Consider the following 56708-nt stretch of genomic DNA (forward strand, 5'->3'; position numbering starts at 1 on the left):
CTTGAACACGATGTGGGGCGGAGCGGTTACATGGTCGCTAATGAGCTTGCTCTGACCAATCTTCGTTCTGGCAACACGGTCATAGTTGACTGTGTGAATCCAGTAATCGAAAGCCGACAAGCGTGGAGCGAAATCGCTACACGGTCTGGTGTTCCATTATTGAATATCCAGATCGTGTGCTCTGATAACCATGAACACCAGCGAAGGGTTGAAGCCAGGAAGACCGATATTCTTGGACTGGCTCCACCAACTTGGCAGCCTGTATTGGATCATGAGTATGAGGCGTGGGATAACGCACCATTTAATATAGATACAGCCCTGACGTCTCCGGCGGAAGCAGTGGCGATGATCGCCAGACGATTTTTATCTGGGGAGTAGCGCCAGCTAAAGGCCCAATCTAGCAAGGGATGATCAGCGGACGCTGATGCTCTGGCGCGCGGGATACGTAGCCGATCTCAGTCCGTCATGACAGACGGAAATCGGACAACCTCTGCCGGTCACGACAGGAGGGAGTCGACCAAGAGCAAACTTACTCTGGTGTCTAAGAAACCTAGGCCGATTCAGAGTGATATTGGGTCGGATGGAAACCCATACCGTACTGGTACTGGGGATACCGGTAACCTGGAGACATTAATTTCAGCAAAAACCGCGCTCAAGCCCTAAGAACCGGGCGCACCGCACAATTTTCAATAACCCCGCTGATTTTCCAACTCGCGGTTTAAGGCCTATGTTATGTATGCGAACTAAGCTTCAGGCACCCCCGCCAGGGTTCGAAATTTAATAATTAAGGCGAATGCCTTCTGCAACGGAATTATGCAGGTGAGAAAACATAAATTTTTTGCATGGGGCTGGGGAGTAGCTATCACTCTGGTGGTGGGGTTCGGAGCAAGCATCCTGGGAAGCTGGATGCTTGAGCGTATCAACGAAAAACGGGCTACAGACGCTCTTGCAGTAGCCGCAGAGGACGCAGCAGAATCGGTCTCAACTCGTCTCAATCTCTACCAATACGGGTTGAGAGGAGCTCGTGGCGCTGTACTGACAGCGGGTGAGCATGGCATTAGCCGCGAGATTTTCGATCGATATAGCCAAACGCGTGACCTTGCTTCCGAGTTTCCCGGTGCACGGGCGATGGGCTTTGTCAGGCGGGTGACGGAGCACGACGAAAGTGAGTTTCTCAAGCAGGCCCGCGCCGATGGGAAAGCTGATTTTTCCATTCGCCAAATATCACCGCATTCGGGCGAGCGCTACATCGTCCAGTATGTCGCACCTGTTGAGAGTAACCAGTCTGCAATCGGCCTGGATATTGCTTCGGAGACTTCACGTCGTGAAGCCGCCCAATACGCGATGCAAAGCGGAAAGGCGCGGATCACCGGCCCCATCACGCTGATACAGGCAATGGGAAAACCGCAGCAGTCTTTTTTGGTTCTTTTGCCAATCTTTCGCACAGGTATTGTTCCGGCGACTGCCGCTGAGCGAGAAACTGCGGCTCTTGGCTGGAGCTATGCCGCGTTGCAAATAGAGGAGGTACTCAAAGGTCTGCGTATAGAAAATGAGACCGTTCACCTGCGTATGAGAGATATCACTGTCCCAGGACAAGAGGTGCTTTTTTATGAAAGTACCGACGACTCGACTAGCCAAGAATCGCTAATGATCCATCAGCTGGAGCGTGAGGTATATGGGAGGCGGTGGCAAATTGAACTTGGCGCAAATCCTCTGTTCATCCAACGTTTGCATCAGGTCTCGCCGAAAGCACTGCTCATTCTTGGTGGTCTAGTCACCCTTCTACTGGCTGCTCTAGTTGGTGTCGTTAGTGTCAGTCGCCAGCGTCGGCGTCAGATATTGGCCGAGCAGGCAAGTCTGGCTGCCATCGTCGAGAGCTCGGCTGATGGCATTATCGGAAAAACGCTTGATGGCATCGTGACCAATTGGAACAGGGGGGCCGAGCACCTTTTTGGCTATACCGCCGCGGAAGCAGTAGGCCAGAAACTGGTCAGTCTGATTGTTCCTGAAGAGTTTGTAGCTGAGGAAGCTCATATTCTTGAGCGCATAAAATCTGGGGAGCGAATCACCAGCTTTGATACTCAACGCCGTCGAAAGGATAGTCAGCTGATTGATGTCTCCGCCAGCATCTCCCCCATTTATGGCGAGGGTGGTCGCGTCGTTGGAGCCTCCAAAACGGTCAGGGATGTCTCTGCAAAAAAAGCAGCAGAGGCACGAATTCTCGAACTCAACTCCAATCTGGAAGAACAGGTAGCGCAACGGACTTCCGAGTTGCGGCAACTCAATCTCTTGTTGGGCTCTGTGCTGCGTTCGGCCACTGAGGTCTCGATCATCGCGACAGACCTTGACGGTGTTATCCGTGTGTTTAACAAAGGCGCAGAGCATTTGTTGGGTTATGACGCCGATGAGTTACTGGATAAACATACGCCTGCGTTATTCCATTTACCGGAGGAAGTCGCTGCTCGTGGCGCTGAGCTGACCAAGGAGTTCGCTCAGTTAATCGAGGGTTTCCAAGTGCTCGTCCATAAACCGGAACTTGACGGTGCAGAAACACGTGAATGGACGTACATCCGTAAGGACGGATCGCAGCTCCCCGTCACTCTAGTGGTCACGGCCATGCGTGATGAGAATGGCGAGTTGAGCGGCTACCTGGGGATAGCGCTAGACATCACCGAACGTAAAGTCTCCGAAGAGGAGCAGTCCGCAAGTTTGGAGAGAACACAAAAACAACGTAGCGAACTGATGGCGGCCCGTGATCATCTGTTGATGGCCGCTGAGGTAGCGGAGTTGGGTATCTGGTCTTGGACACTTGCGGACAATTCCTTGCAGTGGAATGAACGTATGTTCGAGTTTTACGATCTGCCGCTGCTATTACGCAATACTGGTCTGAGTTATGAGCATTGGTACTCTCGCGTCCACCCAGACGATGTTGTGGCAGCGGCGGGACAGTTGAGTGCCGCAGTCAAGGGGCTGGATGTATACAATTCGATTTTTCGTATTGTTCGGCTTGATGGCCAGATACGCTATATCCATGCCGGCGCACAAATTGAACGCGATAATAGTGGTGTCGTATTGCGTGTCACCGGTATCAATCGTGACATAACTATCCAACGCGAACTGGAGTCTCGCCTGCTTTACGCTAAGGAGCAGGCCGATGCAGCGAGTGCGGCTAAGTCTGCCTTTCTGGCCAACATGAGCCATGAAATACGCACGCCGATGAATGCTGTGTTGGGTATGTTGCAGTTGGTGCAAAATACTGACCTGAATGGCCGTCAGCTCGATTATGTGAGCAAAGCGCAGACCGCTGCGAAATCGCTGCTGGGCTTGCTCAATGACATCCTCGACTACTCCAAGATTGAGGCCGGCAAGCTGCAACTCGATGTGCACCCGTTTGAGCTCGAACCACTCATGCGTGACCTAGCCGTTGTGTTGGCAGGCAACCAGGGTCAAAAAGAGGTCGAGGTCATGTTCGACCTGGACTCTAATTTACCCAACGAACTGATAGGCGATAGCCTGCGGCTGCAACAGGTGCTGATAAACCTAGCGGGTAATGCTCTCAAGTTCACCATGGAAGGCCAGATAGTGGTCAGCGTCGAGCAACTGTTGCGCACAGAAAGCTCTGTGAGCGTGCGCATTGCCGTTTCTGATACAGGCATTGGTATCAGTCCTGAACAACTTCAGCGAATTTTTGAAGGTTTCACTCAGGCCGAGGCGTCGACCACTCGCCGCTTTGGCGGCACAGGTTTGGGCTTGGTGATCTGCAAGCGGCTGGTCACCTTGATGGGCGGGGAGCTTCAGGTGGAGAGCAAACAGGGCGCCGGTAGTCGCTTCTGGTTCGATATAACCTTGGATGTAGCTAAGACTTCGCTGCTGAGGTCGGTCTGTCCAAAAGTCGATGTATCTATGCGCATATTGATCGTTGACGACAACGCCATGGCAGGTGAGTTGCTGCTGAGAACCGTTCACGCGATGGGATGGAAGGCCGATCACGTGAGTGATGGCACACTAGCGGTTGAGTCGGTAAAAAAAGCCCGGGCGCGAGGCGAAGCCTACGACGTGGTGCTGATGGACTGGCGGATGTCCGATATGGATGGGCTGAGCGCTGCGCAATTGATCCAGCAGCAAGGCAAAGGCATGCCACCGCCAAAGGTCATTATGATCACCGCTTACGGCCGCGAAGTGCTGGCCGATGCCCATCAAATGGGAGACGCTCCCTTCGTGGGATTTCTTACCAAGCCTGTTACTCCTAAACAGTTAGCCGATGCTGTTCTGCAAGCATTCGATGGCAAAGGTCTTGTGCAATCATCTCCATCTAGATCTGCCGTTGACAGGCCGCGCCGTCTTGCCGGGCTGCGGCTATTGGTAGTGGAAGACAATATGCTCAATCGGCAGGTTGCCGATGAGTTACTGGCAGGCGAGGGCGCTGAGGTGATGCTGGCTGAAGGTGGGCTTGAAGGTGTGAGCAGGGTAGTGGCTGAGAGTGTGCCCTTCGACGCCGTGCTAATGGATATCCAGATGCCGGATATTGATGGTTTTGAGGCGACCCGTCGCATTCGATCGAATTCGCGCTTTGCAGCGTTGCCGATTGTGGCGATGACCGCAAATGCTTCCAATACAGACCGTGAGGCTTGCCTGGCGGCGGGGATGAATGAGCATGTCGGCAAGCCCATAAATCTGGAGCAACTCGTCGCAACGTTACTTTTTCAAACGGGCCGTGAGGAAAACCAAGCCTCTCCATTTTTGAGGCAAGGCAATACAGCCGAAGGCGTGATCGAGTCTCGTGCATCGATCATTGATCGATTTGGCGGTGATCTTGATTTGATCCGCAATGTGCTGCGTAACTTTGGCCCGGAATCGGAAAAACAGCTAATTCGGTTGCGGGATCAGATCCAGCGCCAAGATGCCTCGGGGGCCGCTTTCGTGCTCCATTCCATTAAAGGCAGCAGCGGTACCATGGGTGCAAAAGCACTGTCGCTGCAGGCAGGCAACTTGGAGCACGCACTAAATCACGGTGATGCAGAATCTGTTGCGAGCACCTTTGCTGACTCAACATGGTTTGATGAAATAAGTGTGTTACTGCAACAAAGTCTTGAACAGATGAATCTCGAATTTGGCCAGAGTCCACGTGAAAACATCAGTACAGGCGAGGATTCAATGGCGCCTGCGCAATGGAGAGAGTGCATGGAGGAGATCTTATTGTTGCTGGAAGCGGGCAACCTACAAGCCATAGAGCTGGCAGACGCACTGGCTTCAAAAACTCCGCAATCCCTGCGGCCGCAGTTCGACGAACTTGTTGCCATGGTGCAGTTACTAGACTTTTCGGCTGCGTTGCCGATTGGTCGTGAACTTTTGAAATCTGCCTGATGGAACAATCGATGGAAAATTGGTTACCGCATCCCCATAACCGTCCCAAACTCCTTATTGTCGACGACCAACCGACAAATATCCGGGTACTCCATGAGCTATTTCGTGAGGACTGTGATGTGTTCATGGCCACCAGTGGTGAACAGGCGATCGGGGTATGCCAGCTACAACTACCCGACCTGATTTTGCTGGATGTGGTCATGGAGGGCATTGACGGGCATGAAGTATGTCGTCGACTCAAGGCTGACCCTGCGACCCAGGGCATTCCAATCATATTCATTACCGCGCAGCAGCAGGAGTCAGATGAAGTGTCCGGTCTGGAGCTTGGCGCGGTGGACTTCATCAGCAAGCCCATCAATCCCACCATTGTCAGAGCTCGGGTAAGAACACATCTGACCTTGAAACTACAGAACGATCTGCTGCGTTCAATGGCGTTGATGGACGGCCTTACCGGAGTGGCCAACCGACGCAAATTCGATGAGGATATTTTGGCGGATTGGCGCCAGTGCTTTAGAGAGCGAAAGCCGCTATCGCTCGTTTTAGTGGATGTCGATTTTTTTAAACGCTACAACGACCAATACGGGCATCAGGCGGGAGATGGCTGCTTGAAATCTGTTGCCCAAGAGTTATCCCTAACGGTTAGGCGCCCGTATGACCTAGTAGCTCGGTACGGCGGCGAAGAGTTTGCCTGCGTGCTGCCCAATACAAACCTTGCTGGCGCGGTGGAAATTGCAGAGCGAATGCAAGAGCGCATCCGAGCTTTAGGTATCGAGCATTCTGCTTCAGATGTGAATAGTGTGGTCACGGTTTCTCTTGGCGTCGCAACGGTAACTCCCACTGGCGATCTTACTATTAGCGCTTTGATAGAGGCGGCGGACAAGCAACTCTACAGAGCGAAGATAGCTGGTAGAGCTAGGGTATGTTCATCAGCAATATCGTCCAAGTAAAAGTCTCTACTGCTGCTAAGGATGGTCTGAAGTAGTCATGTGATTTTGGCTGACTTCGACCATCGCCTATTTTAAAGTGACGAGTCGATTCAACACGCTCAGATCACTAACTCTTTCCTGTCTTTTTAGCTGCTGTGAATACCTTATATCGTCGAGACGTCGCTTCATCATACGGCTAGCGTCGTTAATGGGAGCGTAGTAAAGATATCTTTACTACGCTCCCCGTTTTGGCTCATACGTTGGAAGCTATCTTTCCGATTGATGCTATAGCTTTGTCACGTTGCTCTTTCGATGCATTTGGCATAAACGTATAGGCAATTGCGATCACGGCGCCCCGATCAGCAGGCCAGGCGACACCAATATCATTGGCATTGCCCACTCCATTAGTACCGGTTTTCTCTCCGACCAACCAGGATGCTGGCATACCGGCCCGCAGTCGAGCACCCCCAGTCTTGCCCTCTATCATCCATGCCGCTAGCTGATGCCGAGAAGAGGGCAAAAGCACTTCCCCGAGCAGCAGTAGCTGTAAAGTCTTCATCATGGCTAGTGGTGTGGTGGTGTCCCGTTCATCACCCTCATGATCATGTTCATTGAGGTCTGGCTCGTAACGATCCAACCTGGTGGTATCGTCACTAATAGAGCGCAAATATGCGGTGACTGCTTCCGGGCCACCAACGCTTCGAATCAAAACGTTGGCGGCTGCATTGTCGCTCCACGCTACGGCTGCCTGACATAGCTCTGCGACTGTTATGCCTGGCTCGCCGAGTTGTTTCTCGGTGATGGGTGTCCACCCACCAAGGTCTGACTCACTGACTACGAGGCGGTGATCAAAGGTCTCTTCACCGCTGTCGACCCTTGCCAGCACTGCCGCTGCGATGAATAGCTTGCTAGTGCTATTGAAAAGGAATCGCTCATTGCCTCTATGGCTAGCGATGGCCCCTGTGGAGCAGTTCATCAGTGCGACGCCCAGCCTTCCTCCATGCTCGCGCTCAAGTTTTTGCAGTTGTATCTCGATGTCGTTTGCAGCGGTGGGTGAAGGGGCTGTAATGGCCAACGCAGGTGCCTGGATGGCGAATGCAGCACTGGCTGCCGTCATCGATGCGATAATCTGGCGGCGTGAAAATGTCGGCATGAAGAGGCGCCTATGAAGTATTAAAGTTGAGTTCTGAATTATACCAGAAGGTATAGTTCATTCTCCTGTACTGCTAGGGTGTTATATATCCGGAAGTTTCCGCCTGTTTTATCGGGGCGCCACCGCTATTTAAAACCGCACATTGAATGGTCACTGATTTCGTAAAACCCAGCGGGATGAATGCAGTTGGCAGCAGCCAGCAGTGCAAATATGTTTAGGTGGGGAGGGCTATTTACCTAATCAACGTGATGGGTGTGAGCCTGTAGAGAATCCGGCACCCCTGTACGAATCAGCCCGCCTTCTTCGATCCACGTTTGGGTCGATTGATAGGCACGTTGTAGCAATTGATCGGTTTGGCTGAAATCGAACACTGATGCATTTAGAGGGCACAATGGAGCAACGACATGGATAGAGGCCCGCGAGGCGTACAATTCAATGTCTCGAACCAGTTGGCGCATGCTCATCAGATTCAGTGTGTGCAGGGCTAGCGCCACGAGCCCGAGCGGTGGCTTCGGGCAAGCACAACCGAATCCGGTGGGCACCACCACGACGCGCGTTGCCCCCAGCGCAACCGCACTGGCAATCGGCGTATTGCTGGCTACACCGCCGTCGATCAAGAACTTCTCGCCGATTCGCACGGTCGGAAACACCAGCGGAATTGCAGCACTGGCGAGCAACGCCTGTTCGGCATTGCCGCTGGACAGCAGTTCTTCGGCACCGCTGAGCAGATTGGTGGTGACGATATGCAGTGGCAATTCAGTGTCTTCGATCAGCTCGACCGGCAGCGATCGGCGCACCAGGCGTTGTAATGCTGACGCGCGCAGCAGATGCCCGCGTCGCTGCAGTATCGCCGTGAGCGTGTCGATTACCGAGAATGGGAACACATCGTCCTTGCGCAAGCCTCGCCAGAAGTTCGCTAGTTCCGCCACTCCCTGCGCGTTCGGTTTGGCGGCGAAGTACGCACCGTTGATGGCACCGACCGACGCACCCACCACCAGGTCAAATGAAACCTGCGCCTCGACCAGTGCTTGCAACATGCCAACCTGAACAGCTCCCAGGCTACCGCCACCCGCGAGGACGAGTGCAGTTTTTACCGTGGGCATAGTAAACCTCCAATGGTTACGCGCTTCAGACATTACAAGCGTAGCTGGTGAGAATGCACTTCCCCAATCCCAACGCTAGCGCCATTGGAACGCCCGCCCGGTAGGTGAGTCGTGTGGTCAGGTGCTAATTTTATTTTGTGTCGATCGATACAAAACCTGTGTTACCGTCTACGACAAACCTGCAGAGCATCCCAGTCAATGGCCCGGCCTCGTACATTCGATGAATCAAAGGTTCTAACCTCCGTAGTCGAGGCATTTTGGACTCAGGGATACGAGGGCACTTCAACCAGAGACCTTGTCCGATGCACAGGTCTCAACCAGCCAAGCCTTTACAACGCTTTTGGCGATAAGCGCAGTCTTTATCGTCGCGCGCTTGAGCACTATCTGGAGTGCGGCGTGCGTGAGCGCATTCGACGCCTGGAGGGGTTGCCAGATCCAGGATTGGCCATTACCGGTTTCTTTGCAGAAGTGCTGTATCGCACCCTGAACGATCCGCTGAATCGTGGATGCCTGCTGGTGAACTCTGCTCTCGAAATGAATGCAGAGGACGAAGACTTGCGTCAGGCCGTGACAGAAGAACTTGAGAGCATCCGCAGTTTTTTTGAAAGCCGCCTACGTGCACTCAGCTTGCAAGGCGAAGCCGCCACAGGGATCGGTGCAAAACAGGGCGCTCATCATTTGCTCAGCATATTGTTTGGGATTCGCGTGTTGGCACGGATCAACCCGGATCCTGCGTGTGTAACAGACGCTATTGGTATTGCACTCAACAGCCTTGGGCTTCCGCCCCTGGCGCTCTGCGACACTCATTGAAAGCCACTGTACGGAGTCAACATGATCAAGTTCTACTATCACCCGTCGCCCAACCCCGCGAAAGTCGCTCTTTTTCTGGAGGAAGCGGGTCTTGAGTACGAGCTCATCCCTGTCGATACGCGAAAGGGGGAGCAACACGATCCGGCGTTTCTCAAGATCAACCCCAATGCCAAGACGCCGGCTTTGGTCGACGGCGAGAACGTAGTGTTCGACAGCAACGCGATACTGCTTTATTTGGCCGAAAAGAGCGGGAAGTTCCTGCCTGCCGACAACCTCAAAATACGCGGCGAAATGTATACCTGGCTCATGTTTGTTGCGACTGGCATTGGCCCGTATTCTGGCCAGGCGGTACATTTCAAACACTTCGCACCAGAACCGAAAGACTACGCCGTGACTCGCTACACCTTTGAGGCCTGGCGTCACTGGTCGATTATCAACGATCGCCTGGCGAACCAGCCTTACATGCTAGGCAGCGAGTACACGTTGGTGGATATGGCCGTCTGGGGTTGGGCGCGTGCAGTACCGTTCATTTTGGGTGAACAGGCGTGGGAAAAACTTCCAAACGTCAAACGGCTTCTCGACGACATCAATGCGCGGCCGGCTGCCCAGCGTGCTGAAGCGCTGAAGACCCAGCACAGTTACAAGACAGAGATGGATGCTGACGCTCGCAAGGCAATGTTCCCGCAGATTTCTCAGTAGAGGCTCCAGTTCATGATCGACTTGTATTACTGGACTACTCCTAACGGGCACAAGATCACTCTGTTCCTCGAGGAGTCAGGGCAGCCTTATCGCATCGTGCCAGTGAACATTGGAAAGGGGGAGCAGTTCAGTCCGTCGATTCTGAACATCGCACCCAATAACCGTATTCCTTCCATTGTCGATCATGAACCGCTAGAAGGTGGTCAACCGTTGTCGATCTTTGAGTCGGGCGCCATTTTGTTGTACCTGGCAGACAAAACTCATCAGTTCATTCCTGATGATCTGCGAGGCCGTAATGAAGCCTTGCAGTGGCTGTTCTGGCAGATGGGCGGGTTGGGCCCAATGGCAGGACAGAACCATCACTTCGTCCAATACGCTCCGGAGCCGATTGCCTATGCGCAGGAGCGCTACATCAAGGAAACCGCTCGGTTGTATGGCGTGTTGAATAAACACTTAGCGGATGGCCGTGACTACATTGCTGGCGACTACAGCATTGCCGACATGGCGAGCTACCCATGGATTGTCCCTTACAAACGGCAGCAGCAAGACCTTGCCGACTTCCCTCATTTGGCTCGTTGGTTTGAGCGTATAGCTAATCGACCTGCGACAAAGCGTGCTTACGCGTTGGCGGAACAGATCAACATTGCACCGGTGGTCGATGAAGAAACCCGCAAGCTGCTATTCAATCAGGATGCGAGCACGGTTCGATAAACGATCTTTGGTGTAGAGCAGTCCAGGATACATTTATGGTCGGTCTGTGAAGGCAGTTCATAAAGTATGGAAGATGTAATCGGTGGAATTATTGGCAGCCATCGACAGATTCGCCATGACCAATCGTTCACGTAGTGATGGATCATCGACCCGCACTTGCCACTCGTAATCGGGATTATCCTCTGGATCACCTGTGGCGCTGGCAATCGCCTCCAGCAGTTTTGTCCTCTGCGGGAAGTAAACGGCCAGCGCATTGTCTTTCCAACTCGTCACATTCAATCCCAGTTGCGCACAGATGGCGACCTTGCTTGAGGCGTCGGATTTGTCTGCTTGCCGAGACTTATGGATGAGCGCCTCCAGCGCCGGATCGGCACGTCCATCGGTACAGAGAATGTCGTTGCTCTCCCACGCTTCTGGCGGGCACACCTTGTTGTCATGGCGTAACGGGATGAATGGGTTGATTTCCATCGGATAAATTCGGCAAACCAATGGGCGCTCTTCGTAGATGTCGCACAGATTATCCGCTCTGAGGTTGGGACATTGCTCGAGGGCTTTACCAGCAAATACGGCGATGACGTTTATCCGGGAATCACCGCAACGTACACTCACCGACCGACCTCTGGCGTGTGCGAATTCCTGAGATGAACGAGGCCAGTTCGACTCGTCGAAGGCCTCGACAATCACCGCGACGTCATGCCCCCGGTTCAACCATTGTTGCGCTTCAGTCAACGTCAACGGTATCAGTCTGCCTTTGCAGCAAATACCGCAGCCTACACATGAAAATCGGACGGCATTGCTTTGCATATTAATGACCTGGAAGTTGCAGCCTTACGGAAGGCGGGCGTTGTATTGGCGTGATTTGCATCGCACCGAGGACGAAGCGTTTGGCGATACACAGGTTGCCGAAAACCTTCAACAAGACTGCTGTCTGAAACCATGCTCCATAGTGAAGGTTTCATCGAATACCCAGTCGTCTATCCAGCGAAAGTGATCCAGCCCCGCGCGCAACGATGAGAAGCAGCAGGCCTGCCCAAGAAAGATGGGTTGGCCAGGCATCTGGGTAGACAAACACCTCGATGACAAAGGTCATGCCCAGCAATGCCAATGCTGATAAACGGGTAAACAGGCCCAGCACCAGAAGCACGGGAAACAGATGCTCGCTGTACGTCGAAAGGTGTGCTGCCAATTCTGGAGAGATCAACGGCAATGCGTATTCCGTGCGGAACAGTTCATAGGTGCTCGGTGTGATTGTCAGAAAGTCCGTGACTTTGGTGCGTCCGGACATGAAGAAAATGGCGGCGATGGCGATGCGCGCCACCAGCACCAAAAACGAATCGCCGATGAGAGTGCCCAGTCGATTCGCAACGCGATTCCAGAGACCCCGCAGGGAGCGGTCAGCGGCAGGTGAACGGGTTTGGAGGGTGTCCATGGCTTGCTCCGTTGATGATTCAGCAATCAGTTTTTAGAAGGGTCGCCCCAAGTCCATCGCAGCGAATGCATCGGCACCCACGAGGCGGAAAATAAGATTTTCTAGATTCAGCCCTGGCTCTACTTCAATGGCCTTGTCTGCTGCGAGGTCGAGAGGCAGTTGCTCTGCGCAAGCATCAAGAAACGCGCAGTCCGCAACGCTGGCGGCTTGCCAATGCACGCGACCGGCTTTACGTGTCAGCAGCGCGCCTTCACCTTGCCATTCGAGTTCTTCAGGCGTTTCCAGTTGTTCGCGATTGTCACGCCATATCGTGTAGGCCGGACAATCGGGCATCCAAATCCAACGGCTGGAGGTTCGTGGTTTTAGCTGGAGGTTGCCAAGTTCCATAGCGGGAAACTGCGACAAATCGTTCAGTGCCAGCCCCGGTTCATCAATGGCGCAATGCACCTGTGTCCAGAGCAGATCTAGACGCGCAACGTCGCCCAGATAAGGCATGTCTTGCGCAGGCGCGAAACTGTCGAGAAAGCCGGGGAAGTCGGCGCCGTAGTGCAGCAACCGGGCATCCGTTGGCGGCGATAGGCGTGCGTGTATCGCGGCTGCACTCCTGAGCCAGTCAGTGCCCACCAGGCGTTCTATAGTCGGAAAATTGGCGAGTAGCGCATCGGTTGTGCCCTTGAGCACCGTATTGCGATACACCGTAAAACCGGGCTGAGTGGTAAGAGAGTCCATGAGGGATGATTCGGTGCCATACAACGCATCCACGAATGCATCCTGAAAGCTCGCGAGCGACGGCTTCATATCGCCACCTTCAATCGCTGGTTTTGCCCAAGGTTCAGCACGCTTTGTGCTCGGTTGCGTTCGGCCAGTAAAGCGTCGAAGCCAGGGATATGGTCATCACGTTCAATCAGTGTCGGACGCTGGCCGATCCGCTCAATCAGACGTCGATACAACGTCCAGACGTCCTCGGCTACAGGGGCGTCGTGGGTATCAATCAATAACGTGGAGTTGCCAGGATCCACGGCGTATCCGGCCAGATGGATTTCCATGATCGCCGACGCCGGGAAGGCGTCCAGGTAGGCCGCTGCATCGAATTCCAGGTTGTGGGCGCTGATGTGCACGTTATTTACATCCAGCAGTAATCCGCAGCCCGTTCGCTGACTCAGCTCAGTCAGAAAGTCGAGTTCGCTGTATTCATGACCTTCAAGTTGTAAATAGTGGGTCGGGTTTTCGATGGCGATCTGGCGTCTAAGGGCATCCTGGGTGCGTTGAATATTGCCTGTGATGCGCTGCAAGGCTTCCTCGGTACGCGGAAATGGCAGCAAGTCAGGATGGTATTGGCCACGCCACGCTGACCACGCGAGGTGCTCGGAAATCAATGTAGGTTGAACGCGATCCGCGAGCATTTTCAGGCGTTTCAAATGCTCCTCGTCCGGCGGACAGTCCGCCGCCAGCGAGAGCGAGACACCGTGCAACGACAGTGGGTGTCGCTCGCCAATGGCCTCTAACCATGCCAAACGGGGGCCACCACCAACCATGTAGTTTTCCGGATGAACTTCGAACCAGAGACCCTCGGCGGTACACTCGAGGGCGTCCTCATAGTGGTTCGGTTTGAGGCCGAGTCCGGCCCCGATCTGGAAATGTTTGTTCATGGCTGGCGTGTGCCCCGTGGTGTTGACGTTACATTGCTGTAAGAGTGCCGGTGCCTTTTGGTGTCTTGATAGTGGTGCAAGTACCGACTGGAACGTTTTTCCAGGCGTTAGGTTGGTAATCCATTTTGGCAGTGCCAGCACAGGTGGTGCCGGCGCCGGCTTTGCAATCGTTGTGACCAGCCATGGCAACGCCGTAACATTTTTCCATCGCGCCTGCTTTATCCATGGAACCGGCTGCGGTTGGGGTCTCTGCGGCAATGGCGCCGGCAGCGAAGGAAGAAAAGGCAACGGCGAGGGCGGCAAGTTTCAGATTGTTCATGGCTGTTTCTCCGGGATCATAAGGACGGGTCGATGCATCAGTGCAGGAGTGCGCTGTGCTTGCGATCCGAAAGGTAGTTCGCTGACTTTTCCTTTCCGGTTACAGCCACCACAAAATATTTTTCAAAAACTTTTCATAAGCCGCAAACGAGACCGATTGTTGCCTTATGTCCTTGAGCGCAAGCATCATCCATTGCCCGTCATCAGCACTGGCGTCGTATAAGTACAAAAAATATTTTCACCCTTCGTGTAACCAGGGCGGACGATGGAACGAACTACACATAACGACGCGTTACGTAGCCGAGAGAGACATCTCCAGGCGCTGTTTCTTGCAGGTTTGGAAGGAGATGAACGGGCTTATCGCACCTTTCTATCGACGTTAAGTGGTCATGTACGCGGCTTTTTGCGAACTAGGCTTCAGCGGCAACCCAGTGAAGTCGAGGACTTGCTGCAAGAGGTGCTGTTGGCCGTGCATAACGGTCGCCAGACGTATCGGGTGGATCAGCCACTGACGGCGTGGGTTTTTGCCATCACCCGCTACAAGCTCACAGACTTTTTCCGAGGACGGTCGCGCCATGAGGTCTTCAACGACACCCTGGACGACTCGGCGGAACTGTTTGCCGAGCCTCTCCTTGAACCGGCGCAGGCCAGTCGCGACCTGGGCAAGTTGCTTGAGCAATTACCTGAGCGTCAGCGCCTGCCGATCATGCACGTGAAGCTTGAAGGATTGTCCGTCACCGAAACTGCGCAAATGACAGGGTTGTCGGAGTCAGCCGTTAAGATCGGCGTACATCGCGGGCTTAAAGCGCTGGCGCTGAAGATTAGAGGTACATTATGAAAACTGATGATTTTATTGGCATGCTCGCTTCCGGGGTCACCCCGGTCGACCGGCATGCACTTACCAAGCGCTTCAGTGTCGCGGTGCTGGCGGGGCTGGTGGTTGCCACTTTGCTGGTGACGATCATATTGGGCGTTCGTCCAGACCTGGCCACTGTGGCAGCAACGCCGATTTTCTGGGCGAAGATCGCCTTTCCGCTGTGCCTGATGATCGGCACTTTGAGCGTGGTGACGCGACTGGCAAGACCTGGAGTAACTCCGGGCTCCGGAGAATTTTTGATCGGTACAGCGGTGGCAGCGGTGTGGGCCGGTACCCTGTATGTCCTTGTGACCGCAGCTCCCGATACGCGCGTCGCGATCATTCTGGGTAAGACTTGGCGGGTATGCGCAATGAACATTACCTTGCTCTCGATTCCAGGATTCATCGCTGTTTTTTGGGCCTTACGCGGGTTGGCTCCGACGCGACTGACGCTGGCAGGTGCCTGTGGTGGACTGTTGGCAGGTGCGATGGCTACGATCGCCTATTGTCTGCATTGCCCTGAAATAGAGGTTCCATTTTGGGGGGCTTGGTACATGTTGGGCATGCTAGTTCCGACCGCTATAGGCGCGTTACTAGGACAGCGGTGGCTTCGTTGGTAGCAATTAATAGTCGATAATGCATCGGTTGCTCTTCATGGCGTTTCGCTTCAGGCGCGAAAGATGTATTTGCCGAACGCTTTCTTCATACATTCGTCCGTTGCTGCCTTCGCGCATATCCAATGGCGCAGGGCCGGTTTTGACCGTATTGGTTCAACATCGTGTCAAGGATATAGCTGTGTTTCTAGCGACGGATCAGTGACAAATTAGTGGCTTTACATTGACTTGACCGAAACCAATTCCACGTATCGATATTTTTTCCTGGCTGCTTTAACAGCTTCTTGCTCTGCCAGGAGTGTACTCAGGGTATCTGCCTCGTGGATCAATTCGTGTGTTTTGCCTTCAAACTCGTTGCCGACGCGCAGAGTCACTTTCAAGCGAGGCGTGAATGTCTTCGCGACCTTCTTTTTCTGCGGCGGTATTGCCGGTTGAGCTGGCGCGATCTCCGGCGTAGGAGCTTGTACCGGAGTGACACTCACCTGTTCTTCTGGTGCGGGGCTGCCGAAGAGCGCTCGGCGCATCTCTTCTTCAGTCAATTCTGGGTTCATGTGATTCTCGTGGGGGATGTGTAGCTGGCCTAATACTAACAGTCGAGGAGGCCGTTACCAATTTGCCGAAATAGCAGCTGAGGCAAGGCATGCGCCTACGCTCCCATTGAAGGAGCCTTGCCGATTTCGTTGAGCACTACATGGTAGGCGACGCTGCTCGAAACTCAACTGTGAGGTGGCTAACTTCGTGAACAGCCTTCAACCGATCACGGATGCTATCCGCATTCGTTGTAGGGCCACCAAGAACACTGACAATGGCAGCGTGGGCTTCTGGGCCAACACGCCACACGTGTAGGTCGGTAATCTTGGCGTCACCAGGTTGCTCAACCAGTTCGCGGATTTCTTCAGCAACGTGATCATCAGTTTGGTCGAGTAGAACACCGGCAGTCGCGCCCATCAAAGTCCAAGCCCATCGTGCAATCACAATGGCGCCGACGATACCCATCGCTGGATCAAGCCAGACCCATCCGAGATAGCGCCCAGCGAGCAGGGCGGCAATTGCAAGAACGGATGTCAAGGCATCTGCAATCACGTGGATGTACGCAGATCTGAGGTTGTTATCGCTGCCGTGAGGGCTATGGTCGTGCTCGTGATGATCGTGGCCATGGCCATGGCTGTGACCGTGACCGAGCAGTAGAGCGCTCACTATGTTGACCGCGAGGCCAACGATGGCGATCAGCGTTGCCGTCCCGAACTGGACTTCAGTCGGCTGGAGCAGTCGAATGACGGACTCAACCCCGATTCCCAGAGCTACAAGCCCCAGAATGAGCGCTGACGCAAAGCCGCCCAGGTCTCCAACTTTACCGGTGCCGAAGCTGAAGCGGGAGCTGGATGCGTTGCGCTTGGCATACGCATAGGCCGCAAATGCGATTCCCAACGCACCGGCGTGGGTTGCCATATGGAAACCGTCCGCGAGTAGCGCCATCGATCCTGTGAAGTACCCAGCGGCAATCTCACCGACCATCATCACAACGGTAAGTATCACCACCCAAAGGGTGCGCTTTGCATTCTCATCGTGTGCCGACCCGAGAAATACGTGCTCGTGGGTGAAGCCGGTGGTGCTGGTCATGGAATTCAAGCCTGCGTTCATCACTTGGAATAACGTCGAATGGCTTCGAGAAGCTCTTCGACGCCCTTGGCGCGCTCTTCATCGCTCAGCGCAGGATTGGCAACATGCTCCCTGGCGTGATCTTCGATGATTTCGTCCATCAGGCCGTTGATGGCCCCGCGCGTGGCGGCCACAAGATGGAGCGTCTTGGCACAGTCGTGATCTGACTCAAGAGCCCGTTCAACCGCTTGGATCTGACCAGCGATGCGCTTCACTCGCTTGAGCAGATCGTCTTTATTTGATGCTACATGACCCATAGGATACCCCCCTTACCTATACAAATAATTACATACCGCCCCCCCCTTATGCAAGGTTGGTTCGGCGATGATCACTTGATTCGGACTTCTGACGTGATCAGAGTTTGACGCGATGGACGCTTTTGGATGCTGACCAGCCGTGACCTCTCGGCACGCACCTGCTATTTTTCAGCGTGGCAATAGGCGTGCGAGCCTGCGCGAATTTTTGCGACTTTCGCAAGGCCAGCACCAAGGGTGTTGCAGTAATGGCCGTGTGCCGTTCGTGAGGATCTCTGCACAACTTCAAGGTGGTGTCATGATCGTCAAGGCAGGCGAAGTTATGCATAACCTCGGATATTGTTTTGAAGGGTGCGCTCACGCCGGGCCATTTGTGGCAACGCAGGACTTTGACCTCGATTCATTAGTTGCATAGGTAATGAACCCGCTGACCGAGAGATGTGAGGCGTCCAGCGTATTATCGCAAATACCTGGGATGCTTTTCGAAAGCGGATTCATCACCAAGATCCCTTGTCGCAAGATCTACTTAGGAGTGATGGGCGAGGTCGACATTCGCGAAGAGAAGGAATATCTCTGATGACGACGGTTCAAGCATCTGACTAAAGCGACTCAGGATTATCAGACGCAAGCAGGGTTGGTTAAACGTTGATGACTTCAGCGGCTAATGCCGCTCTGGTCATGAGCAGTGTCGTGAACAAAGCGTTACGCAGACCGATATTCATGCGAGTAACGTTTACTGACAGCAGCAACCGCCGCCGTTCCCGCCACAGCCCGAGGTTTTCTTACTCGCTACGCTTTCCACTGTCGACATCTGTGCTGGATAGCCCGCGTTCTCAAGGGCTGCAAGCAGCGCATGGCTGTCCGAATCGCCGCTGACCTTCACCCGTCCGGCTTGTAGATCCACTGTTACGTCCCTGACTCCTTCAAGTGGGCGCAGCGCTTCGGTGACATGTTTGACACATGAACCACAGCTCATGCCTTGGACTTGCAGTTCAACAGTTTTCATTGGTGACTCCTCACAATAAAGTTGATCATGGAAAGACTGACGCATGAGGCTTTTCTGCGGCGTTGGCTTATCCTCAACCTTGCCGCCATGGCAAGGTCAAGCGGTCGTTTTCACTCAATCAATGGAAGCCTGGCGCAGACGCAAGGCGTTGAATACCACCGACGCCGAGCTCACGCTCATGGCCAGTGCGGCAATGAGCGGTGACAGAAGGTGACCGGTAAGTGGATAGAACAAGCCGGCAGCCAGTGGGATGCCCATGGCGTTGTAAAGGAAGGCGAAGGTCAGGTTCTGGTGCATATTTCTCACCGTTGCTACTGACAGGCTGCGAGCACGCAGGATACCGAGCAGATCGCCTTTGACCAGGGTGACCTGGGCGCTGTTCATCGCCACGTCAGTGCCAGTGCCCATGGCGATTCCTACGTCAGCGCGAGCCAATGCGGGTGCATCATTAATACCGTCGCCGGCCATCGCCACGCGGTGTCCGGCTTGTTGCAGAGATGCCACCAGACGTTCTTTATCTTGCGGTTTAACCTCGCCATGCACCTCCTCGATGCCCAACTGGCGAGCTACCGAGCGAGCAGTCGTAAGGCCGTCGCCAGTGGCCATGATGACCTTGACGCCATCCGCCTGCAGACGCTCGACGGCCAGCTTCGTGGTGGGTTTGATGGGGTCGGCAACAGCCAGCAAACCCGCCAGGGCGCCATTGACTGCCAGGTACATGATGCTCGTACCGTCGCCGCGTAGCTTCTCGGCATGTACTTGCAAGCTCTCGGTGGAAACGCCGGCCTCCTGCATCAACGCGGTATTGCCTAGCATCAGGCGACGACCCTCGACCTGACCGCTTACACCAATACCTGAGGCTGACTCGAAGGTTTCAGGTGTCATCAGTTTTAGCCCTGCGGCACGAGCCTGTTCGACGATGGCGTGGGCCAATGGATGCTCACTGCCCTGATCGAGACTTGCGGCCAGGCGCAACACTTCATCCTGAGTAAATCCGGGTACGGCCTCGACGCTATGGAACGCTGGTCGACCTTCAGTGAGGGTGCCGGTTTTGTCGACTATCAAGATGTCTATCTTGCGCAGGTTTTCGATGGCGGCGGCATCGCGAAACAATACGCCGCTGCCAGCAGCCTTGCCGGTGGCAACCATGACTGACATCGGTGTCGCTAGGCCAAGGGCACAGGGACAGGCGATGATCATGACCGCGACAGCGTTGATCAGTCCGAACACCCAACTTGGCTCGGGCCCCCACAGCCCCCAGCCGAGTAGAGTCAGCGCGGCGATAGCAATCACAACGATCACGAAGTAACTGGCAATCACGTCTGCCAGCCGTTGCATCGGCGCTTTTGAGCGCTGTGCCTGCACAACCATCTGCACAATCTGTGCGAGCAGGGTCGCCGACCCTATCTTCTGCGCCTGCATCACCAGACTGCCGTGAATGTTGAGGGTGGCTCCGATCAGCGCGTCGCCGGCCCTTTTCATTATCGGTATTGGCTCGCCGGTGAGCATCGACTCATCTACAGCGCTTTCGCCTTGCAACACCTGGCCGTCGACAGGCACTTTTTCGCCCGGACGCACACGTAATGTGTCGCCGCTGTGTACGTGTGTCAGTGGGATGTCTTCTTCCGTGCCGTCGGCATTGATTCGACGGGCAGTTTTTGGGGCCAGTCCAAGCAGCGACTTGATGGCAGCCGAGGTTTGCGAGCGAGCCTTAAGCTCAAGCATCTGGCCGAGAAGGGTCAGTGAGATGATCACAGCCGCCGCTTCGAAGTACACACCGATGCGGCCCTCCATCATGAAGTTGTTGGGGAATACATCGGGGGTCAGGGTGGCCACGACGCTGTAAAGGAAAGCCGCCGCCGTGCCGAGGCCGATTAGCGTCCACATGTTCGGACTTCGCTGAATAACCGAGCGCACGCCGCGCACATAAAACGGCCAGCCAGCCCAAAGCACCACGGGTGTGGCCAGTCCCAGCTCGATCCAGTTTTGCGTGGGGCCGTGAAACAGCACCAAGGCATGGCCGCCCATGGCGAGCACGGTTACGATCACCGTCAGTGGCAATGTCCACCAGAAGCGCCGGGTGAAGTCCTTGAGTTCTAAGTTCTCTTCTTCCTCCAATTCGGGAATCACCGGCTCTAAGGTCATGCCGCACTTAGGGCAGACGCCGGGGCCGATCTGGCGAATTTCCGGATGCATGGGACATGTGTATTCAGCGGTACCCGTTAACGGTTCTGCTGTTGTCTGAGGGATTTGTTCGATTTTCAGTTGAGATATTCGATAACGCTCGGGCGCTGCCCTGAAGGTCGTTTGGCATTTCTGGCTGCAGAACCGGTAGTTTTCCCCCTCATATTCCGTGCTGAACTGGCTGTCGTTGCTGACGGTCATGCCACATACCGGGTCATGGGAGCCGGTGGGTTGGGGTTCAGAGTTCTGTATTGGGCCGTGCTTTTGACGAACCTCAGGGGTGTGCATGAGCTAACTCCTGTTCGCATCCTTGGTTGAGACTGAGGTTTCGCCGTGATGATTGTGACCACCGTGGTGGTGCCCGAAAAAATGCATCAGCGGGCACAACAGCAAAATCATGTAAGGCAGTAAGCCCAGCATATGGCCGTAGTGTTCTCTTGCTAGATAGAACAGCACGATCACCAGCAGCATGCCCAGCGCTATACCGGGTTTACTCCTCCAAAATGTTGCAGAGGTGTTAGCGGAATGTGATGAATTCATCATGGTTTTGTACTCCTGAGGGAGTGCTGTTTAGTGATACGTCGTATAGGTGTAACGGGCGGCAGTTTTACCCTTGGCATATTGGTTAAGGTAAAACCGTCGCTGCATTGCCTACAGGCTTGTGCGCGTCACTTGCTCATCGGCATGTTCATCATGCTCGATTGCTGATCCATCATTTTCATCATCATGTTCATCATTCCCATCTCCATGCTGTCTTTGTTGCCGTCCATGCCCATGCCCATGCCCTTGCCATGACAGTTCTTATGCATCATGGCCATGCTGTCCTTCATCGTCTTCATGCTCTCCTGCATGGCGGCGTGTCGCTCGGCAGGGGTCTTGGCGGCGGCTGCCTTGTCGTGTGCAGCCTGCATTTTTTGCATTTGCTCGGTCATGACATTGTTTTGCATCGGCGTAGCTGCTTCGCTTGTCTTGGCGGGCGCAGTCTGCCCCTCCGGGTGATGCTCATCGACTGCCGAGGCGATAAGTGGGCTGCTCACGAGCAGGGTGGCGAGGATAAATTTCAATGTGGCATGCATGGCAATCTCCAAAGGGTCAGGACAACTCAGGTAATACCAAGCCGCGCCAGGTTGACGCAGTCAGACAGTGCGCCGAAGGTCGGATTAATCGTTGAAACGGACGAAAATCAGGCGGGCAGGAGGTCTGGCCGGTACAGGGCGCCGTAATGCAAGAAAGGCAAAAGCGGAGGGATTGGCGGGATACAAAATCAGCAACGCTGGGATAAGGAGTAGAAACGTCCAACTGAACAGGTCAAATATATGAAGATGGAGCGAAGGACTTACAGCTATTGCCGCATCGGCGCAGTGCTGAAGGCAACCGAGGGCATGGGCGTCGTGGCTATCGTGATCTTGCGCGGTGATCAGCGAGACATGAGTTGTAGCCGGATTGTGGCTGGGCTGTGCCAGACATCCCTGGGTCGCTGCCAGGCCAAACGCTAACACCCACAGCACGATGGCGAGGCGTATGAACGTTGGTTGACGATGGCGAAACCAGAACATGGAGAATCTCCGGTACTGATTAGCGGATTTTGATTTTTCAACATACGCCACATTGAAGTGCCACGGTTGATCTACATCAATTTATGCATCCGGCTGTCGGTTCTGTGGTGCGGTCAAATTTTATGACGCCCGTCGATCTTTCAGATGTTGAGTTTCTCCGCGTGCTGTCAAAAGTGTAATCACCGGCTAAGCGTGCTGACAGGTGCGTCCCCTCATCATCCTCATCGAGCTGACGCTCAAACTCTCTGGTTTCATCGAGAGTCAATTCCTTGAAGGAGATGCACTATGAAAGCTACCAACGTTGTGATTCTTACACTCAGTTTGGCTATATCGTCCCTGGCCTTTGCCGAAGGTGGCGGCGACCGTTCGGTTGAGCGCATGGAACGAGCTCGCGAGATGGCAATGGCCACCACCAAACCCGTCCCACAAGCGCAAGAGGATATTGCACAGGAAAAGCCCACGGCTGAAGAGCAGAAGCATCAATGCTGAGCCGCCCAGCTTACGCAAATGTAATCACCCCGTTTGCTGGCTTATGGCATCTTCCAATGTATGAAGCGCACTAGCTGTCCAAAGCGTGAACCCTCGGGAACACGCCAACGTTCGTGCACCTGACATCCGACTGACGGGACATGAATCGGTATGCATTCCAAAACTTCTCGGCGCACCTTTGTGAAGGGTCTCACCGCAGGCGGGATTCTCGGTGGCTTAGGCCTCTGGCATACCCCTATTTGGGCGGCCCGTAGCTTGGGCGAGACTAATGTCCTGTCAGGTACAGAGTTCGACCTCTTTATTGGAGAGACACCGGTAAATATCACTGGGAATGCCCGGACTGCCATGACAATCAATGGCGGGATTCCGGGGCCTCAGCTGCGTTGGCGGGAGGGCGATACCGTGACCTTGCGGGTCAAGAACCGCCTCAAGGATATGACATCAATCCACTGGCACGGGATTATCCTCCCCGCGAATATGGACGGTGTGCCGGGCCTTAGCTTCCATGGGATCGAGCCTAACGGCACATATGTCTATCAATTCAAGGTCAAGCAAAACGGAACGTACTGGTATCACAGTCACTCCGGTTTCCAAGAACAGGTAGGTGTATACGGCCCACTGGTCATCGATGCCAAAGAGCCGGAGCCTTTTGAGTATGACCGCGACCTTGTGGTGATGCTTACCGATTGGACGGACGAAGAGCCGGCTTCGCTGATGAAAACACTGAAGAAACAGTCTGATTACTACAACACCCACAAGCGCACAGTCAGTGATTTTATCCATGACGTAGCTGACAAAGGTTGGTCAGCCACCGTCGCTGACCGCAAGATGTGGGCCGAAATGAAGATGAATCCCACTGACATTGCAGACGTCAGTGGCGCGACGTACACCTACTTGATGAACGGCCACGCGCCCAACTCCAACTGGACGGGCACCTTCAAACCTGGCGAAAAGCTTAGGTTGAGGTTCATCAATGGCTCAGCCATGAGCTACTTTGATGTCCGTATTCCGGGTTTGAAGATGACTGTTGTGGCTGCCGATGGCCAGTATGTTAAGCCGGTGAGCGTAGACGAGTTCAGAATCGCCACTGCCGAGACCTTCGATGTAATTGTCGAACCAACTCAGGACGTCTACACACTGTTTGCGCAGTCGATGGATAGGTCGGGGTACGCCAGAGGCACCTTGGCCGTCCGGTCTTGCTTGACCGCTCCAGTACCTGAGCTTGACCCTCGTCCTCTCGTCACCATGGCCGACATGGGTATGGCCGGTATGGATCATGGCGCGATGGGCGATATGGCTGGAATGGATCACAGCAAGATGGCCGGCATGGGGGACAGCTCAATGGAGGGCATGTCAGGCATGGACGGCGGTGCCGTGGAAGGTATGAACCATGACGCTATGCAAGGCATGTCCAGCATGGACAACATGGCGGGAATGGATCACAGCAAAACGTCCATGGGCGGCATGAGTGGTATGGGAGAAATGCAGTCGCACCCAGCCACAGAATCCAACAATCCTCTCGTCGACATGCAGGCAATGTCGACGTCGCCAAAGCTTGATGATCCTGGGATGGGCCTTCGCGAGAATGGTCGAAAGGTGCTGACGTACTCTGACCTAAAGAGCACGTTTGAGGATCCAGATGGCCGTGAGCCAAGTCGAACTATCGAACTGCACTTGACCGGCCATATGGAGAAATTTTCCTGGTCTTTCAACGGCGTGAAGTTTTCAGACGCCGAGCCGTTAAAACTGAAGTATGGCGAGCGAGTCCGGATCGTTCTCGTCAACGACACAATGATGACTCATCCCATCCACTTGCATGGCATGTGGAGCGACCTTGAGGATGAAAACGGGCAATTCCTTGTCCGCAAACACACCATTGATATGCCGCCAGGGTCAAAGCGCAGCTACCGAGTGACAGCCGATGCGCTGGGACGCTGGGCCTATCATTGCCATCTCCTATACCACATGGAAATGGGGATGTTCCGCGAAGTGCGTGTAGAGGAATAAGGAGTCGACTTATGAGCAATTATTTTTGCGGGACTCGCATGCACTCAGCTGTATTTACTGTCGCTCTAACCGTTGGTTTTGTCTTGCCGGCAGCCGCCGAAACAAGCCAGGGTGCCGAAGACGGGCAGATGCAGGGTATGGATCACGGCAACATGGAAGGTATGGATCACAGCCAGATGCAGGGCATGGATCACAGCAAAATGGAGGGTATGCAGCCCGCCAAGCAACCACAAACCCAAAGCCGGACTCCGATACCGCCGCTAACCGATGCCGACAGAGCCGCAGTCTATAAGTCCCCAGGTGGTCACGCGGTTCATGACACAGCCCTCAACTCACTTTTTATATTTGAGAAATTGGAGTGGCAGGACGCCGACGATGGAAGCGCGCTGAACTGGGAAGCCCAAGGCTGGATAGGAGGAGATGTTGATCGTCTTTGGTTGCGTTCCGAAGGCGAGCGCACTAACGGGAAGACTGAAAAAGCTGAGGTTCAAGCTTTATGGGGACACGCCATCAGCCCTTGGTGGGATCTAGTCGGCGGCGTTCGTCAAGACTTCAAACCAGGCGACCCTCAAACGTGGGCGGCTTTCGGTATCCAGGGCTTGGCGCTCTACAATTTCGAGGCCCAGGCTACTGCTTATTTGGGTGAAGGCGGCCAGACCGCAGCGCGGCTGGAAGGTGACTACGACATTCTTCTAACCAATAAGCTGATTTTGCAGCCAACGGCAGAATTTAATTTCTATGGCAAAAACGATCCCAAACGTGGAGTGGGTTCGGGGCTGTCCGAGAGTGAGATGGGTTTGCGGCTTCGGTACGAAATCCGTCCAGAGTTCGCACCTTACGTAGGTGTGACTTGGAATCGCTCTTATGGAAAAACCGCTGACTATGCCAGCGAGGAAGGCGAAGACCGCAGCGAAGCACGTCTAGTGCTTGGCGTCCGGGTTTGGTTCTAAATCCCAGTAAGCGGCACCAAATAATTACTTAACCTCATTACAACAGCTACGCGCTGTGAGGAGCCTTGCATGTCTGTATTTAAATCCTGTGTTGTGGCCGTCGCTCTTTCATCCAGCCTCCTGCTCAGTGCAGTTGCCCAGGCTCACCCTAAGCTGGTGTCTTCAACTCCAGCTGAAGGCGGGAACGGCCCAGCCCCCGCGAAGATTGAGCTGCACTTTTCTGAAAACCTGGTTACCCAGTTTTCCGGAGCCAAGTTGATTATGACCGACATGCCCGGCATGCCAAACTCTCCTATGGGTGTGAAAGCCAGCGTGGCCGGCAGTAACGACCCTAAAACCATGGTCTTGACCCCGACCTCTCCTCTCACAACTGGTACCTACAAAGTGGAATGGCGAGCGGTTTCGTCCGATACCCATCCGATTACTGGCAGCGTCACCTTCAAAGTGAAATAAGTATGAGCGACCCAATTAACGTGGCGCTGCGCCTCGCGCTGTATTTGGATCTGATGCTCCTCTTCGGTCTTGCCGTCTTTGGGCTATACAGCTTTCGGGGAAAAGAGCGTGTATCGGGAACGCTGTTGCATTTTGGGTCGCTACTACCTGGCACCGCTGTTGTAGGTATGCTTTTGTCCATAGCAGCTTTTGTAGTTATGACAAAAAATATGAGCGGCGCATCCGACTGGGCGGAGCTGCGACCTCACATGGAAATGATGCTGTACGAGACTGAGGTGGGCTGCAGCTGGGTGACACGCATGATCTCGCTAGCAGTGGTGATTTTTGCTGGAAGCCAGAACAGGCGATGGCCGACGGGCAGTCTCTGGGTCGCTACCATTGCGGGCAGCATTGCCTTAGCGACAATCCCATGGACAGGTCACGGGGCGATGGATGAAGGCGCCCTGCGATTCTGGCACTTTGCCGCTGATATTCTGCACCTACTTGCCGCTGGCGGATGGATCGGAGCTCTCGCGGCGTTTGGTCTGATGCTGAGTATTAGGGGGGCTAATTCGGAGCAACTGGTACGAGTGCTAACGCGAGCGCTCAGGGGATTCGAAACAGCGGGCGCATTCATTGTTGGTACGATCATAGTTACTGGCGTCGCTAATTATCTCTTCATTGTCGGGCCGACAGTAATTGAAGTCGTAACCAGCACCTATGGCGTCCTCCTACTCGTGAAGATCCTACTTTTCGTGGGCATGATCGGGCTAGCTACCCTCAATCGTTTCTACCTGAGCCCTTCACTAGAGCGATCTGTGGTGGCCGGTGATTTTTCTCTAGCGGCAACTGCTTTGAGAAAAAGTGTGGTGATCGAATCGACCTGTGCTGTTGTCATCGTTTGCTTGGTGGCGTGGCTGGGAACATTGAGCCCCTCAATCGAGATGGCTCAAGGGTGATCCTGGAGATAGATCCGAACGGCCCCAAGGGCGCTCAAATCTGGGCAACGACTATTGGCTGATGGTATAGTCAGCGACCACTTCTTGCGCACCTGCCTTGGTGAGCCCCAGGACTTGGTAAGGTTGATGATTCTGGCCGTAGTCCATACCAGGAGAACCTGCGTCCACGGGCATGCCTGGCACTGCAATTCCTGCGAGGTCTGAACGACCATTCAGCCTCTTGATTTCATCGGCTGGAATATGACCCTCTACAAATTTGCCGTCAATTACAGCCGTATGGCATGAAGCGAGTTCCTGTGGCACGCCCAGGTTCTGCTTGATAGCGCTCATATTACGTTCCACGTGGTCGACCACCTTGAATCCATTCAATTCAAGGTGCTTGACCCACTCCTTGCAGCACCCGCAGTTCGCATCACGATGTACATCAATTGTGAGTGGCTCAGCTGCCTGCACAACCCCACAAATCATCAATCCCACAGCAAGCGATAGCTTTCGTTTGAACATTCCATGCACCTCGTCACGTGTCATTGTGCGGTTGCTCTGCATGCCCTTGGTCGTGCGCCACGAGTAGCGCTTCCGCACCGCCAGCAAGGTAGGGTAAGCGCAAAAAACTCAGGTTCCCGATTACATTTTTGTAAGCCGCGTCTTCGCTGCCCCCGCTGAATTGCCCCCGAGCCTGTCGTGACTGCGTGCTTTTTGTTTGCTGTTGGGGCAATTACATTTGCGTAAGCTTCCGCACAGTCGTCAGATTGGTAGCACACTAGAACACCGCAAAACCGGAGCCCAAGCATGAAACTCTTGGTTGCAGAAGACGAACCCAAAATCGGAATGTACCTACAGCAAGGCCTCTTGGAAGCTGGCTTCAGTGTCGACCGGGTTGTGACGGGAACAGAGGCGTTACACCAGGCGCTAAATGAGGCCTACGATCTTCTAATCCTGGACGTAATGATGCCGGGCCTGGATGGCTGGGAGGTCATTCTATCTGTCCGCACAGCCGGGAGCTCGGTTCCTGTGCTGTTTCTGACTGCCAGGGACGGAGTTGATGACCGGGTGAAAGGCTTGGAGTTAGGTGCGGACGATTATCTAGTCAAACCCTTCGCATTTTCTGAATTGCTTGCCCGCGTCAGAAGCTTGCTTCGCCGTGGCGCCGCCGTACCCAACCAGACATCTATTAAGATCGGGGATCTGGAGGTCGATCTTCTAAAGCGACGGGCCTCGCGCTCAGGTCGACGCATTGACCTTACCGCCAAGGAATTTTCGCTGCTAGAGCTGCTGATGCGCCGTCGGGGAGAAGTCTTGCCGAAATCACTGATCGCATCGCAGGTTTGGGACATGAACTTCGACAGTGATACCAACGTGATCGAAGTCGCGATTCGTCGGCTCCGGGCCAAAATCGATGACGATTTCGACACCAAGATGATTCAGACCGCGAGGGGAATGGGGTACATGCTAGATGCTCCGGATACAGAATGAAGCGCGCATCTCTTACCCTCCGTTTAAGCATGATGTTTGTCTGTGCCGTGGTGGCCGTGTTGGTAGTAGCAGGCTTTACCTTTGATGGGTTCAGTCAGCATCATTTTAAGGCCATCGACCGTCAAGCGATGACGGAAAAGCTCGAATCCATTCGGCAAATAATGGATGGCGAAGCTGGCTCCGCAGACCCTTCTGAAGTTGTGTTGCAACTACAAGCACTCCTTGGTGCTCACCAGGAACTCTCAGCCTCAATTATCGCGATGGGCGGGAAGACGTTCTTCGCGACTTCAAATGCAGTTGGACATCCTTCTTCCTCCTCTGGTGACTCAAGGGAAGATATGTGGGAGTGGACAGCTGGAAGCCATATGTTCCGAGGCATGAAAGCCCAAGTTCATTTGGCGAATGAAGCTGAGCCAATGACCGCGTGGCTGAGTCTAGACATCACAAGTCATATGCATTTCGTTGAGACTCTGCGCTGGTGGTTAGTGATCGGGCTGGCGATTAGCGCCTTGGTCAGCGCAGGTTTAGGATGGTTGGTCGCGCTCAGCGGGCTGAAGCCGGTCGCACAAGTAACGAAAGTCGCGGCCTCGATGTCAGCCGGATCGCTGAAGGAGCGTATTCCGATGGATTCTGTGCCTCGCGAGCTTGAGCTCCTTGTCACTTCGTTCAACGCTATGCTGGCTCGCCTTGAAGAGTCATTTGCTCGGTTGTCTAACTTTTCAGCCGATATCGCGCACGAGCTGCGTACCCCTATCAGCAATCTGCGCACACATACCGAAGTCATCCTCACAAAGAAACGTGCACCAGAGGATTATGAAGAGAATCTCTATTCCAACCTGGAGGATCTGAACCGGCTTTCCAGCATTATTGACGGCATGCTTTTCTTAGCAAAGTCGGACAACGGCCTGGTTCTACCTGCCAAAGAGAAAATCGAGTTGTGTTCGGTCGTCGAAAAATTGTTCGAGTATTACCAGCTTCTGGCAGACGACACAGGGGTAAAGCTGCAGGTAGTCGGGCACGGCGCGGTGAATGGTGACAGGACGATGCTGGATCGGACGATCTCAAATTTGCTGTCCAATGCGCTCAGGTATACCCCACCTGACTGTACGATTTCCGTGAAAATCGAGCCCCTTGGCGACATGATCAGCTTGTCAGTGGAAAACCCCGGCGAGGAGATAGCGGTAGAGCATCTGCCCCGGCTGTTTGACCGTTTTTACCGAGTCGATCCCGCACGGAGAGAGAGCGCTACGAACCATGCGGGGTTAGGGTTGGCAATCGTCAAATCACTGGTTGACGCCCATGACGGCACCGTCGGATGTGTCTCCAGAGAAGGTCATACGACCTTTGTAATCCGCTTACCCGCGTGGCCTGCTGATCACGAGTGAAAGCAAGAGATCGCTTGTATGCCTTGCGCAATCTCCCATGCTGGCTGTTTCGACGTCACTGACAAGATATAGGTATGCCTGGCCCAGGCCACAAATATGGCGAGAACAAGCGTGAGTACCACCGTCGTTGTCAGCGTTCTGCTGAACATGGCGTTCGGGTTTCAACTTGTTTTATAGGGTTTTGTTACGTTTGACCTATCCCCCTGGGGGGGATAGGATGCCAGCGTAATTCTTTGGGGCCCGAGGCTCAAGTCATGAGTGAGCAAGAACACCAACATAGCCATCCGCACACCCACCAAAGTCACGAGGCGATCATCAAGCGCCTCAAGCGGGCTGATGGCCATTTACGCGGCATCATCACCATGATCGAAGAGGGTCGTGAATGCGTGGACATTGCTCAGCAGTTGCACGCTGTCGAAAAAGCGGTCTGCCAGGCGAAGCGCACGCTCATCCAGGATCACATCGATCACTGCCTTGAGGACACCGTTTCGGCGTTAGGTAATGGCGAGCGCGCACCGCTGGAAGCGTTCAAACAAATCACCAAGTACCTCTAGGTCTGAAATGCCCAACTTCGCTGAACTGCTACAACAAGGCGGGGCTCACGCCTGGCTGTATTTCCCGAGCGCTATTCTGCTCGGCGCCTTGCATGGCCTGGAACCGGGCCATTCAAAAACCATGATGGCGGCCTTCATCGTGGCCATTCGTGGTTCGGTAAAACAAGCCGTTTTGTTGGGCTTGGCCGCGACGCTGTCGCACACCGCTGTGGTGTGGTTGGTCGCCATCGGCGGCATGTACCTGGGCAAAGGACTGGATGCTCAAACCACTGAGCCGTACTTCCAGCTTGCGTCCTCTGCACTGATCATCGTGATTGCGCTGTGGATGCTGTGGCGTACCTGGCGCGGTGAGCAGATGTTCAAGTTCGAGCAAGGTGATGATCATCACCACGACGAGCATGACCATGGTCATCATGATGAGACCCACCGAATCGATACTGGCCATGGCCGTGTTGAGCTGTCGATCTTCGAAGAAGGCGTGTCACCGCATTGGCGCCTGAAGACATTGACCGGACACGCCTGGACAGCCTCAGATGTTCGCCTGATGACTACTCGTCCGGACGGCAGCACTCAATCGTTCTCTTTCGTCGAGCGCGAAGGCTTCCTGGAGTCGGCAGTCGATATCCCGGAGCCTCATGAGTTCAGTGCCCGCTTGAGTCTGGGCCATGCGGGTCATTCCCATGATTATGACCTGGAATACCTAGAGCATGATCACGGGCACACGCATTCCGAACTGGAAGGCCTGGAGTTGTCGATTGATGGCTATCAGGATGCGCACGAACGTGCACATGCCAATGATATCCGTAAACGCTTCACCAACCGCGAGGTGACCACGGGTCAGATCGTCATGTTCGGTCTGACGGGCGGTCTGATTCCTTGCCCTGCCGCAATCACTGTCCTGCTGCTCTGCCTTCAGGTTAAAGAAGTCGCGCTGGGAGGCATGCTCGTCCTGTGCTTCAGCATCGGATTGGCGCTCACCTTGGTGACTGTGGGTGCTGCTGCGGCCATTGGCGCTAAGCAGGCATCTAACCGCTGGCCATGGCTTGGCACCGTTGCTCGTCGTGCGCCGTACCTATCCAGCGTGTTGATCATTGGTGTTGGTCTGTACGTAGGGTTCCATGGCTGGATCGGCCTGAACGCATAAGGCGATGTCCGAGTGCCCTGCGGATCGACCACCGGGAGGATGTAAGCAGTGCCATTGATGGAAAAGATGTCGCGTTCGACGGACGCCAGGGCTTCACGACAGACATTGGAGTCAGGCAACAGATAGGCACCATCGCGCAAAACCGCGAAGGACAGCTAATGGATGAAATCAGTCATAGCCCCAATGCCTGCACCACTCTCGGGAACTAAGCACCATATGTAAGGAAGGTCACCCCACTTTTGGGGAATGCTCCGTGAAGCAATATGAATCTACCGTCCTGAAGTGGCCATTTCATCGCAAAGTCGTGGTGACCTACCAACTGGCTTGGTAATTGCTCTCATGCTTGTACTCAATATTCGTTGAGTAATCGAAAACCGGAGATTAGAGCCTTGTGGAAACGTCCTCTGCTTATCGGAGTTTCGCTTGGAATCGGGATCCTTACACTCGGTTTGGCTGTGAGTATTATCCTCATGCAATGGCAACTGAGATAACCCAGCCACGCAGCTGTGCAGACGAAGTAATACGTCTCGGCTGGATTGGCTTGAGTGATGCCTTGATCGGTTTTTAACCACTGCAGATCTAGAAACTGCATGTCAGAAACTTTATTTCGCGTCGGTAATGTTGGCTTAACTTAGGATGTGCTTTATCGCCTTTGGCAGGCCTATTGGGCCGACCGCTTCCAATTGTAAGAGCCATTCTCAGCGACTAGACTCCAGACCATGAAACGCTATCTGCGGTTTTGCCTCATCTTCATGATCAGCTTTGCGCTTCCCCTCAGCGGGATGGCGGGCATTCAGGCACCAACAGAACCGTGCCCAATGAAGACGATGGGCATGGCGATGATGGACGATATGGGGATGGACTGCTGCAACGATATGAAAAGCCCTTCCGAGCACGGCAAACCTTGTAAGCCGGGCCAGGAATGCAAGTCGGGCGGCATGCTGCAAGTCTCGATCTTAAAGCCTCCTGTATCCGTATTCAGCCCCGAAGTAATTTCATTCTTCAGCGATTCCTTGCCTGTAAAGACATCGTCCGGGGTTTGGCGACCGCCTCGCGTTTGATTCCTGTCCCACATTGAGCCTCATTCCGCATTAGCGGGATGGACTAGCTGCGCGCATGTCTTTTTTCGTGTGCAGCGGATGATCACAGGAATCGCAAACATGAACTCTAGGTGCTATTGCACAGGTTGGTCTCTCGTGGCCGGCCTGACGGCAAGCATGCTGGCATTGCCGAGCCTCGCTGCCGCCTTAACATTCGATGAAGCGTTGCGGCTAGCCGAAAACAATTCGCCGTCACTGAACGCACAAGATGCCAAAATTCAGGCTGCCAGCAGCGCGGCTATTCCAGCCGGCGAATTACCTGACCCCAAGTTATTGGTGGGTGTGCAGAACTACCCCATTGGCGGCCCGGATCGCTGGAGCATCGACCAGGACTTCATGACCATGCAAATGGTCGGGGTCAGGCAGGAGATGCCCAATAGCGACAAGCGCAAAGCGCGCATCGAGGTCGCCGACGCTGCCGTTGATCGCGCTGCTGCGGAGCGTAGGGTCGAACGTCTGAAGGTACGCCAGGCCACGGCATTGGCCTGGATTAGTAGCTACTCGGTTGAGCGCAAAGATGCACTGTTCCAGGATTTCTACAAAGAAAATCGTCTCCTAACCGATACCGTCCGGGCTCAAATTGCCGGTGGCCGCGTTCAACCTGCTGAAGCGGTGACACCCAAACAAGAAGCAGCCCAACTGGCAGAGCAACAGGACGACCTGATTCGTGAGCGCGCCCAGGCCCGAGCGGCCCTCAAACGCTGGATTGGCTCCGCCGCCAATGACAAGCCTGTGGGCAGCTTGCCTGTATGGCCCGTCGATACCTCAAGCTACGCCCATAAACTGCAACACCATCCCGAGTTGGCAGCGTTTGCGCCGATGACCCGTGAAGCGCAAGCCAAGGTTCGTGAAGCAGAAGCGGAGAAGCAGTCGGACTGGAGTTGGGAGCTCGATTATCAGCATCGTGGCCGACAATTCGGCGACATGGTCAGCGTGCAACTTTCATGGGATCTGCCGCTGTTTCCTGACTCGCGCCAAAACCCCAAAATCGCAGCCAAGCAGGCTGAACTCAACCAGCTTGAGGCCGAGCGCGAAGCCCTGTCTCGTGAGCACACCCAGCAATTGGAAACTGAACTGGCTGACTATGAGCGCCTAAATCGTGCCGTGCGCCGAAACCAGGAAATCCTATTGCCGCTGGCCAAGGAAAAGGTCGAACTCAGCATGGCTAGTTACCGTGCCGGCAAAGGCGATTTAAACGCCGTTGTTGCCGCCCGACGCGAGCTTATCGAGGCCCGTCTCAAGCAGATTGATGTGGAAGAGCAGCGAGCGCTGACCAGTGCGCGTCTGTATTTCGCTTATGGGGAGGCCAGCCAATGAACCTTAAATGGAACGGGGCATTGTTGGTAGGCATCTCGCTGGCGTTCGGTATTGCCGGTGGTTACTGGTTCGCTCAACAGCGCATGAATGGGGTATCCAGTTCTGCCCAGGAGCAGAGCCTCGATTCACCTGACGAACGCAAGGCTCTGTATTGGTATGACCCCATGTACCCGCAGCAAAAATTCGATAAGCCGGGTAAGTCCCCCTTCATGGACATGCAACTGGTTCCTAAGTACGCCGGTGGCGCAGGGGATCGTGCGACCGTCAGTATCGATCCGAGTCTGACCCAGAATCTCGGTCTGCGTTTTGCAACAGTCACCCGTGGAATATTTGACTCCAGCCTCGATGTGACAGGTGTCTTGGGATTCAACGAACGTGATGTCGCTGTGATTCAGGCACGCACCACGGGCTTTGTGGAGCGGGTTTATGCCCACGCTCCCGGTGATGTGCTCAAAGCCAACGCGGCGTTGGCGGATATCCTGGTGCCGGAATGGGCGGCTGCCCAGTCAGAGTTTCTTGCACTGACGCGCAGCGGGGATGCTGACCTGTTGGCTGCGGCCCGCCAGCGACTGCGGCTCACAGGGATGCCGGCAGCACTGATTACTCAGGTAGAGCGTGGCGGTAAGGTTCAGCCCTACCTGACTCTCACCAGCCCTATTGGTGGTGTGCTGCAAGAATTGAATGTACGTGCGGGTATGACTGTGGCTACTGGCGATACTCTGGCACGCGTCAATGGCTTAAGCAGTGTCTGGCTCGCCGTGGCCGTTCCAGAATCGGATGCCGGATCGATCACCGTGGGGCAGGCGGTCGAAGCGCATCTGCCAGCCTTCCCTGGGACAATGCTCAGTGGCAAGGTCAGCGCGATTTTACCCGAGACCAACCCGGACAGCCGCACTCTTCGCGTGCGGGTGGAACTACCCAATCCGGATGGGCGCCTCAGACCGGGTTTGACGGCGCAGGTACGCCTGAATCGCTCGACCGGGCAAAGTGTGTTGTGGGTGCCGAGCGAGGCCGTCATCCGCACTGGCCGACGTGCCTTGGTGATGCTCGCCGAAGACGCGGGCCACTACCGTCCAGTGGAAGTGCATCTCGGGCAGGAAAGCGATGGCAAGACGGCGATAGTGAAAGGTCTGGAAGAAGGCCAGAAGGTGGTTACGTCTGGCCAGTTCCTGCTCGACTCGGAGGCCAGTCTCAAGGGAATCGTTGCAAGTTCGGAGGAAGAGTCACTGCCCAGCTCAGCAACCTCCAGTTTTCATGAGGCGGATGGGCAGATCGTTGAGATCAACGACAAAGAAGTCACGCTTGCCCATGGCCCCTTCAAGACGCTGGGCATGCCTGGCATGACGATGACGTTTCCACTCGCCAACCCGGCTCTGATGCAGGGCCTGAAAGCGGGTGACAAGGTTCGGATCGCGTTGAGCCAGACCGACGATGGCTTGCGTGTTGAACGCCTGGATAAATCGGGGAGCCAGCCATGATTGCTGCCCTGATTCGTTGGTCAGTAGCGAACCGATTCCTGGTGCTACTGGCGACGCTGTTTGTCACCGCTTGGGGCATCTGGTCGGTGCAAAGCACGCCCATTGATGCGCTGCCAGATCTCTCGGATGTTCAGGTGATCATCCGCAGCCCTTTTCCGGGACAAGCGCCGCAGATTGTCGAGAACCAGGTGACCTATCCGTTGGCCACCACCATGCTCTCGGTGCCGGGAGTCAAGACGGTGCGTGGCTATTCCTTCTTCGGTGACAGCTTCGTTTATGTGCTGTTCGAAGATGGCACTGACTTGTACTGGGCTCGCTCGCGGGTGTTGGAGTATCTGAGCCAAATACAAAGTCGGTTGCCGGCCAGCGCGAAGCCGGCGTTGGGGCCGGATGCGACTGGCGTGGGTTGGATCTATCAGTACGCATTGGTGGATCGCAGTGGCGGACATGATCTGGCGCAGCTTCGCGCACTTCAGGACTGGTTCCTCAAGTTTGAACTCAAGACCCTGCCGAACGTTGCGGAAGTGGCCACCGTGGGTGGCATGGTCAAGCAGTACCAAGTGCAGCTCGATCCGCTGAAATTGGCCAGCCTCGGTATCACTCAGGCTGAGGTGACCGACGCCATCGGTAAGGCCAATCAGGAAACCGGTGGTGCCGTGCTGGAGATGGCGGAGACCGAGTTCATCGTGCGCGCTTCGGGCTATCTGAAGACGCTCAATGACTTCCGGGCGATCCCGCTTAAGTTGGGTGCGGGTGGTGTACCAGTGACCCTTGGCGATGTCGCAACGATCCAGTTGGGGCCGGAAATGCGGCGGGGCATTACCGAACTTGACGGCGAAGGCGAGACCGTCGGTGGCGTGGTGATTTTGCGCAGTGGCAAGAATGCTCGCGAGACCATTGCGGCGGTCAAGACTAAACTCGACGAACTGAAAAGCAGTCTGCCGTCCGGGGTGGAAATCGTTACCACCTACGACCGCAGCAAGCTGATCGACCGCGCTGTTGAAAACCTCAGCCACAAGCTGATCGAAGAGTTCATTGTCGTCGCGTTGGTCTGTGGAATCTTCCTCTGGCACCTGCGCTCATCCCTGGTGGCGATCATCTCCCTGCCTGTTGGTGTGTTGATTGCCTTCATCGTCATGCGCTACCAAGGCATCAACGCCAACATCATGTCCTTGGGCGGAATTGCCATCGCCATTGGCGCCATGGTCGATGCCGCCGTGGTGATGATCGAGAACGCCCACAAGAAGATTGAGGCATGGCACGCGGCCAATCCGGGGGAAGAACTGAAGGGTGAACGTCATTGGCATGTAATGACCGAAGCGGCGGTAGAGGTAGGCCCCGCGCTGTTCTTCTGTTTGTTGATCATCACCCTGTCGTTCATTCCGGTGTTCACCCTGGAAGCTCAGGAAGGACGGCTGTTCGGCCCTTTGGCTTTTACCAAGACCTATGCCATGGCCGCAGCGGCGGGGTTGTCAGTGACATTGGTGCCAGTGCTGATGGGCTATTGGATTCGAGGTCGAATTCCCAGTGAACAACAGAACCCATTGAACCGGTGGTTGATTCGGATTTATCAGCCCGCTCTGGACGCGGTCTTACGTCGACCAAAGATCACGTTACTGGTGGCGCTATTGGTTTTTGTCAGTGCGCTATGGCCAATGTCGCGCTTGGGTGGCGAGTTTCTACCCGCGTTGGACGAGGGCGACCTGCTCTATATGCCTTCCGCTCTGCCAGGGCTGTCGGCGCAGAAAGCGGCACAACTGCTGCAACAGACCGACCGCTTGATCAAGACCGTACCAGAAGTCGAACACGTCTTTGGTAAAGCCGGTCGTGCCGAAACCGCCACCGACCCGGCACCGCTGGAAATGTTCGAAACCACCATCCAGTTCAAACCACATGAGCAATGGCGTCCAGGCATGACCCAGGAGAAGTTGGTGGAAGAACTGGATCGAGTGGTACGAGTCCCGGGGCTGACGAATATCTGGATACCACCTATTCGTAACCGTATCGATATGCTCGCTACGGGTATCAAGAGTCCCATTGGAGTGAAGGTCGCCGGCACCAACCTGACGGAGATCGATGCCGCTACTCAGGCGGTCGAGCGCGTGGCCAAGGATGTGCCCGGTGTCAGTTCGGCTCTGGCCGAGCGACTGACCGGTGGCCGCTATATCGACGTGGATATCGACCGCAAGGCCGCCGCCCGTTACGGACTGAATATTGCCGATGTGCAGTCCATCGTGGCCGGCGCTATCGGCGGCGAAAACGTCGGGGAGACCATTGAAGGGCTTGCACGCTTCCCGATCAACGTCCGTTACCCCCGTGAGTGGCGTGACTCGCTCGGCGCCCTGGAGCAGTTGCCAATCTACACCCCTCTAGGCAGCCAAATCACCCTTGGCACGGTGGCGAAGATCAAGGTCAGCGACGGGCCGCCGATGCTCAAGAGCGAAAACGCAAGGCCTTCAGGCTGGGTGTATATCGACGTGCGGGGGCGGGACATTGCCTCGGTTGTCGCCGACCTGCGTCGGGTCGTCAATGAACAGGTCAAGCTGCAGCCAGGCATGAGCCTGAGCTACTCAGGACAGTTCGAGTTTCTCGAAAGGGCCAACGCACGCCTCAAACTGGTGGTACCTGCCACGCTGTTGATCATTTTCGTGCTGCTCTACCTGACTTTCGCCCGCTTCGATGAGGCCTTGCTGATCATGGCCACTCTGCCATTCGCACTGACTGGCGGGGCATGGTTCCTCTATCTGTTGGGGTTCAACCTGTCAGTCGCAACCGGGGTCGGCTTTATCGCACTGGCCGGTGTTTCTGCCGAATTTGGCGTGATCATGCTGCTCTACCTGAAGAACGCCTGGGCCGAACGTGAAGACCTCGGCGACAACACTGAGCGCGGGCTGGTTGCGGCGATTCGTGAAGGAGCTGTGCAGAGAGTTCGGCCCAAGGCCATGACAGTGGCCGTCATTATCGCTGGGCTATTACCCATCTTGTTAGGCAGCGGGACTGGTAGCGAAGTGATGAGCCGCATTGCCGCGCCCATGGTCGGCGGTATGGTCACGGCACCTTTGCTTTCCCTGTTTGTCATTCCGGCAGCCTATCGTCTGATGCGTCGTCGGCACCTCTCAGTTGCACCCATCAAGCCTCAAGGAAAAGTCGTATGAAACTGACCATGATTGCAGTTGCAAGCACCGTATTTGCGCTTTCACTTTCTGTCCATGCGGAGGACATGCCGGGCATGAAAATGGACGGTATGGAGGGCATGCAGATGGAACAAGATTCAAAACAGGCTCAAGTTGCCAATGCCGAGGGAACGATCAAGGCTATAGATACTATGAAGCATACGGTGACCATCTCCCACGGAGCTGTTCCAGCCGTACAGTGGCCTCCAATGACAATGGCCTTTTCAGTGACGGAAGATCAGCTGACAGGGCTGACGGCTGGAGACCGTGTAACGTTTTCCTTTCGGCTAGAGGGCGGCAAAGCCGCAATTGTTTCCATTAAAAAATAAGAATGTAACGATGAAAATCACCGGCACGCTCTGTCGTGCCGGTTGGAAATCTATCATTGCTGGCTTTGAGCACCGCGTTCACGGCCCCCTGGATCGGGCTTTGGCTTCTGCGTCAGACCGTCACCCTCAAGGTCTTGCCGGTCGGGCAAGGGGCTAAGCTGGGATTTCCCCGTCCAGCTTGCAGCTAGCAGGTCGTATTACTATCGATAATGGTGCAGTGACATTACACAACCATGTCCGCTGCAGCCCTGTAGTGATCCGCCACGAAGAGCCTTCTTCTCTCTACAGACCAACCACGCGTGGCCATTTCATCCGTGACATCAATGACGCACGTATCGCCAAAAAAACAGGTGGTGTCAGGATAATGGATGCCCGCTAACGACAACTTCGCCACGCCCGCTTCCAGACGTGATTGCAAGACTGAGTAAAATTAGCGCAGTGAGGCCCTCTCGATGTCCCAGTCACCCTACGTGTTGCACAAGAAGATTCTGCTCGACGACACCTACGGAACGGCGCGTCTCCTGCAGGATTTCGTTCTCTACCAGTACGAGAGCGGCCAGTATCCGTTTGACATCAACGAGCATCGCGGTGGCTTTGACAGTCGGCACCTTCAGATCTATTCCGAGCTTAAACAATGGTTCTGGGAAAATGGCCCGGATCCGTCTTTCAATGAGATCGCAGAGGCCATCATCGCCAAACGCCGTGCTGATGCTCAGGCTAATTTTGACGAGCTCGTCCGTCTCCGCAAGATGCAACCTGGGACGTACCCTGCCGATTCAGGCGAGACACCAATTGATGCCCACAGGGCTGCGCTAGAAAGTCGTGAGATGTTTCACCGACGATATGTAGCCAGCGGGTTTACGGCTGAGTAAGTTCCTTCGCCTCTCATCCGCCTTTGAAGAGAAAGCGCATACATTAACAATGCGGCCACTGAGCAAGCGGAGCGCGCAGGCGTGCAGGATGTCAGCCCGAAGGGCCGAGACGTGGCCTGCTACGGCTCGGTTTACGACAGCCCTACGCCATGGGCGGCACGCCATGAAAACCGCCCAACTTTAAACCAATCTGCAGGTGGTTGAAATGATCTACGAAGAACTCAGAAAGCTTGAAAGCACCAGACGGAGAGCCCTTTGGGAGATTGCCAGATTCGTTCCAGGTGACCCAAAGGCAGCTGATGCCTTGGCCATCCTTAATGACCTCGACGACGAAGAGCGAAACGGCAAGCCCTTAACCGATAAGGCACTCGATCTCAACGAGGTTCGTGACTCTGTTCCAGTGCAGCATCACCACTGCGGCGTCGACATAGTCTTGGAAATGACTATTCCACAGCCCTGGAGGGAGCGTTTCCTTCATGCAAGCATAGGATCGACACGAGTAGCAGATGGGCCATATGCGCACGATTGGGAGACGTTCCTGAGTAAATGGGAAGTAGAGATGGCGCATTTAAAGAGGCATAGAGCACTCAGGGCGAACGTGGATAGACCTAGCTAAAACAAGGAAGCCGTGTTGGCCCTACCGAGCATTGCCCCTTACGAATGCCGCGCCATCTCCGCTGAGGCTACTTATCCACCTCTGCATCCTGCCAGCTATCTCGTGTGCCCCGTCTGTGTACGATTAAGCTTTCTACGGCCTCGGTGGCTGATAAACCTTCGCGCTCACGTGCGAGTAAAAAATCCTGGTCAAGCATCGACTGGTTTTCAGCTATCAAGTCTTGGAATGGGGTAACAATATTTGTAGGCGAGCGCCCATCAGCGGCATGCGACCTAGCAGGGTCGACGAGAAAAATATCTCCATTGGCCCGCTCTAGTAGAGCTATCCAAAGCCCATGGGGGACGGTCGTGCGACTCTCGTGTCGATAACGGTATGACAGTATCCGTAGCAGCTCAGGAGCTCGGCTAATAACGACTTCGCAAACGACGCGTAGCGCCTCAAACGGAGCGTCACTCATGCCTATGATGGAGCTGTGACGCAGTTTAGGTATGGATTGGTAGGGTACTTCGATTTTGACCGGATATTCGTAAGCTAACTGCAAAGCCAGAGCACCGAAGCGGTTGGTACCAAGAAACGAGGCGAAGCGCTCGATAGCGTCGAGCTCGTGAACGTTATTCCGTGTCAAGGCTTTTAGATTCCCCACACTTCCTCCGGTAGCTCAATACATTTGTTCACTGATTCGCTCTACAACGGCCAACGGCGTCATCTGCTGTTCAGATGTGCCAACAACAAAGATTTTATCCTCATACAGCCAACGCAGTTCCTGTATTTAAACCGGAGGGCAAGCGGAGCGCGCAGGCGTGAGGATGGAAGCCCGGCAGGGCCAGGACAACGGCGAGTATCGCCGGGCCTGGTTCACGACAGCCGGCCCGCCAGGGCACGCAAGGAACAGCCCAGATTCGATCAGAAGGAACGCGCCATTCTCGGCCTCGTGTAGTTCAAGTGCAGAAGCAGGGGGCAGGGGGCAGGGTATTAATGTTAATAGGCTAGTGCTATGGAGTGGTGGTCGACTCTCGCCACGAATCCAAGTCATCGTCAAATAGATCTGGCCCATCTCGCAGCCGTTCCGACTCAGCGTCCGCTTCCTCAAGCGGGGATGGCCCGAAGACATTTTCAGGCGTCCAGTCGTCCTTGAACAGGAACATTTCGGATGTAAATTCTGTGATCCCGATATCGTTGTTGTCCAGAATATCGCGAGCGAATTCTCTAAAAATCCTGCCTCCATCCAAGCCAAACCCTGCATCGGTGTCCTTGATAAGCAGTACAGTCCATTCGTCATACATCGCACCGGCAGCAAGCTTCGCCCAAGTGAGTTGAAACAACTCATAATTTTCGCCGACTAATGTGGAGTCGTACACGACGACAAGCATTCCTTTTGAGGCATTCAATAGCTTCACTGGGGAGAGAACGGCCAAGATAATCGACTGCTCGATCAAATCGATCACCCTGGTGTCGGGTAGACCTTCCCACAGCACAGCGAATCTCTGAATGCACACAAGATCAAGTGCCATGCAGTCAGCGCCGAATAATTGCTGTGTAGAAAAAATCGTGTACGCGCCCTCACCATCATCATTGTGAGGTTGCTCATGCTCGGTATAAAGCCAGCGGGAATAGATCATGATGGGCGCCGTTTTGGCGAAGGGACTGTGATGATCGTCACTCCGAAGGTGGATATGCATCGACAAGCAGCATGGCCGCTCGACCGGCGTCTTAGGCGTCTGGCTTTTTATGGGCCGGGCAAACGTAAAACTCCGTCATCAGACAGTTGTTGTGGCTCAGCATGGACGCTACCGAATCCACCACCATCGGGCAGAGCTGAGTGGGTGCTGCTGGTTGAGGGGTGAAAGACTGGCGTATATCAACATGAAACTGGTGAGATACCGGCTCATCGCCGTTGGATATCTTGTCTGCGCAGTCATGCAGAACAGGGATCGAGTATTGCTCAATCCCCAAAGTCTTCGATTCAAGGACTTCTTTGACGGCATGCCAAAACAAGTAATCGGAGCGGCCTGAATAGGCTTCGTGCTCGCATGAAAAATCTATTCCCAATCCTCGATTGAGATCCAAATCTTTGATCGGCTCCCACAAGGCCTTAATGGCATGGAAGGTGGTACCCGCCACTTCGTCACTCAAAAAGATCCGGAGCAGATTTTTGTGGACGGAAACCAGCTTCACTCCGGACATGGCGCCTTGGATGTGCGCTTGCTCCAGGGTCTCCATCATGAATCTTTCCTCTAGGGGCTGGTTGTACAGGACGGCGAAGCGCTGCTTTCTTGCCTTTGGCATCACTTTAAGGTTGGCGTCTTTCCACTGCAGAGCGCTGAACACGACGTAGTGGAGGTTATCGCCGAGCGATACAGGAGCGCTTTCAGGATGAAACACGGATAAAAAGGGCATGACTGCATCTCCTAGGTGGTACCTAGAATGAAGACCATGAGATTGGGTTGGTCAAGGAGAAAAGGAAAATAATTCCTAGTTTTTCATTTTGAATCAGTATGTTACGTGCATACCCTTAGCGGGTGAGGGCCTTGATTAGGATGATTCCTTGTTACGGAGTGCTGCTGTCTCCAAACGCGGCACTGAAAAATATCGATTCGCAGCAAATAGAAGGCGGCTTTGTTCAGACAGCCGATTGGAAATGGCCCCGGTTATCGTGCAAGCGGAGCGAGCAGACCAGGAAGGTCGAAGGTCATGAGGATGGAAACCAGCTCTTGATCAGTGTCCGAGGCTTGGTTCGTGAAGCTGATTGAGAGGATGAAATATTTGAAAATGGGTTGCTTGACAGTAAAGTATGTATAAGTATACAGTTGTTCCACTGTGCTAGCGTTTCCGCTCCTGATTAGCTGCCAGATGTTATGGGCGTCAGCGAAGATCGCAGGCCGGTCGACATGTATAAATATGCAGTTATCCCACTGTCCTAGCGTTTCCTCTCCTGACTAGCTGCCAGATGTTATGGGCGTCAGCGAAGATCGTAGGCTGGTCGAGTCGAAGCCCCTTCATTGGGGCTTTCTTTTGTCTGTCATAAAGTGAGCCGAGCCATAGGTGGCTGTGAAGCGGGCTTTCCTAGTGGCTCTGTTTCAGCGCGCTGAGACCTACTCCAAAGCAATCTCAAAAGGCGCTTCTGCGCCAGCGAGGGCGATAGCTGATGAGGCTGTCTTTCTTCATGGAGTGGTAATTTTTCGTTTACCGCTAAAGGTTTTTGCGCGGCGAGCCGTTTGTATTTGCATTCAAATTAATTGGTGGATGCATTATGAAAGGTGGGTTTTTTGCTTCAAGCAATGTCGTTTTCATGGTCGAGCGCCCAATGAGGTGGCACGGTTTTACTGATCATGAGTCGTATATCGCGTCGGTCGAAGTGGTAGACAACCACGTTTCTCTTGTCCTTGATGATTCGGAGCATTGCTTCACCGCGCAGCAGTGCGCCGAGGTGACTAAAAGTCTTGCCAGGGTGATGTTGACCTACTCGCGTCTCGGGGCTTGCCAAGGTAGCGCGGAATCGATCTCGCAATCGAAGGCATATGCTTCCTGGTGCCAACTGATCCAAGCGCGAACACTTTCGACTGAGCGCGACTTATTGCAGACTTTTGAGTCGGAGAAAAAAGGATTTGAGTTTTGCGCCTCGGGGTCATTTCGGTGCCCAAAATCGCATCCTGGTGAGCCGGTTTATTACAAGCTTGCGATCGCATTGGATGATGACCTTAATCTTCCATGCTTGAGTATTGACGGTCGGATATTCCCGCTCAACTTTGATGAAGCGTTCTGGCTGGTGGAGCAGCTTTGGGTCGCGGGATATCTGGTGGCTCAGACCGAGCAATCGAGTAACTCCACGGTTAAAATGCCGTGGATAAACGACGAAGGCCAACTCATGTGGATGTAACTGTGAGAGCCCTGTCTCGCATCTGCTGGGCGTGGAGCCCACAGGTCAGAAGGTGGATAGGAGTACCTGGTCGAGATTGAAAACCTTGATCAAACGCTCACCTCGAACGCATCCATGGCTGCGCTGGGTGAGTCGAACCACTCAAGGTCAGTAGAAATCACAGCCCGTGCGATTCGCTGAATTACCTTCGCATCGAGAGCGGTTTGGTCACCATCATCAAGCAGGGAGAAGTAGTCTGTGGAAGCGACGGCGAACTGCTTTGTAGCCAAAGACTCGAGGCACACGTAGCGCACGCAGGCATCAGCGTTCAACTGCCGCCAGGTCACGAGTTACCGTGGGGAGCACTGAAGCCAACTATGCCCGCAAGGGCGCTAGGGCAGATTGATTTGGTTCGGGGGGAGGGCGCACCATTCCCCCATTGATAGGCAAAGCGTGGCCGTTGGAGAGTTAATTTCTGTCGAGCTATAAAATCTCAAGCTTCATAAAATTGCGGCCACTTAGCTTTAGAATCTGGAGAGTTCCTTGCGTCTAGAAATTTTTCTGGGTCGAAGCCGGCAAGGATAAGGTGACACGCCAAGTCATGCGCTTGTTCTGCTGTTAACAGAATTTGGAACTCGCCGAGGATCATCACAACCCTTTTTTCAGGTAGTTCGGCTACTAAAACATCATAGTATCTATCAGTAACTGTTGAGATTCCCGAGTCGTTTGGCAAGTTTTTGTAGCGACCAGCTGAAAATCTATATCCATTGAGTTCTTTGAATGTTTCAAGGGCTTTCATAATTCTTCCTAGCTTAACTTTTAGTTGAGTAAATAGATTTTATCGGCGGCGCGCCATGAGCTTAACCGTTATTTATTAAACGGAAGAAAAGGCCAAAAGCTTTAGCAATGATTTCTTTGCTACCAAAATTTCCAATGGAGTGATCACCACGGGCGAGTTGGTCGCTAAATAGAAACATGTTCTTCAAGGGCAAATTAGTGGCCAGAATCCCGCGCAGTTTCTGTCAAAATCTCAGCTTTTGATCGAATGGAGGTGGGGTTTCATGCGCATTCTTGGTTACACCGTGGGAGTGTTTCTCATAGCGGTGGCGGTGTTGCCTGCACACGCAAAAGACCTCAACACTAATCAGCTCGAAATTTGCAAATGGGGTGCAGGAGTCGCAGGCAATGCGCATCAGTCGAAGCTGTCTGGTACCACACTTTACAGCGCTCGAAACAACCTGAAGAAAAGAAAGTTTGCAAAATCTTGGATGCCAAAGATGGCGCTGGGTATCACCGAGCAAACCTACAAAAGCAAGTCGAGGCTTCAGCCTTCAGTCGTCAAAAAGACGTATTACGACGGCTGCATCAAGCATGAGTTGGCGAGGAAGTAACGCTCTGTAGAATGCGCCGCGACGCACACGCGTTGATGCTGAACAAGCGCAGTCCCTCCATGAGTAAGCGTCTGCCGAAGTCACCTTGCATGACTTAGGCAGATAACCTCGTTCCTTACTTGCCGCACCTGACAGAGCAGGGCGCAGTGGCACTCCGAGGAGCAGTCACCAATAGCCAGATCGGGTGGATCATCACGGACGAGGACATAGGTGACTTCTACTGGGCATAGCAATAGGTCGCTTAGCAATTTGCAATGCAGTCGGATAGTGTCTCCGCGACACAGCACTTCGCAGTACCTAGATAATCTCAATTTCGTTAGCTAGCAGCCACCCAGCGTCAATCACGCGTTGCTTTGCCACTTCAGGCTGAGGCGTATACACCACGATTGCGAGACTCTGCTCGGCACGACTGCATGTTACGTACAGCAATCGGCGGGTGCGTGCCAGTGAGTCGTCATTACCCTCGCGCTGATTTTTTAGGTCGTTCGCAGAGGGCGGTTGCACCCCGAGAAGCTTTTCGTAGCTGAATAGAAAACCCCCAGCCTCCTCGTCATTCAATATCACCATGACCCTTGGAAACTCCAAGCCCTTGACGCCTTGGTGGGTGTCAAAGGGTGACAGGCCCTGGGTGTAACCGGCGAAGGCAGCCATCTCAGAGAAACGGCGTCCCAGCACCACCTGATACGCGTGGATTTCGAGCGTTTCTCGGTCGATTGATTCGGGCAGTTCTTCATCTGTGACTCCGAGCAGTTGTGCTGCCAGCAGGCGGTCAGGAACGTTCAGAAGGCCGGTGCTCAAGATCACGTGAACCACATCAGCGATGAGGGGATCATTCTCCTCGAATAGAGCGAGGAGCTCCTGGGTGGCATTACTGACTTGTTCCATCAAAGCAAGCTGGTCGGGAGCTTCCTTCATGTGACGCGGATCAAGGAGAGGCGAGCGCATCCGGACGGCCTCCATTAGGCTGAAGCTATCCTGCTGCGCCGACGCCAAAATGGGCATCACATCGTCCATGAAGAGTTTCAAGATAGGAAGGCTGCCGTCTAACAATCCGGTTCGGAGGTGCTCAGCGGCGTGGAGGGGGGTAAATACTCCCTCGAATCCCATACGGCGTCCGGCCATCTTGTGCTCAAGAATGAGTGTCTTTCTCCCTGACTGACCCACTGCCCACTGCGCGTCTTGAGTAAATGCGGCCATGCGGTGAGCGATTTCCTCCTCCAGCTCAAAGCCTCGGCCAGCCACTTGGCGGGTGCAGAACATGCGTACTGCGCCTTCAACGGCTCCCTCTTTAGGGATCTGCCAATGATCGTCAGCGCTGGCTCGGATAGTGTTGATCAAATCGATCACCCTCGTCGGGCATCGCCGATTGATCTTTTTCTCCGGTTTCGCCCAGTGTTCTGGAATAGACCGTTCCAGATTTGCTTTGCCGTCGGAGTAGATCCGCTGCATGGTGTCGCCCAGTAGTCCTAGGCAGAACCTATCGGGGATCTGTTGTTGAACGCTCAAGAGCGCTTCCATCAGCGGGCCATAAGTGTCTTGGCTTTCGTCGATTAGGAGTACCGGATGTAGGTCGGTCATGACATCTCGCAGCGGCTGCTGCTGTATGAACGCTGCGGCCATCTGAATGACTTCGCTGTGGTTCAGCGCTTGGCGTCCCCTGTTTTCGCCTGTAGGGCTGTACGTAAATGTAGTTACCTGTTCGAGTTCCTCGAGCCGGCGGATTTTTCTGGCTCGGCTGGCTCTGTTGGTTTGGGTTGTCTTGTTTTCGCCTTTGGAACGATCCAGCTGTCTCTGCAGTGCAGCTATATCCTCGCCCAGCTTGACGCGTAGCCACTCGCGGATGTCATCGTTGAAGCCTTGGATCATCCGCCAAGCAAAAGCATGGATGGTCGAAACGATAACTAGAGGGTCATGCTCCAGGCGACGTAAGATCTCGTCACACGCCGCATTGGTGTAAGTGATGATCGCAATCTGCCGGCCTTCAAAAATGAGTCTCTCGCGTTCTCGTTCCTTGAAGCTGCGTACTGCTTCTACGAGTGAATACGTCTTCCCTGAGCCTGCGCCGGCATACAGGAAAAAACTGGTCGGTCGATCAAGGTTCAGGCAGGTCTGGATGATTTGATCGGCATCGAGGGCCGCATCAGGCTCTGCTCTTTGAACTATTTCGGATAGGCCGTCGTTCGTCGTGCTCATGCCGTCACCTCCGTGATAGCTGTAGGAACGACTAACAGTTCGCGCTGCTTGCGCTCCAGCTTGGACTGAAGCCAAGTCAGTCCCTCCCGGATGTATTCAGGGATAGTGAGTTCGGCAAAGCCTGGATCGCCTAGAACCTGTAGAGCGAACTCGGCTTTGTCACCGTCTCGAAGAGACTCAAATAAAAGACTGGCAAGGTTGTTCGAGCTCTCTGCTCCGTTCAGGGCCCGAGCAAACGCACGCATCAAACCTCGCCTTGCCTGCTTGGTTGAAAAGTGTGAGGCATTGCTAAGCACCAAGCTGTCTTCGAAGGTGTTTGGCAGCATCTCGACCTGTTCACCGGTCAGTGGCAGGTGGATATTGATCGGCGTTTGGTAAGCAATTCTGATCGCAAAAAGCTGATCGATCTTCTGGGTTTTCAGGTCATCCGCCAAAGCGAGCAATGCGTCCACGCTGTGGGGCAGGCCACCTGCTTTTGTCCAATGACGTAGCGTCGGGTTGTTCGTCTGTTGACCCGCATCTCGCTGGACTGGTTGAGCAGATCTCAGGCTGCCAGCATCCAGGTCGGTGATGACCAACGTTACGATCCCTAATGCATCGATCAGGGGGAGCAGCCGATGTGCATGGCTGCCACCGATGTCTAAAATGGTGATGTAGCACTGGTCAAGGAAAGAGAAATGCTTTCGAAGAAAGTGCGGAAGCATCATGCGCTCGGCGGCGCCTTCAACAAGGATTACGGCATCGGCAAAAAACAAATCGGCGTGCTGTGCCCGAAGATACCGTGTGACGAAATCTTTGGTCTGGGGCTTTTTACCGAATACGGTGGAGAGGTTTGATACCGTTGAAACCGGCACCTGTACGCCGTCCATGCCGGCAGGTAGACGCCGGAAGTACCGCAGGTTCTGATACTCAACTTCATGAGCGACATGGCTGGAGTGCGTGCTCACCATCAGTTGGCTTTTCAAGTTTGGGAAACGCTCAAGCAAAGGGTCTCTGCAGAGCACATGGTAGGCATGCTTCACGAACACCTGTTGAACTTGTACATGAAGGTGAGCTTCCGGCTCCTCAATTAGCACCAGGTGAATGGGCTCAACTCCAGCGGCGCTCTGCTCGTCAGCAGTTCTGAATTTTTTCAGCCACTCATCTCGAAACGCCATGAGCCGGAAAATCATCGAAATGAGATTTTGATATCCCAGGCCGTTGGACGTCTCCGGCAGCCGAAGGGGAGGAGCGCCAGGTGCGCCACCTATGGAGTCGAGCTCAAACAGGACGGCTGCTTCGTGATTCATCCCGTCGGTGGGCGCGAGTCTGGTCGCGACCCGAATACTCGGATCGCTGTTGTTGGGATATCCCAACCCGGCGACTTCCTTCAGCGCCGGTTCGAAGCTGGTGCTTAATCGGGTATCGAAAGCCACTTGTGCTGCTTCGATAGCTCTGAGCGCACCTAAATCCGAAATATCTGGGCTATCTCCTGGATCAAGGTGACGGTTGTAGTAGGCACGAAGCTGTTCCGAAAGCTTCCTACCACCAGACTGCTTGCCATCGTCATGCCCCTCGTCAGCACTGTCACCGAACCCACGCTGAGCGTTGATCTCATGTACACGGATGAGATTGATTAGTGGATTGCGCTCCAATGCCACTGAAGTTGCCGAGAGTGATTGCCGATTGGCAGAGCGAGTTCTTGGATCGGGGTCTTGAAGCTGGGCAGGATCCAGGCGATACCAGCGCACCTTGAACATCTTGCCCAGACGTCGATTGAGGTAGTCGTGCAGGCTTTGAGGCCAAAGAGGTAAATGTGGTGGATCCTCGCCTTCAGCAGCCAGTCTCTGAATCTCGGTCTCCAGTATGTCAACCCGTTCTCTCTGCTTGCGGTAGTCCACATAGAGGTCTTCCATGTCCTCCGGCTCGAGCCGGAACCGCATCCCGACTAAACCACCTCGCCAAGCAAAGTTAGGTATTAGATCTCGGACGTAATGCAGCTCACCTTGCTCCGCCGAGATCCAGATATCCAGCGTCGGCAGCCACTCTGCCCAGTCATTGGCGGATGGAGTCGTGAAGGTGGCGTCTGCAGCCTCCCAGTCCTGTCCAATCGCCTCTATGGTTACCAAATGAGAGAGTGTCAGATCCTGAAGGCGAAACGCGGAAGCTTTGGATACCAGGAATCTTCTCAGGGCTAGCATGGCAGAGGATTTGCCGCTGTTGTTAGCTCCGACTAATAGGGTTGTCTCGGCTGCTAAGTCGATTCGAACAGACAGGAGCTTGCGGAAATTCGCGATCTCCAGATGCTGGATGTGCATAGGCTCTTCCATGATGGCTGCTCAGCGGCTGAGTGCCGTACTGATGGGTGCTGGAACTCTAGCTGAGCACGTTCGGGACGCCAGTATTAGTGATTGAATTTCGCCATCATTGCGGTCAGCTAATTTGATCCACGCTTGGCAAGTTAATGTGGCGACTACGTCGATAGCTCTACTCAGCCTGATAAGATCCCATGCATGGCGGCAACTGCGACTTGCCGGATCGATAGGAAATCGCAAAAGGCTGGTACTAAGTGGGTTCTTTACATAAGTCGGATAGCAAGGCCTCTCAAAGCAGATCAGAAAGCAAGCCATTACCTGAGCAGCCTATGCTTGCCAAGGGAGTGATTGCCAAGGGAGCACATGCTTTTGCCAAATGGTTGTTACAGGCAATAAAGGCCCATGACGTCAACTCTTGGGATGCTGGGAAATCGTCTGGTTACGTAGCCGGTTATGAAGTTGGTCGAATCGTAGGCCACGATGAGGGGCTTGAGATCGGGCGAGGGCATGGGCTCGAAGAAGGGCGAAAGGAAGGCCTTCAAGAAGGGTACCAGAGCGGTCACGTAGCAGGCTTTGATGCTGGGAAATTGGTATTAGATCTGAATCCGGGCACGACGCTGACAGATGTAGCGCCAGGGGTGGACATCAACCTTTTCGAACACTTCGACTTTCCAATCTCCGAAGAGCTCGAACAGAGGATCCGCTCCGATATCAAAAAGAACCTACCGTCCTACCAGCAACCGACCGATCCGCAATGGGAAATGATCCTCTCTCGAAGCCCTTCCACCTACATAGTTGCTGGTGCCGGCAGCGGTAAGTCCACGACGATGGTGCTGCGACTGCTTGTGCTTCGCTACTACCTCAACGTGTCCGAGGACTACATTACAGTCGTGACCTTCACCCGAGACTCACGCTTCGACTTCATCGCCAAAGTGATTAAGGTATTCAAACTTTGGGATCTTCCCATGGACGAGAAGATGGGTAAGAGTTTCGTTCGGACGTTTCACTCCCGCATTTTGGATTTCTTCAAATGGTCGCCCGCATTCCAGGGAGCGAAGGCGTTCGAGTTCCTTAGCAAGGATGCCACTGGTGAAGATGAAGAGCCGGAAAACGTCCTGGACATTCGGCTGAACTCACGACAACTGGATCTGATGAATCGGTGCTATCAGAACCTATTCGAGAACCATGGGCGTTTTCGCGAGCTAATCATTGAGCTCGTGAAGCACTCTGTCAGCATTGGGGAACCACTGAATCCAAAGGATCCAGAGCAGGCCAATCGCATCAAGATGCTTAAGAAATGCTCGGCTCGTGATCAAGAGGCATGCCAGGCAGTGGAGTCGCTCTGGCGTAAGGCTGGGCTTTGGCCAATGCCTGGGGTTAGCACTGAGCTCGAGGCCATTACCCTAAATGGGCACATCTTCCATGCCCATGGGTACGCAGAGGACTTGAACGCTTTGGTTGTGCTCGGCCTTGATCACAGTGAACCAGACACCATCAAAATCAAAGATGGAGATAAAGAAACTAAGCTTTCGCTGGCTTTGAACATGCGCAGGATCTTCCTCCAGCTGTTCTGCTCAAAACGTGTCCTGTATTTCACGAACTATGAAGAGGCATTGAGCTCTCTCGAAACCATGAGGGGTAGGGTTTCCGCTGTACCAAAGTTCAGCTATCAGGTCGGCGGGGACATCAAGCCTGCACCAATCATGCAGGCCTTCCATAGCGCCGCCTCGTTCTTGGAAAACCTCGGTCTTGAAGTGCCGGAAGCAGTCAAGGCCATGAGCTTCTTGAAAAAGGACATGGAAGCCAAGTTCTTCGAAGCGTTGGGGTTGTTCTGGCCTACATTTGAGAGTTTCCTTGCTGAGCAGAGCCCGCGTATTTTTACCTTCAACAAGATGTTCGCAATGTATAGCGAGCAGGGTGAGGAGAACTTTAACAAGCTGCCGGACAGCGTCCTAAAATCTCAAATGGTCACTCTCGTTGACGAGTTCCAAGATTGCGGTGCCAACACCATTAGCTGGCTGCGGGGCGTCTTCACCGAGCTTCGTCTACGCGGTCTGCAGTACCAATCTTCCCAGGGATCAATTTTCCCATCGCTCATGGCGGTCGGAGATGACTGGCAAAGCATTTACGGGTGGCGTGGTAGCTCGCCTAAGTTCTTCCAGCAATTCGAACAATACTTCCCGTCACCGAAAACCCTGCCGCTCATGCTGCAGCAGAACTTCCGGTCTCAGCAGATGGTGATTGATGCGGCTGAGAGCATCGTGAAACACACGCGCTCCATCGAGAACAAGCATGGCGAGGCTGCCCACCCCGACGTTAAGGATTTGAGCTTCCCTGTTCAACTGTGGCAGCGAGACGATCAACGCCTAGTGGATTTGGTCGACCAGCACTACGAAGCAGGGCACGAGATTATGGTGCTGTCGCGATCAAGAAGCACATTGGCCGAGGTGACCAACAAGCTTGTCGGTACGCTACAACGAGCGGGGCGCGAAAAGCATGCAGATCGAATTCGCATCATGACGTATCACGGATCGAAAGGCCTCGAAGCCGACGTCGTGTTCCTCGTAGGGGATTGCGAGCAGCTCTCTTCGTCCAACTGGCGAAACCAGGCCTACGCCATGGCTAAGCTGGTGATGAATGGCGAAGCAAGGGCATACGATTTTGCCCAGGGCGAGGAGGTAATGAGGCTCGCGTATGTGGCCATCACCCGAGCCAAGATTCACTGCTATTGGTTCTTGGATGCGCCGAAGACAGGTAGCCTAGGGTATCCGAAAGCGTCGGATCGAATAGACAAACAGCAATCCTATTTCCGTGATCTCCGGCGTTGAGAGTAGTCATCACAAGGCTATCGCTGGTCAGAAACGACTGGCAAATATTCAGGCCGGGTGGGTATGACATTTGGAGTGTCATATCCATTTCGGGGGTGGCTCCAGGCTGGTGAGCAGGTGAGCAGGTGAGCAGAGTAGCAATAAGTGCGGACACGAGAACTGAACGCTCGCTCGATAGCTGGGCCCACCTGCTCCTCGATGTACCAAATTTGATCGAGTGCCCTGTGATGAAAATCATAGGGCACGATCATGAGTCTCCACTTTTTCGTGTTCTGGGTTCTCAAACTATGCAATCGGAACAAACGCACTTCATATTTTCAGAATGTCGTTGATGAATTTTCGGTAAGAGATGAGTCGATGTTTGACTGCTCGAGCAGCCTCGCACGAGCTTGCTTGGCAGTACGGATAATGTCTTCGGCATCCATGGCAGTATCGTGAGTGGGAAGGGGATAGCCAGCCGCAGCGAGTTCAGCCGCTCGTTTCTCAATCAGTAATGACTCAGGATCCCGTTCACGCTGGAATTTCATAGCACCACCTATCTGGCTAACGGGTTAACGAATTCATGAGCTAGGAAGGGTCTCATATTTGTTTGTTGGATCTTAAGCGGTGTTGCTGTCGAGTGATCTTTTGGCAAGAGCTTGCTGAATGTCAGAGATTGACCCGAGCCAGTGTCGGCCGTCTTCGTAGGGGGTGAAACCCATCCGATTGCCAAACGCTGCGGCGTTTTTGTTAGCGCATTCGATGGCAAGGAATCTGTAGCCAAGCGCTGGTGCAAGCTTCACAAGCATCTCAAGCAAATCCCGGCCATGTCCTGCTCGCTGTTCTTTGAACATCAGTCGCGCGAGTACAACGCACTCCCTAGGCCAGAAGTCTTGAGGGCGCACAAAAACACGGAAGTAGAGATCGTATTTCTTAGTGAAAGCGGAAATTGTCGAGCCTGATTGCGATAACATCTGCTTCACGTATCGCGGCTTGTATGAGAATTGTTCGACAAGAAAACCGGCCAGGTGAGTCTTTAAAAAATCGCAGCTTTGTTGAGCATATTCATACCACTCATCATCGCTCGCACCGTCTGCAGGAATCGTGAGCATCTCTTGGCTCCTCAGTGTTAGTCCGAGGTCAAAAGTGTAGACCTCACGTTGCTTGCAGGATCAGGTCAGCTCCCAATAACCATGAATGGTCTTCTGAATGTCAGCGCGGCGATCAGGAGTGATCCGCATTTGCGGCGCTTTCAGCATGTCGGATCAATCTAACGAGATTCATCGTAGGCCCTCCGTTTGACGTGGAGGAAATTCCTTATTTGTCTTCGAGGCTGCCGCGCTGTTCGCTATTCCAGGCTTCAGTGAGCTCGTCTATCCGATCTGTGATTTGAGGCTTTTTTGATAGGACTAGGCAGCGCGTGTTGCCGACAAATTCTTCTATCAGATGCACAGAGTCGCCGACATCCAGCTCCAGCTCCTGCAATGCCTCATCAGGAATTCGAATCGCACCGTCACCATCCCATTCCTCAATCATGATTTTCATAGGCGGCTTTCTCACGTGTGGTCTCCATGGCTTTGTGTCGGCAATGGTAACGTGCTTTTGCGTGCAGGCTTAAAGCGCAGCGCAGCTAGCAAACTTTCGAGCTGTTTACGTTTATTCAACGGTCGGCTCGTGAGAGCCAGGAGAGTTATTCACAATGGACGAATATTCAAACCAGCCGATGTACTCAGGTAAACCTACTGCTTACGTTGATCAGAACGTCCTTACGATGGTCGTGAAAAATCGCAACCCTGGTTTTTTCAAGTCAGTTTCTGAGGAGTTTCAGGTGATCTACTCCGATGACACCCTTCGGGAGATCAAGCGCAGCGGTCAGCCAGACAAATTTCTATTCGCATTACTCGATCTCAACGCCATGCACTTCAAGTATCAACTCGACGAGGCGTTTGAGGTTACGGGGAACATGATCATTGGTTCTTTATCTCCGACTCAAGCATTCGCCAACTACCTCTTGATAGAGCCCGTCTACGACACGATGTTTGCGGCGGCACACCAGACCACACTCAAGATTTACGGCGGTAAGACGGAAGCTTCATTTACAGACATTGCAGATGAGCAGGCCAGCGCCTTCCAAGGCGTCATCGGGCTCATCTCCAGCCAACTTCATCAAATCGACAGTTCTCGTGAGGATCTAAGAGGCCCCGTAGAGCAATACCTCAAGACTCTTCAAGCACAATACGAAATAGCTGTTGCGGTTTCGTCTACTGAGATGACCAAGCACATCAACGACGAAAAAGGTGAGTCAGGTGTGCAGAACTACAGAGCATCGGTCGGTATGGGCCCGGTACAGCTCAACAACGTAGAGCCGCCTCGCGTCATCGAAAAGATTTGGGATATTTACCAACACCTTGACGACTATCGCGGCAAAGGGTTCTCGATCGAAAACTTCCTCGGAATTTCAAACAGCCCCATCTACAACAGGGAAATGCATCTACATGAGAAGGTCACCGCAATCTACAACCTGTTGAATTTCATTGGCTACAAACCTGACAGCAGGCTTCACAAGGAACAACGGCATGTGGCCTCGATCAGCGACGCCGCACATGCATCAATCGCCTCCCACGCTCACGTTCTACTCAGCGGAGATCACGCGTTTGTAAACAAAGTGCGCGCGATTTATGAGTTCCTCAACGTCCAGACGGATGTGGGCCTTGTAACCGAGGATGGCGAGAGAGTCTGTGTACGATATTAGGAGCAAGATTCGGCCCTTGGACATGTCGATCTTATAGGTTAAAGGTTTATAAGAATCGCTCTAGCTGCTCACGTTCCTAGCCTCAGAGGCTCGACTAGATCAGTACCATCAAGTTGCCAGGTTTCAAGAGACCAAATACGACCGTCAGGTGACGGGCAGTTCTCGCAGCAATCTGAGGGACTAGCAGTCATTGAAAAGCGTGAGCGGCCAGTCATCCATTTCAATGGGAATGAGGCCGTGATAGATCTCATTCCATGACTGGATCGAGGCCCGCGTCATAATGCGTGTTCCGAGCGTCATGTCCTTCAGTATCTGGTAGATCTCGCGGGATGTGAGAGGGGGGTCGTGTTCAAAAGTTTCACTTCGAGATACACCTTTACTCTTTCACCATTCTTTCGCTGGCATTAGCTGGGTTTCGTCTACTCTCCCAAAACGCTGCATCTTTTTACATAACTAAAAGCAGGAAGCCTGTCGGCCAGCCCGACAGAAGACAGGGATCGATCATGGCTAAGATTTTTAAAATTGAGATCCTGAATTTTAGGGGAATTCAAAATCTTATTTGGTTTCCAGCGCCCGGCGTTAACTGCCTGATTGGAAGAGGTGACAGTGGTAAATCTACCATCCTGGATGCTATAGACCTGTGCTTGGGCGCACGACGCAATGTCCAATTCAGTGACGTGGACTTTCATGCTCTGGACGTCACCAAGCCCATTAAAATATCGATAACGCTGTTCGATCTCGACGCACCGCTGAAAAATGTGGAGAGCTACGGAATTTTCCTGCGCTCCATAAATCCAGCTAACAGGAGTATCGAAGAAGAGCCCTATAAAGACTGGCCGACCGCCT

The 56708-nt window shown here is 54.0% G+C and carries 54 protein-coding genes and 2 pseudogenes (2 of these 56 only partly in view); 30 read left to right on the forward strand and 26 right to left on the reverse strand.

Features of this window, described 5'->3' with window-relative positions:
- From ACY4LX_RS11600 to ACY4LX_RS11610, 3 genes are all read left to right on the forward strand, one after another.
- A protein-coding gene (locus ACY4LX_RS11600; RefSeq protein ID WP_463259951.1) for a P-loop nucleotide/nucleoside kinase family protein crosses the window boundary here: on the forward strand, positions 1 to 378 show its 3' portion. The gene continues 129 nt to the left of window position 1, outside the view; the window shows 378 of its 507 coding nt (coding positions 130–507); the start codon falls outside the window, past its left edge; the stop codon is at positions 376 to 378.
- Between the two features lie 435 nt (positions 379 to 813).
- Positions 814 to 5364, forward strand: coding sequence for a CHASE domain-containing protein (locus tag ACY4LX_RS11605; protein ID WP_463259952.1), 4551 nt, complete (start codon positions 814 to 816; stop codon positions 5362 to 5364).
- Positions 5364 to 6311: a diguanylate cyclase gene (locus tag ACY4LX_RS11610; RefSeq protein ID WP_463259953.1), complete on the forward strand. Its 948-nt coding sequence runs from the start codon at positions 5364 to 5366 to the stop codon at positions 6309 to 6311. The genes ACY4LX_RS11605 and ACY4LX_RS11610 overlap by 1 nt, the downstream gene beginning before the upstream one ends.
- A 232-nt stretch (positions 6312 to 6543) precedes the next feature.
- Here the strand turns inward: ACY4LX_RS11610 and bla are convergent, their stop codons facing one another.
- Together bla and ACY4LX_RS11620 are read right to left on the reverse strand one after the other, a co-directional pair.
- Entirely contained in the window at positions 6544 to 7443 is a 900-nt protein-coding gene (bla, locus tag ACY4LX_RS11615; protein WP_463259954.1) for a class A beta-lactamase, read from the reverse strand.
- A gap of 236 nt (positions 7444 to 7679) precedes the next feature.
- Positions 7680 to 8546, reverse strand: coding sequence for a patatin-like phospholipase family protein (locus ACY4LX_RS11620; protein ID WP_463259955.1), 867 nt, complete (start codon positions 8544 to 8546; stop codon positions 7680 to 7682).
- Between the two features lie 198 nt (positions 8547 to 8744).
- Between ACY4LX_RS11620 and ACY4LX_RS11625 the strand changes: the two are divergent.
- The 4 genes and pseudogenes from ACY4LX_RS11625 to ACY4LX_RS11640 all read left to right on the forward strand — a co-directional run.
- Positions 8745 to 8903 (forward strand): annotated as a pseudogene (locus ACY4LX_RS11625) (TetR/AcrR family transcriptional regulator); the annotation flags it as partial.
- Between the two features lie 39 nt (positions 8904 to 8942).
- Entirely contained in the window at positions 8943 to 9356 is a 414-nt protein-coding gene (locus tag ACY4LX_RS11630) for a TetR family transcriptional regulator C-terminal domain-containing protein (RefSeq protein ID WP_463260582.1), read from the forward strand.
- Between the two features lie 21 nt (positions 9357 to 9377).
- Positions 9378 to 10055, forward strand: coding sequence for a glutathione S-transferase family protein (locus tag ACY4LX_RS11635; RefSeq protein WP_407012569.1), 678 nt, complete (start codon positions 9378 to 9380; stop codon positions 10053 to 10055).
- 12 nt (positions 10056 to 10067) lie between these two features.
- Positions 10068 to 10766, forward strand: coding sequence for a glutathione binding-like protein (locus tag ACY4LX_RS11640; RefSeq protein WP_463259956.1), 699 nt, complete (start codon positions 10068 to 10070; stop codon positions 10764 to 10766).
- A gap of 57 nt (positions 10767 to 10823) precedes the next feature.
- Here ACY4LX_RS11640 and ACY4LX_RS11645 read toward each other — a convergent pair whose 3' ends face one another.
- The 5 genes from ACY4LX_RS11645 to ACY4LX_RS11665 form a co-directional block, all read right to left on the reverse strand.
- Entirely contained in the window at positions 10824 to 11570 is a 747-nt protein-coding gene (locus tag ACY4LX_RS11645) for a YkgJ family cysteine cluster protein (protein ID WP_463259957.1), read from the reverse strand.
- A gap of 151 nt (positions 11571 to 11721) precedes the next feature.
- Positions 11722 to 12195, reverse strand: a complete 474-nt coding sequence (locus ACY4LX_RS11650) for a DoxX family protein (protein ID WP_463259958.1) — start codon at positions 12193 to 12195, stop codon at positions 11722 to 11724.
- Positions 12196 to 12228: 33 nt separating this feature from the next.
- Positions 12229 to 12993, reverse strand: coding sequence for an HvfC/BufC family peptide modification chaperone (locus ACY4LX_RS11655; RefSeq protein WP_463259959.1), 765 nt, complete (start codon positions 12991 to 12993; stop codon positions 12229 to 12231).
- Positions 12990 to 13844 carry an MNIO family bufferin maturase gene (gene bufB, locus ACY4LX_RS11660; RefSeq protein WP_463259960.1) on the reverse strand — a complete coding sequence of 285 codons (855 nt, stop codon included), beginning with the start codon at positions 13842 to 13844 and terminating at the stop codon, positions 12990 to 12992. The genes ACY4LX_RS11655 and bufB overlap by 4 nt, the downstream gene beginning before the upstream one ends.
- 28 nt (positions 13845 to 13872) lie before the next feature.
- Positions 13873 to 14163, reverse strand: coding sequence for a BufA1 family periplasmic bufferin-type metallophore (locus tag ACY4LX_RS11665; protein ID WP_101209387.1), 291 nt, complete (start codon positions 14161 to 14163; stop codon positions 13873 to 13875).
- A 264-nt stretch (positions 14164 to 14427) separates the two neighbouring features.
- Here ACY4LX_RS11665 and ACY4LX_RS11670 point away from each other — a divergent pair, with 264 nt between their 5' ends.
- Both ACY4LX_RS11670 and ACY4LX_RS11675 read left to right on the forward strand, forming a co-directional pair.
- On the forward strand, positions 14428 to 15000 hold the full coding sequence (locus tag ACY4LX_RS11670; protein ID WP_463259961.1) for a sigma-70 family RNA polymerase sigma factor: 573 nt from the start codon (positions 14428 to 14430) through the stop codon (positions 14998 to 15000).
- A complete protein-coding gene (locus ACY4LX_RS11675) occupies positions 14997 to 15638 on the forward strand; it encodes a DUF1109 domain-containing protein (RefSeq protein ID WP_463259962.1) in 642 nt (213 codons plus the stop codon). The genes ACY4LX_RS11670 and ACY4LX_RS11675 overlap by 4 nt, the downstream gene beginning before the upstream one ends.
- Before the next feature lie 212 nt (positions 15639 to 15850).
- Here the strand turns inward: ACY4LX_RS11675 and ACY4LX_RS11680 are convergent, their stop codons facing one another.
- From ACY4LX_RS11680 to ACY4LX_RS11715, 8 genes are all read right to left on the reverse strand, one after another.
- Positions 15851 to 16183: a hypothetical protein gene (locus ACY4LX_RS11680; RefSeq protein WP_101209384.1), complete on the reverse strand. Its 333-nt coding sequence runs from the start codon at positions 16181 to 16183 to the stop codon at positions 15851 to 15853.
- A gap of 136 nt (positions 16184 to 16319) precedes the next feature.
- The gene (gene dmeF / locus ACY4LX_RS11685) at positions 16320 to 17252 is read right to left on the reverse strand and encodes a CDF family Co(II)/Ni(II) efflux transporter DmeF (protein ID WP_463259963.1); all 933 of its coding nucleotides are present in this window, start codon (positions 17250 to 17252) and stop codon (positions 16320 to 16322) included.
- Between the two features lie 20 nt (positions 17253 to 17272).
- Positions 17273 to 17548: a metal/formaldehyde-sensitive transcriptional repressor gene (locus ACY4LX_RS11690; protein ID WP_101209382.1), complete on the reverse strand. Its 276-nt coding sequence runs from the start codon at positions 17546 to 17548 to the stop codon at positions 17273 to 17275.
- Positions 17549 to 18278: 730 nt separating this feature from the next.
- A complete protein-coding gene (locus tag ACY4LX_RS11695; protein WP_463259964.1) occupies positions 18279 to 18551 on the reverse strand; it encodes a heavy-metal-associated domain-containing protein in 273 nt (90 codons plus the stop codon).
- 114 nt (positions 18552 to 18665) lie between these two features.
- The gene (locus tag ACY4LX_RS11700) at positions 18666 to 20936 is read right to left on the reverse strand and encodes a heavy metal translocating P-type ATPase (RefSeq protein ID WP_463259965.1); all 2271 of its coding nucleotides are present in this window, start codon (positions 20934 to 20936) and stop codon (positions 18666 to 18668) included.
- 90 nt (positions 20937 to 21026) lie between these two features.
- A complete protein-coding gene (locus ACY4LX_RS11705) occupies positions 21027 to 21278 on the reverse strand; it encodes a DUF2933 domain-containing protein (RefSeq protein WP_463259966.1) in 252 nt (83 codons plus the stop codon).
- A 125-nt stretch (positions 21279 to 21403) separates the two neighbouring features.
- On the reverse strand, positions 21404 to 21811 hold the full coding sequence (locus tag ACY4LX_RS11710; RefSeq protein WP_463259967.1) for a hypothetical protein: 408 nt from the start codon (positions 21809 to 21811) through the stop codon (positions 21404 to 21406).
- Positions 21812 to 21895: 84 nt separating this feature from the next.
- Positions 21896 to 22291, reverse strand: coding sequence for a hypothetical protein (locus ACY4LX_RS11715; RefSeq protein WP_463259968.1), 396 nt, complete (start codon positions 22289 to 22291; stop codon positions 21896 to 21898).
- 285 nt (positions 22292 to 22576) lie between these two features.
- Between ACY4LX_RS11715 and ACY4LX_RS11720 the strand changes: the two genes are divergently transcribed.
- From ACY4LX_RS11720 to copD, 5 genes are all read left to right on the forward strand, one after another.
- Positions 22577 to 22780 carry a co-regulatory protein PtrA N-terminal domain-containing protein gene (locus ACY4LX_RS11720; protein WP_463259969.1) on the forward strand — a complete coding sequence of 68 codons (204 nt, stop codon included), beginning with the start codon at positions 22577 to 22579 and terminating at the stop codon, positions 22778 to 22780.
- Positions 22781 to 22930: 150 nt separating this feature from the next.
- Positions 22931 to 24787 carry a copper resistance system multicopper oxidase gene (locus ACY4LX_RS11725; protein ID WP_463259970.1) on the forward strand — a complete coding sequence of 619 codons (1857 nt, stop codon included), beginning with the start codon at positions 22931 to 22933 and terminating at the stop codon, positions 24785 to 24787.
- 11 nt (positions 24788 to 24798) lie between these two features.
- Positions 24799 to 25737: a copper resistance protein B gene (locus ACY4LX_RS11730; protein ID WP_463259971.1), complete on the forward strand. Its 939-nt coding sequence runs from the start codon at positions 24799 to 24801 to the stop codon at positions 25735 to 25737.
- A 69-nt stretch (positions 25738 to 25806) separates the two neighbouring features.
- Positions 25807 to 26190: a copper homeostasis periplasmic binding protein CopC gene (copC, locus tag ACY4LX_RS11735; RefSeq protein ID WP_463259972.1), complete on the forward strand. Its 384-nt coding sequence runs from the start codon at positions 25807 to 25809 to the stop codon at positions 26188 to 26190.
- 2 nt (positions 26191 to 26192) lie between these two features.
- On the forward strand, positions 26193 to 27128 hold the full coding sequence (gene copD / locus ACY4LX_RS11740; protein WP_463259973.1) for a copper homeostasis membrane protein CopD: 936 nt from the start codon (positions 26193 to 26195) through the stop codon (positions 27126 to 27128).
- 51 nt (positions 27129 to 27179) lie between these two features.
- Here the strand turns inward: copD and ACY4LX_RS11745 are convergent, their stop codons facing one another.
- Entirely contained in the window at positions 27180 to 27632 is a 453-nt protein-coding gene (locus ACY4LX_RS11745; RefSeq protein ID WP_463260583.1) for a DUF411 domain-containing protein, read from the reverse strand.
- Positions 27633 to 27917: 285 nt separating this feature from the next.
- Here ACY4LX_RS11745 and ACY4LX_RS11750 point away from each other — a divergent pair, with 285 nt between their 5' ends.
- The 4 genes from ACY4LX_RS11750 to ACY4LX_RS11765 all read left to right on the forward strand — a co-directional run bounded on the left by ACY4LX_RS11750 (position 27918) and on the right by ACY4LX_RS11765 (position 31684).
- Positions 27918 to 28601 (forward strand): heavy metal response regulator transcription factor, encoded by a 684-nt coding sequence (locus ACY4LX_RS11750; protein WP_463259974.1) that lies wholly within the window; start codon positions 27918 to 27920, stop codon positions 28599 to 28601.
- Entirely contained in the window at positions 28598 to 29986 is a 1389-nt protein-coding gene (locus ACY4LX_RS11755) for a heavy metal sensor histidine kinase (protein WP_288111163.1), read from the forward strand. Before ACY4LX_RS11750 ends, ACY4LX_RS11755 begins: the two co-directional genes overlap by 4 nt.
- A 254-nt stretch (positions 29987 to 30240) precedes the next feature.
- On the forward strand, positions 30241 to 30540 hold the full coding sequence (locus tag ACY4LX_RS11760) for a metal-sensing transcriptional repressor (protein ID WP_101209371.1): 300 nt from the start codon (positions 30241 to 30243) through the stop codon (positions 30538 to 30540).
- Positions 30541 to 30547: 7 nt separating this feature from the next.
- The gene (locus tag ACY4LX_RS11765; RefSeq protein ID WP_463259975.1) at positions 30548 to 31684 is read left to right on the forward strand and encodes a nickel/cobalt efflux protein RcnA; all 1137 of its coding nucleotides are present in this window, start codon (positions 30548 to 30550) and stop codon (positions 31682 to 31684) included.
- Between the two features lie 8 nt (positions 31685 to 31692).
- On the opposite strand, the pseudogene ACY4LX_RS11770 reads toward ACY4LX_RS11765, so the two are convergent.
- A pseudogene (locus tag ACY4LX_RS11770) lies at positions 31693 to 31830 on the reverse strand (chromate resistance protein ChrB domain-containing protein); the annotation flags it as partial.
- 573 nt (positions 31831 to 32403) lie between these two features.
- On the opposite strand from ACY4LX_RS11770, the gene ACY4LX_RS11775 reads away from it, so the two are divergent.
- The 7 genes from ACY4LX_RS11775 to ACY4LX_RS11805 all read left to right on the forward strand — a co-directional run bounded on the left by ACY4LX_RS11775 (position 32404) and on the right by ACY4LX_RS11805 (position 40569).
- On the forward strand, positions 32404 to 32745 hold the full coding sequence (locus tag ACY4LX_RS11775) for a hypothetical protein (protein ID WP_463259976.1): 342 nt from the start codon (positions 32404 to 32406) through the stop codon (positions 32743 to 32745).
- Between the two features lie 99 nt (positions 32746 to 32844).
- Positions 32845 to 34101, forward strand: a complete 1257-nt coding sequence (locus ACY4LX_RS11780) for a TolC family protein (protein WP_463259977.1) — start codon at positions 32845 to 32847, stop codon at positions 34099 to 34101.
- On the forward strand, positions 34098 to 35579 hold the full coding sequence (locus ACY4LX_RS11785) for an efflux RND transporter periplasmic adaptor subunit (RefSeq protein ID WP_101209367.1): 1482 nt from the start codon (positions 34098 to 34100) through the stop codon (positions 35577 to 35579). Before ACY4LX_RS11780 ends, ACY4LX_RS11785 begins: the two co-directional genes overlap by 4 nt.
- Positions 35576 to 38734, forward strand: a complete 3159-nt coding sequence (locus ACY4LX_RS11790; protein WP_463259978.1) for an efflux RND transporter permease subunit — start codon at positions 35576 to 35578, stop codon at positions 38732 to 38734. The genes ACY4LX_RS11785 and ACY4LX_RS11790 overlap by 4 nt, the downstream gene beginning before the upstream one ends.
- Complete coding sequence (locus tag ACY4LX_RS11795; RefSeq protein WP_463259979.1) at positions 38731 to 39081, forward strand: copper-binding protein; 351 nt, start codon at positions 38731 to 38733, stop codon at positions 39079 to 39081. The genes ACY4LX_RS11790 and ACY4LX_RS11795 overlap by 4 nt, the downstream gene beginning before the upstream one ends.
- 452 nt (positions 39082 to 39533) lie before the next feature.
- A complete protein-coding gene (locus ACY4LX_RS11800) occupies positions 39534 to 39953 on the forward strand; it encodes a hypothetical protein (protein ID WP_463259980.1) in 420 nt (139 codons plus the stop codon).
- 205 nt (positions 39954 to 40158) lie between these two features.
- Complete coding sequence (locus ACY4LX_RS11805; RefSeq protein WP_463259981.1) at positions 40159 to 40569, forward strand: hypothetical protein; 411 nt, start codon at positions 40159 to 40161, stop codon at positions 40567 to 40569.
- A 992-nt stretch (positions 40570 to 41561) separates the two neighbouring features.
- On the opposite strand, the gene ACY4LX_RS11810 is transcribed toward ACY4LX_RS11805, so the two are convergent.
- Positions 41562 to 42188: a hypothetical protein gene (locus ACY4LX_RS11810; RefSeq protein ID WP_463259982.1), complete on the reverse strand. Its 627-nt coding sequence runs from the start codon at positions 42186 to 42188 to the stop codon at positions 41562 to 41564.
- Positions 42189 to 42279: 91 nt separating this feature from the next.
- On the reverse strand, positions 42280 to 42966 hold the full coding sequence (locus ACY4LX_RS11815; protein ID WP_463259983.1) for a hypothetical protein: 687 nt from the start codon (positions 42964 to 42966) through the stop codon (positions 42280 to 42282).
- Positions 42967 to 43819: 853 nt separating this feature from the next.
- On the opposite strand from ACY4LX_RS11815, the gene ACY4LX_RS11820 reads away from it, so the two are divergent.
- Positions 43820 to 44446 carry a hypothetical protein gene (locus ACY4LX_RS11820; protein ID WP_463259984.1) on the forward strand — a complete coding sequence of 209 codons (627 nt, stop codon included), beginning with the start codon at positions 43820 to 43822 and terminating at the stop codon, positions 44444 to 44446.
- Positions 44447 to 44918: 472 nt separating this feature from the next.
- Here ACY4LX_RS11820 and ACY4LX_RS11825 read toward each other — a convergent pair whose 3' ends face one another.
- A complete protein-coding gene (locus ACY4LX_RS11825) occupies positions 44919 to 45224 on the reverse strand; it encodes a hypothetical protein (protein ID WP_463259985.1) in 306 nt (101 codons plus the stop codon).
- A gap of 262 nt (positions 45225 to 45486) precedes the next feature.
- On the opposite strand from ACY4LX_RS11825, the gene ACY4LX_RS11830 reads away from it, so the two are divergent.
- Positions 45487 to 45816, forward strand: coding sequence for a hypothetical protein (locus ACY4LX_RS11830; RefSeq protein ID WP_463259986.1), 330 nt, complete (start codon positions 45487 to 45489; stop codon positions 45814 to 45816).
- A 297-nt stretch (positions 45817 to 46113) separates the two neighbouring features.
- Here ACY4LX_RS11830 and ACY4LX_RS11835 read toward each other — a convergent pair whose 3' ends face one another.
- Both ACY4LX_RS11835 and ACY4LX_RS11840 read right to left on the reverse strand, forming a co-directional pair.
- Positions 46114 to 48009 (reverse strand): UvrD-helicase domain-containing protein, encoded by a 1896-nt coding sequence (locus ACY4LX_RS11835; RefSeq protein WP_463259987.1) that lies wholly within the window; start codon positions 48007 to 48009, stop codon positions 46114 to 46116.
- The gene (locus ACY4LX_RS11840; protein ID WP_463259988.1) at positions 48006 to 50306 is read right to left on the reverse strand and encodes an AAA family ATPase; all 2301 of its coding nucleotides are present in this window, start codon (positions 50304 to 50306) and stop codon (positions 48006 to 48008) included. The genes ACY4LX_RS11835 and ACY4LX_RS11840 overlap by 4 nt, the downstream gene beginning before the upstream one ends.
- A gap of 326 nt (positions 50307 to 50632) precedes the next feature.
- Here ACY4LX_RS11840 and ACY4LX_RS11845 point away from each other — a divergent pair, with 326 nt between their 5' ends.
- Complete coding sequence (locus ACY4LX_RS11845) at positions 50633 to 53131, forward strand: UvrD-helicase domain-containing protein (protein ID WP_463259989.1); 2499 nt, start codon at positions 50633 to 50635, stop codon at positions 53129 to 53131.
- Positions 53132 to 53448: 317 nt separating this feature from the next.
- Here ACY4LX_RS11845 and ACY4LX_RS11850 read toward each other — a convergent pair whose 3' ends face one another.
- The 3 genes from ACY4LX_RS11850 to ACY4LX_RS11860 all read right to left on the reverse strand — a co-directional run bounded on the left by ACY4LX_RS11850 (position 53449) and on the right by ACY4LX_RS11860 (position 54655).
- A complete protein-coding gene (locus ACY4LX_RS11850) occupies positions 53449 to 53658 on the reverse strand; it encodes a hypothetical protein (RefSeq protein ID WP_463259990.1) in 210 nt (69 codons plus the stop codon).
- A 72-nt stretch (positions 53659 to 53730) separates the two neighbouring features.
- Complete coding sequence (locus ACY4LX_RS11855; protein WP_463259991.1) at positions 53731 to 54222, reverse strand: hypothetical protein; 492 nt, start codon at positions 54220 to 54222, stop codon at positions 53731 to 53733.
- 205 nt (positions 54223 to 54427) lie between these two features.
- Positions 54428 to 54655, reverse strand: a complete 228-nt coding sequence (locus ACY4LX_RS11860; protein ID WP_463259992.1) for an AbrB/MazE/SpoVT family DNA-binding domain-containing protein — start codon at positions 54653 to 54655, stop codon at positions 54428 to 54430.
- Positions 54656 to 54809: 154 nt separating this feature from the next.
- Between ACY4LX_RS11860 and ACY4LX_RS11865 the strand changes: the two genes are divergently transcribed.
- Positions 54810 to 55862 (forward strand): hypothetical protein, encoded by a 1053-nt coding sequence (locus tag ACY4LX_RS11865; protein ID WP_463259993.1) that lies wholly within the window; start codon positions 54810 to 54812, stop codon positions 55860 to 55862.
- Between the two features lie 180 nt (positions 55863 to 56042).
- Here ACY4LX_RS11865 and ACY4LX_RS11870 read toward each other — a convergent pair whose 3' ends face one another.
- A complete protein-coding gene (locus ACY4LX_RS11870; RefSeq protein WP_463259994.1) occupies positions 56043 to 56162 on the reverse strand; it encodes a DUF7693 family protein in 120 nt (39 codons plus the stop codon).
- Positions 56163 to 56365: 203 nt separating this feature from the next.
- On the opposite strand from ACY4LX_RS11870, the gene ACY4LX_RS11875 reads away from it, so the two are divergent.
- A protein-coding gene (locus ACY4LX_RS11875) for an ATP-dependent nuclease (protein WP_463259995.1) crosses the window boundary here: on the forward strand, positions 56366 to 56708 show its 5' portion. It continues 1388 nt past the right edge of the window; only the first 343 of its 1731 coding nucleotides appear in the window; it begins with the start codon at positions 56366 to 56368; its stop codon lies off the right edge, out of view.

Source organism: Pseudomonas sp. Emmai, assembly GCF_055179735.1.

Coding starts and splice junctions, on each gene's coding strand:
- ACY4LX_RS11605 (WP_463259952.1), top strand. CDS start 814: ATGCAGGTGAGAAAACATAAATTTTTTGCATGGGGCTGGGGAGTAGCT.
- ACY4LX_RS11610 (WP_463259953.1), top strand. CDS start 5,364: ATGGAACAATCGATGGAAAATTGGTTACCGCATCCCCATAACCGTCCC.
- bla (WP_463259954.1), bottom strand. CDS start 7,443: ATGCCGACATTTTCACGCCGCCAGATTATCGCATCGATGACGGCAGCC.
- ACY4LX_RS11620 (WP_463259955.1), bottom strand. CDS start 8,546: ATGCCCACGGTAAAAACTGCACTCGTCCTCGCGGGTGGCGGTAGCCTG.
- ACY4LX_RS11635 (WP_407012569.1), top strand. CDS start 9,378: ATGATCAAGTTCTACTATCACCCGTCGCCCAACCCCGCGAAAGTCGCT.
- ACY4LX_RS11640 (WP_463259956.1), top strand. CDS start 10,068: ATGATCGACTTGTATTACTGGACTACTCCTAACGGGCACAAGATCACT.
- ACY4LX_RS11645 (WP_463259957.1), bottom strand. CDS start 11,570: ATGCAAAGCAATGCCGTCCGATTTTCATGTGTAGGCTGCGGTATTTGC.
- ACY4LX_RS11650 (WP_463259958.1), bottom strand. CDS start 12,195: ATGGACACCCTCCAAACCCGTTCACCTGCCGCTGACCGCTCCCTGCGG.
- ACY4LX_RS11655 (WP_463259959.1), bottom strand. CDS start 12,993: ATGAAGCCGTCGCTCGCGAGCTTTCAGGATGCATTCGTGGATGCGTTG.
- bufB (WP_463259960.1), bottom strand. CDS start 13,844: ATGAACAAACATTTCCAGATCGGGGCCGGACTCGGCCTCAAACCGAAC.
- ACY4LX_RS11665 (WP_101209387.1), bottom strand. CDS start 14,163: ATGAACAATCTGAAACTTGCCGCCCTCGCCGTTGCCTTTTCTTCCTTC.
- ACY4LX_RS11670 (WP_463259961.1), top strand. CDS start 14,428: ATGGAACGAACTACACATAACGACGCGTTACGTAGCCGAGAGAGACAT.
- ACY4LX_RS11675 (WP_463259962.1), top strand. CDS start 14,997: ATGAAAACTGATGATTTTATTGGCATGCTCGCTTCCGGGGTCACCCCG.
- ACY4LX_RS11680 (WP_101209384.1), bottom strand. CDS start 16,183: ATGAACCCAGAATTGACTGAAGAAGAGATGCGCCGAGCGCTCTTCGGC.
- dmeF (WP_463259963.1), bottom strand. CDS start 17,252: ATGACCAGCACCACCGGCTTCACCCACGAGCACGTATTTCTCGGGTCG.
- ACY4LX_RS11690 (WP_101209382.1), bottom strand. CDS start 17,548: ATGGGTCATGTAGCATCAAATAAAGACGATCTGCTCAAGCGAGTGAAG.
- ACY4LX_RS11695 (WP_463259964.1), bottom strand. CDS start 18,551: ATGAAAACTGTTGAACTGCAAGTCCAAGGCATGAGCTGTGGTTCATGT.
- ACY4LX_RS11700 (WP_463259965.1), bottom strand. CDS start 20,936: ATGACCGTCAGCAACGACAGCCAGTTCAGCACGGAATATGAGGGGGAA.
- ACY4LX_RS11705 (WP_463259966.1), bottom strand. CDS start 21,278: ATGATGAATTCATCACATTCCGCTAACACCTCTGCAACATTTTGGAGG.
- ACY4LX_RS11710 (WP_463259967.1), bottom strand. CDS start 21,811: ATGCATGCCACATTGAAATTTATCCTCGCCACCCTGCTCGTGAGCAGC.
- ACY4LX_RS11715 (WP_463259968.1), bottom strand. CDS start 22,291: ATGTTCTGGTTTCGCCATCGTCAACCAACGTTCATACGCCTCGCCATC.
- ACY4LX_RS11720 (WP_463259969.1), top strand. CDS start 22,577: ATGAAAGCTACCAACGTTGTGATTCTTACACTCAGTTTGGCTATATCG.
- ACY4LX_RS11725 (WP_463259970.1), top strand. CDS start 22,931: ATGCATTCCAAAACTTCTCGGCGCACCTTTGTGAAGGGTCTCACCGCA.
- ACY4LX_RS11730 (WP_463259971.1), top strand. CDS start 24,799: ATGAGCAATTATTTTTGCGGGACTCGCATGCACTCAGCTGTATTTACT.
- copC (WP_463259972.1), top strand. CDS start 25,807: ATGTCTGTATTTAAATCCTGTGTTGTGGCCGTCGCTCTTTCATCCAGC.
- copD (WP_463259973.1), top strand. CDS start 26,193: ATGAGCGACCCAATTAACGTGGCGCTGCGCCTCGCGCTGTATTTGGAT.
- ACY4LX_RS11745 (WP_463260583.1), bottom strand. CDS start 27,632: ATGTTCAAACGAAAGCTATCGCTTGCTGTGGGATTGATGATTTGTGGG.
- ACY4LX_RS11750 (WP_463259974.1), top strand. CDS start 27,918: ATGAAACTCTTGGTTGCAGAAGACGAACCCAAAATCGGAATGTACCTA.
- ACY4LX_RS11755 (WP_288111163.1), top strand. CDS start 28,598: ATGAAGCGCGCATCTCTTACCCTCCGTTTAAGCATGATGTTTGTCTGT.
- ACY4LX_RS11760 (WP_101209371.1), top strand. CDS start 30,241: ATGAGTGAGCAAGAACACCAACATAGCCATCCGCACACCCACCAAAGT.
- ACY4LX_RS11765 (WP_463259975.1), top strand. CDS start 30,548: ATGCCCAACTTCGCTGAACTGCTACAACAAGGCGGGGCTCACGCCTGG.
- ACY4LX_RS11775 (WP_463259976.1), top strand. CDS start 32,404: ATGAAACGCTATCTGCGGTTTTGCCTCATCTTCATGATCAGCTTTGCG.
- ACY4LX_RS11780 (WP_463259977.1), top strand. CDS start 32,845: ATGAACTCTAGGTGCTATTGCACAGGTTGGTCTCTCGTGGCCGGCCTG.
- ACY4LX_RS11785 (WP_101209367.1), top strand. CDS start 34,098: ATGAACCTTAAATGGAACGGGGCATTGTTGGTAGGCATCTCGCTGGCG.
- ACY4LX_RS11790 (WP_463259978.1), top strand. CDS start 35,576: ATGATTGCTGCCCTGATTCGTTGGTCAGTAGCGAACCGATTCCTGGTG.
- ACY4LX_RS11795 (WP_463259979.1), top strand. CDS start 38,731: ATGAAACTGACCATGATTGCAGTTGCAAGCACCGTATTTGCGCTTTCA.
- ACY4LX_RS11800 (WP_463259980.1), top strand. CDS start 39,534: ATGTCCCAGTCACCCTACGTGTTGCACAAGAAGATTCTGCTCGACGAC.
- ACY4LX_RS11805 (WP_463259981.1), top strand. CDS start 40,159: ATGATCTACGAAGAACTCAGAAAGCTTGAAAGCACCAGACGGAGAGCC.
- ACY4LX_RS11810 (WP_463259982.1), bottom strand. CDS start 42,188: ATGATCTATTCCCGCTGGCTTTATACCGAGCATGAGCAACCTCACAAT.
- ACY4LX_RS11815 (WP_463259983.1), bottom strand. CDS start 42,966: ATGCCCTTTTTATCCGTGTTTCATCCTGAAAGCGCTCCTGTATCGCTC.
- ACY4LX_RS11820 (WP_463259984.1), top strand. CDS start 43,820: ATGAAAGGTGGGTTTTTTGCTTCAAGCAATGTCGTTTTCATGGTCGAG.
- ACY4LX_RS11825 (WP_463259985.1), bottom strand. CDS start 45,224: ATGAAAGCCCTTGAAACATTCAAAGAACTCAATGGATATAGATTTTCA.
- ACY4LX_RS11830 (WP_463259986.1), top strand. CDS start 45,487: ATGCGCATTCTTGGTTACACCGTGGGAGTGTTTCTCATAGCGGTGGCG.
- ACY4LX_RS11835 (WP_463259987.1), bottom strand. CDS start 48,009: ATGAGCACGACGAACGACGGCCTATCCGAAATAGTTCAAAGAGCAGAG.
- ACY4LX_RS11840 (WP_463259988.1), bottom strand. CDS start 50,306: ATGCACATCCAGCATCTGGAGATCGCGAATTTCCGCAAGCTCCTGTCT.
- ACY4LX_RS11845 (WP_463259989.1), top strand. CDS start 50,633: ATGCTTGCCAAGGGAGTGATTGCCAAGGGAGCACATGCTTTTGCCAAA.
- ACY4LX_RS11850 (WP_463259990.1), bottom strand. CDS start 53,658: ATGAAATTCCAGCGTGAACGGGATCCTGAGTCATTACTGATTGAGAAA.
- ACY4LX_RS11855 (WP_463259991.1), bottom strand. CDS start 54,222: ATGCTCACGATTCCTGCAGACGGTGCGAGCGATGATGAGTGGTATGAA.
- ACY4LX_RS11860 (WP_463259992.1), bottom strand. CDS start 54,655: ATGAAAATCATGATTGAGGAATGGGATGGTGACGGTGCGATTCGAATT.
- ACY4LX_RS11865 (WP_463259993.1), top strand. CDS start 54,810: ATGGACGAATATTCAAACCAGCCGATGTACTCAGGTAAACCTACTGCT.
- ACY4LX_RS11870 (WP_463259994.1), bottom strand. CDS start 56,162: ATGACGCTCGGAACACGCATTATGACGCGGGCCTCGATCCAGTCATGG.